The sequence below is a fragment of the Synechococcus sp. MU1643 genome (assembly GCF_020514095.1).
Classification (GTDB): domain Bacteria; phylum Cyanobacteriota; class Cyanobacteriia; order PCC-6307; family Cyanobiaceae; genus Parasynechococcus.
This window is the reverse complement of sequence record NZ_VTKY01000008.1, coordinates 1-54,158: the sequence shown is the minus strand read 5'-3', so window position 1 is coordinate 54,158 and position 54,158 is coordinate 1. Positions and strand designations below refer to the sequence as shown.

Genomic DNA, 54,158 nt, shown 5'->3' with positions numbered 1-54,158 from the left:
ATTCGCCCCACGGGTTGCAGCGGCTTTGCCAATGGCGAGCTGAAGCTTCTGGCCCCGAATCCCTTCGCCAGCGTTCGTCTGCGTGAACAGCTGCTGCCCACGATCGCCGAGATGGCCAGCAGCATTAGCGGTCAGCCCGTTCAGGTGACGGTTTTGGCAGAAACCGCCTTACCGCCGCCGGACGCCACCGATGAGGCCTCAGCCGCTGCTGATGCGACTCCACCGCTAGCACCCCACGAGTCGGCGTCGGGTCCGCCCCGGAACGGCTCCCCACGGCGCTACTTGCCCGGGCTCAATCCCCGCTACGTGTTTGGCCGTTTCGTGGTCGGCCCCAACAGCCGGATGGCCCATGCGGCGGCTCTGGCTGTGGCCGAAGCACCGGGCCGGGAATTCAACCCTCTGTTCATCTGCGGCGGTGTGGGCCTAGGAAAAACCCACCTGATGCAAGCCATCGGCCACTACCGGTTGGAAATTGATCCCGGGGCTCGGGTGGCCTACGTTTCAACCGAAACCTTCACCAATGATCTGATCCAGGCCATCCGCAAGGACGGGATGCAGGCCTTCCGCGATCGCTATCGCGCCGCTGATCTGATCCTGGTGGATGACATTCAATTCATCGAAGGCAAGGAGTACACCCAGGAGGAGTTCTTTCACACCTTCAATGCCCTGCACGAGGCAGGCCGTCAGGTAGTCATAGCCAGTGATCGTCCCCCTAGTCAGATTCCGCGGTTGCAGCAGCGTTTGATCTCCCGGTTCCAGATGGGACTGATCGCCGACATTCAGTCTCCTGACCTGGAGACACGCATGGCGATCCTTCAGAAGAAAGCGGAGCAGGAGCGTATGTCGCTTCCCCGTGAGCTGATCCAGTACATCGCCGGCCGCTTCACCTCGAACATCCGCGAGTTGGAAGGAGCCCTGACCCGGGCTGTGGCCTTCGCCTCAATCACGGGGTTGCCGATGACCGTTGAATCGGTGGCGCCGATGCTCGACCCCACGGGGCAGGGGGTGGAGGTTACGCCGCAACAGGTGATCGACAAGGTTTCTGAAGTGTTTGATGTCACGGCTGAGGAGATGTGCAGCAGCACCCGACGCCGTGCCGTGAGCCAGGCCCGTCAGGTGGGGATGTACCTCATGCGCCGGGGCACCGACCTCAGCCTGCCGAGGATCGGCGACAACTTCGGCGGAAAGGACCACACCACGGTGATGTATGCAATCGAGCAGGTGGAGAAAAAACTGGCATCCGATCCCCAGCTCGCCGGTCAGGTGCAGAAAGTGAAGGATCTGTTGCAGATTGATTCACGCAAGAAGCGCTGATCAGCGGCAGGCTTTCTTATCGCCTTTCCAGCCCGGCATGTCTTGTGCAGCTGCAGAACACACCAGTTGGCGTGCTGCTGCGAGCGCTGGGTCCAGCCGCCTGGAGCTGAAGGGGGGCAGGGGGCGGCTGCGCAGCCAGGAACCCCAACGAAACTCGTGATAAGGGATGAGGGGCTGAGGCTTGATCCAGCCCTCCTGCTTCAACTGCCAAACGAGGCTCCGGTAAGGATCGTCTTCCAGCCCCAGCAGGCTTTTGGGCAGCTGCTCGACCGGGCGGGGGCCGTTGCCTCGCCCGTCGTAAAGGTAGAGCCAGCCCTGGTTGTGCAGATAGGCCAGCACAGCGCTTCGGTCGGCGGTTGGGAGCTCCTGCACCACGTAGGCCCAGGTGGTGGCACCCGGGTCTATGCCGATCAGACCCCGCAGCCGGTGGTGCCGGTCCAGCATCCACATGGCGCCATCGGCAGACTGGATCAAAGGGACCGGTTTGGCGCGTAGGTAGTCGAGACGCTGCTGACGGCTGTCCTGGGCGAAATCTTTTTCGCGCGACCAGATCTCCGCCAGTCCCACACACCACTGGGTCGGCTGCAGCTGCGCCGCTGACACTTCAATCAGATCGGCCCCCCGATCGGGGGCTGGGATCGGTTGGTAGGCGGGCAGTCGCAGGGGCACGACTCAGCGTTGGCGCTCCCGCACTATGACCCAATTAAGAAGGGTCGGGGATCCTGATCAAAGCGATCCCTCACCGGCAGAGGTTTGGCTTGTTCAGGCCCATCCAGCTGGGCGGTGGCTTCGAGGGCCTGACGCAGCAGACGCGCTGCCGGGAGCGGCATGTCCCTTGGAACCGAAATACGATCGCGCAGGTAGCGGAGCCCGGCGGCACTTCCCGCTGGCGGGGGGCAGGGCGTGTTGCGAATCAACCGGGTGAGGGCACAGCGCAGGGGCTGTTCAAAGGCTGTAGCACCCATAGGATTCACGTTCCGAAGCCGTTGTTGGTGACGCAGCACCCGGCTCAGGGCGATGACGGCCTGATTGGCTTGATGGTCCACATCCCAGCAGGCTTCGTCCTCGCCAAGCCCATCACCTCGGTCGATCCGTTCGGCCAGGCGGTGTGCGTCTGCTCCATAGTCCGACCAGCAGCCCCCCATCTGGGGAGGCAGGTCATGGGCATGGGTGTGGAAGTCGCTTTGGGTGCCGCGGTAAGTCTCCAGTTGTTCTAGAGCGCGAAACCAGCGGTCAATGGCTGGATGCTCAGCCCTCAGCCGGTATCCCTTGTAGTACGCCAGCGAGGCATTCATCCGTTCCACGTATGGAACAAAGATCAGATCCACTGTCTGCGGCTCCGGTCCCCGCAGCCACGGTCCCTCCCCCTGGTCCAGCTCCCGTTCAAAGCGCTGGGCGATGTCTCGAAACTGCTCTCGGGCCAGAACCTGTTGCCTCGGACTCAGCCGAGGCGAACACAGCCAGATGCACCAGGCCTGAAACAGAAGCCGTTCAAGACGGCGCAGCTCAAGAGCCTCCGGTGCTGTCATCGCCATTCCCAGGGGGCCGAACTGCTGTTCGAGGGCCAGCAGGATTTCGTCGCTTTCGGTGATCAACCGCCCGTTGAGCTCCAGGGCTGGCAACATCCCCGAGGGAACTCTCTCCAGGAACCACGGCTCCTTCGGGCCGTAGCACCGCATGGTGACTTTGCGGATCCGGTAGGGGATTCGCTTGAACTCCAGCCAAAGCCAGATTTTTTGGCAATAGGGGCACCAGGCGTGGTGGTCGCGGTACAACGTGACCACCACGTTGGATTCAGGCTGTCCGAACAGGCGCAACGTGGCCTGGGCACTGGTCGGCCCTTCAATCCGATTCGGTTCCGGCTTCGCCAGGCTGGCCAGTTCCGACCAACTCAGGGGTTCAGCTGATTCCGATGAAAGGGGCATGCAGGATCGGCGCAAGCGTTGCACGTCCATAGGACTGCCAGTCGCCCAGTTCGTGCATCAGAGCCAGACAGTCCTGCTGGCGGCCCTGATTAGCCAACTGTTTGAGCCGAAGTTTCATGTCGTCGCTGGTGATCATCATCACGATCTCGCGGCGTTGCGATCTTTTGAGGCGCAGCTCAGGTTCAGGCGGCTGCCTGCGGCGCTTGGAAGAACGGTTCATGATTTAAGGACGCGGTTGAAGTACGACCGACTCGTCTTGGGCATTTACAGCCCTCTTCCCCGGACCATAACGCCATCTTTACGATGACGCCCGTCGTCTCGGGCACCCTCTTGTTATGGGCGCTGATCTGGATCTGATTGTTGTTGGAGCGGGCTCCGGTGGGCTGGCCGCTGCAAAACGCGCTGCCCGTCATGGAGCCCGCGTCGCGATCGTTGAGGGAGATCGCGTCGGCGGCACCTGCGTAATCCGCGGCTGTGTTCCCAAAAAGCTTTTGGTGTACGGCGCTCAAGCCCGCCATCAATTGGCGGATGCCTCGGCCTATGGCCTGCACATCCAGTCGGTGCGTTCCGATGTGCCTGATCTCTTGCGTCGGGTGCGCGCCGAGGTGGATCGGCTTAATGAACTCCATCTCGGATTCCTGGACAAGGCAGGCGTTCAGTTGATCTCCGGTTGGGGACGCTTCACGGCTCCTGATCGCATCGGCATTTGCGAACAACGTGGCGGGTCCGTTCAACAGGAGCTCTCAGCTCCGCGGTTCCTTGTGGCAGTAGGTGGCCGTCCGGTCCGGCCGGAGATTCCAGGGGTTGAAAACACCTGGGTGAGTGACGACATGTTTTTGCTGGAAGATGTCCCATCCTCTGTGCTGGTGGTGGGAGCAGGCTTTATTGCCTGCGAGTTCGCCTGCATCCTGCGGGGCCTTGGTGTTGCGGTCACCCAGGTGGTGCGTGGGTCTCGGTTGCTGCGTGGCTTTGATGCCGAGTTGGCAGATGCCGTGCTGGATGGCATGCGTGAGCAGGGCATCGAGGTGCTGCTGGAGCAGACGCTGGTGGGTGTGGAGGGAAATCCCGGGGCGCTGAAGGCGCGGCTGGGGAATGGTCAGTCCTTGGATTGTGGGGGTGTGTTGATGGCCACTGGCCGTCGCCCCTGGCTTGCGGATCTGGGGTTGGACGCTGCCGGTATTGCGGTCGACAACGGTCGCATCAGGGTCGATGCCAACTCCTGCACATCGGTGCCCCACATCCATGCCGTCGGCGATGTCACCGATCGGGTCAACCTCACGCCTGTGGCCATTGATGAAGGTCGTGCTTTCGCTGACAGCGTCTTTGGTTCGCGTCAGCGGCAGGTGAACCACGAGCTGGTGGCAAGTGCCGTGTTCAGCGATCCAGAGCTGGCGACCGTTGGTTTATCGGAAGAACAGGCCATCGAACGTCATGGTGCGGATGGTGTTGTTATTCACCGCGCCCGCTTCCGTTCAATGGCCAGGGCTCTGCCCGCCTCCGGCCCCCGTTGTCTGCTCAAGCTGGTGATGGAGAAGTACACCGATCGGGTGTTGGGCTGCCACATGGTGGGCGAGCACGCTGCGGAAATTATTCAGATGGCGGCGATTGCCGTGGGGATGGGCGCCACCAAGGCTGATTTCGATCGCACCATGGCTCTGCACCCTTCTGTTTCAGAGGAGTTCGTAACGATGCTCTGATCCGGCAATCCTTTCGACACTGTGAAAGGTGCAAGACAATGCATATATGGCGATCTAGACCACGATTAGATCGATATATATGACGTGGAATCATTCATGCAGACTCGAGGTCATAAGGCTGATTTTGCTCATTTTTTGATTGAATCAGGCGAGCAGTTGCTCAGTCTTCTTTGGCCTGCAGCTGATGCTCGTCGGGCAGCATCTTTAGAGATCATCGCTCGCACGGCCTATACGGCTGAGGAAAGTGCTTGCCATTACCTTGAAACGATTGGCCTTGATCAGAGCGGTGCTATTCGTAAGACTCTGGAACTTGCACGTCGTCAGGATAGTAATGAGCAGACGCATGAAGACATTTTTTCTCGTGATCTTGGTGGGCTGTCTTTATGGATAGATCGCTTTGTGGCAAGGCATGTAGCTGTCCTTGTTTATTGGATATTTGCTCTTACTACCTTGTTGGATCACGAGTTGGCCGCTTTGCTTGGAGAAGCTGTTGAGGCCGAAGCTGTTAAGACGTACCGGCGCATGCTTTCGGAGCAGCCAGAGGAGTGGTTGCAGCAGCCCGTCACGCCGATTGCAACGGCCTATTGGAGAAAAGATGGAAACATGTGGTCTGCCCGTGATGAACGTGAGCCTAAAACTCTTCGAGATGTAATCGAATTAATTGCCAGAGATGAGTTGGACCATGTGGCGGCTAATAGCCAAAAAGCAATTGCTTTCTAGCTATTGATTTCAAATGGTTGGACTGCTCTGGTTGTTCCGCCAATAAAAAACAGCCTGAGTGAAAATCACGATCATCACGATTGGGATTACAACGCAGAGCACTACAAGTCGAAATTCATCGGCCCAGCTGGCCATAGCCGTTCTGGGCAAAACATTGTCGATCAGATACAGAACATAGAGGCCGAGAAGTAGCCCTCCTTCAACGCGCGAGATGCGACCTTTCGTCCAAAAGATCGGCATGCAGGCCAGGCTGGTGAGCAGCATTACCGGCAGGTCGTCCTGAATCAGTTCCGGGCTCACTTCAAGTCCGTTGCCAGCTGCCGCTATAGCTCCGCCGCCCAGCACCAGCATCAGGTTCAACAGGCAGCTGCCCACCACGTTGCCGATGGCCAGATCGGTGCGTCCGCGCAGGGCTGCCACCAGGGACGTAATCAATTCAGGCATCGACGTTCCGGCTGAAACGATCGTCAGACCGATCACTGCCTCACTAACCCCCAGAAGGGTTGCGGCGCTGACCGCGCCATTCACCAGAACCTGTGATCCGACCGCGAGAACGGTAATGCCGGCAATTAATCGCACTGAGGCGGGGATCAATCCACCTTTGCTTGCTTCAAGACTGATTTCGGGTTCAGCGCTGCCGCTGTCGTCCGGTTGTTCACGGGCGGTGCGGATCTCCCAGATGGTGTTGATCACGAGCCCCAATAGCAACGCGAGGCCCGCTTGCCAGGTGACCCGTCCTGCGGAGGCCATGCCCCAGACCGCCGCCGAGATTGCAATCATTAGAGGCACATCGCGCCTCACAAGACGGCTTTCGACGCGCAAAGGCAGCACGAGAGCGCTGCTGCCCAGCACCACCATCACGTTGAAGATGTTGCTGCCCACCACATTGCTCACGGCGAGGGCGTCAGCCCCCTGCAGCACCGAACTCAAACTCACGAACAGTTCCGGTGCGCTGGTGCCCAGGGAAACCACCGTGAGGCCAATAACGAGCTGGGGGATGCCGAAGATCACTGCCATGGCCACGGATCCCTGAACGAACAGCTCTCCTCCGCCGAACAGCAGTCCGATGCCCAGCAGCACTTGGATCGAGGCCTGGAGAAATTCAGGCATGGGCTAGATCAGGTGTTTGGGGATTCTGCTTTGAGGAGAATCAACCTAAGGTCTCTCACCTGGGTAATAGATAAGAAACCTTGTTGAACCGGATCAGCACCAGCAACCTGCGGGGTGACGCCTTTGGTGGCGTGACCGCCGCGGTGATTGCTCTGCCGATGGCCCTGGCCTTTGGGGTTGCCGCAACGGGTGACCCTGCCCCTGGGCTTTGGGGGGCCGTGATCATCGGCTTGGTGGCGTCTGTTTTCGGCGGAACGCCCACCTTGATTTCCGAACCCACCGGTCCGATGACGGTGGTGTTCACTTCGGTGATCCTGAGCTTCACCGCCACCGCTCCGGACAAGGAAACGGCGATGGCCATGGCCTTCACCGTGGTCATCCTCGCGGGTCTGTTCCAAATCCTGTTCGGTGTCTTCCGTCTGGGTCGATACGTCACCCAGATGCCCTACACGGTGATCTCCGGCTTCATGTCTGGGATTGGAGCGATCTTGGTGATTCTCCAGCTGCCCGCCTTCCTGGGGCAGACCGTATCGGGCGGGGTGATGGGAACCCTGTCCAACCTGCCGGGCTTGATTGCTGGTATTGAGCCGATGGAGCTTGCGCTGGCTTTGATCACCGTCGCGATCCTCTGGTTCACCCCAGCCAGCGTGAAGCGTTTCTGTCCGCCGCAGCTGCTGGCTTTGGTGTTTGGAACGGTTCTGTCGATGACCTTGTTCCACGACGCTGGCCTCAAGACCATTCCGCCGTTCAACGCTGAGCTTCCCAGCTTGCATGTGCCCACCTTTTCGGGTGGACAGCTGCGTTTGATGTTCGTGGATGCAGCTGTGCTGGGCATGCTCGGTTGCATCGATGCGCTGCTCACGTCTGTTGTGGCCGACAGCCTCACCCGCACTGAGCACAACTCAAACAAGGAATTGGTTGGCCAGGGACTGGCCAACATCGCTTCAGGCCTCTTTGGAGGGCTGCCTGGAGCTGGAGCCACCATGGGCACCGTGGTCAACATTCAGGCCGGTGGACGTTCGGCCCTGTCGGGCATTGTCCGGGCAGTGATTCTGATGGTGGCCGTCCTGGCCGCTGCCCCTCTCGCATCCACGATTCCCCTCGCTGTGCTGGCGGGCATCGCCCTGAAGGTGGGCATCGACATCATCGATTGGGATTTCCTCCAACGGGCCCACCATCTCTCGGTGAAAGCGGCCGTGATCACCTATGGCGTGATTGCGCTCACGGTGCTGGTGGATCTCATCACTGCAGTGGGCATCGGTGTTTTCGTGGCCAACGTGCTCACCATTGATCGGATGAGTGCATTGCAGTCCAGAAAGGTGAAAACGATCAGCACCGCCGATGACGATGTGGAGCTGACCGATGAAGAGCAGGTTTTGCTGGATCAGGCCTCCGGCAAGGTTCTGTTGTTCCAGCTCGCCGGTCCAATGATCTTCGGCGTGGCCAAGGCCATCTCGCGCGAGCACAACGCCATCGGCAATTGTCAGGCGGTGGTCTTCGACCTCTCCGAGGTGTCACACCTTGGAGTAACCGCTGCAATCGCACTCGAAAATGCCGTCAAGGAAGCGATTGAAGAAGGACGTAAGGTGTTTTTGGTGGGTGCAACGGGCAGCACGGAGAAGCGTCTTCAGAAGCTGAAGCTGTTGGAACGACTCCCCCAAAGCCACATCAGTTGTGATCGCCTTGATGCCTTGCGCCTTGCCGTGAAAGGTTTGCCGCTGAATGTCTGATCAGATCTCGATCATCGCTCCAGATGATTGGCACGTTCATCTCCGCGATGGAGAGATGCTGAACCAGGTTGTGGCCCATACAGCCCGCCGTTTTCAGCGGGCCATCGTGATGCCCAACCTGCGTCCACCGGTGACCACGGTGGCTGCTGCACGTGCTTACCGCGACCGCATTCAGGCGGCGAGTCCCGCTGATCTGGAGTTCACGCCCCTGATGACGGCGTATCTCACGGATTCGATTGCTCCTGCCGCGCTTGAGACGGGGTTTCGCGAGGGGGTGTTTGCCGCGGCCAAGCTTTATCCCGCCAACGCCACCACCAATTCCGCAGCAGGGGTGACGGATCTGCTGCAGATCGATCCTGTGCTCGAAACGATGGCCCGGATCGGCATGCCCTTGCTGATCCATGGTGAAGTCACGGATAGCGAGATCGACATCTTCGACCGTGAGGCGGTGTTTATCGAACGCCATCTGGCACCGCTGCGGGACCGCCATCCCGAGCTGAAGGTTGTGTTCGAGCACATCACCACCGAGCAAGCGGTGCAGTACGTCAGCTCAGCGGATAGTCATCTCGCCGCCACCATCACCCCCCACCATCTCCACATCAACAGAAACGCGATGTTTGCTGGCGGGTTGCGGAGTGATTTTTATTGCCTCCCCGTGGCCAAGCGGGAGTGTCACCGACAGGCCCTGCGCCGGGCGGCCACCAGCGGCGACCCACGCTTCTTTCTCGGTACAGACACGGCACCGCACGACCGGTCATTTAAGGAAAGTTCCTGCGGATGCGCCGGCATTTTCAATGCACCCTTCGCCCTGGAGAGCTATGCCCAGGTTTTTGATGAGGAAGGCGCTCTGGCCAATCTCGAAGCCTTCACCAGTTTGAATGGGCCGGACTTCTACAACCTTCCGGTCAACAGCCGTCAGATCACGTTGCAACGTCGTGACCATCTTGTGCCGGAACTTGTGAATGGACTGGTTCCTTTCCATGCTGGAGAGATCTTGTCCTGGGCCGTTGCCGATGCATCTAATCAAGTTCAGCTCTGAAGATTGCGGTACCTGTCACCGCATGAGTCACTACGACGGCAAGGTGGCCGAGGAACTCGGCTGCAGCTTTATCTCCGTGATGCTGCAGGACACGGAGATGTATCGGAAATACCGGAAGATCCTTCTCAAGCAATACCCCAACAAGGAGGGGATGGGCTGGCCCACCTATCTGCTGGTGAACGATCCTGATGGAGATTTTTCGATCGAAGGAGAGCTGAAGGGCGGCATGCCCAAGGGAGATTTCCGCACCAAGCTCGCTGAGTTGCTGCCGTCTTGATGGCGGATGGTGGGGGCAGGGGGACTTGAACCCCCACAGGCCTTTCGGCCCAAGCGATTTTAAGTCGCGTGCGTCTACCGATTCCGCCATGCCCCCACCCGTACATCTTAGATTTCCTCCAATTGTCCTCAAGCCATGGACCTATCGTCCCTGCTTTCTCAAGTCCCACAGGACACGTTGTTGGTTCTATTGGCCTACATCGTTCTGGGCGGCCTGTATCTCGTTGTGATTCCACTCGCCCTCTACGCGTGGATGAACCAGCGTTGGCATCGCATGGGCAAGCTGGAGCGTCTGGGGATTTATGGAATGGTCTTCTTCTTTTTCCCGGGGATGATCCTGTTTGCCCCCTTCCTCAATTTCCGGCTGAGCGGGCAAGGAGACGTCTGAGTTGACGCGTGGCAAGGTTCTTCTGATCGGATTTGCAGTCCTCCTGCTTGGAGGGCTTGGGCAGGTCTGCTTTCAGGCTGCAGGCTTTGAGGAGTTTTCGGCAGGGATTGCTGCTGAGGCCCTGCTTGTTGTGATTGTGGTGATGTGGACAAGTTCTTATCTGTTTCGTGTGGTCACCGGCCAGATGACCTACATGAACCAGCGGCGTCGCTACCGCGAGGTTTACGACAAAGAAGAAGCTGAGGTGCTTCAAGCCCGTTTTGACGCTCTCTCCGAGGAGGAACAGCAGGAACTGCTGCGCAAGATTGGAGTGGATGCTTCCGTTCCCACGGACGGTGAGGCCCCCGTGGACTCATAGGCTTCCGAAGTTTGTTCCTGGTCGGTTGACCGAGATGCCCAATCAGCAGTCCTCTTCCATCGCCCAGCGCTTTGAGCAGCTGAAGCAGGACGTTCGCCTCGCCTTGATGCCATTCCTGATGGCCGGCGATCCGGATCTCGCAGTCACCGCTGATGTGCTCCTCAGTCTCCAAAGCGCAGGGGCTGACATGGTGGAACTGGGAATGCCTTACAGCGACCCACTCGCTGACGGGCCGGTCATTCAGGCTGCTGCTTCCCGTGCACTTGCTGCCGGAACCACCCCCACGGGTGTTCTGAACATGCTTCGGTCGTTGAAAGGGCAGCTCCAGATTCCCGTGATCCTCTTTACGTATTCCAATCCACTGCTCAATGTGGGGATGGAGGCGTTTTGCCGTTCTGCAGCGGAGGCTGGAGCTGCGGGTTTGGTGGTGCCTGATCTACCCCTCGAAGAGGCGGAGCGGTTGTCGACAATCGCAGAACGTCATGGCTTGGATTTGGTGCTCTTGGTTGCACCTACCACTCCCCAAGATCGGATGGGTCGGATTGCGACATGCAGCCGAGGTTTCACTTATCTGGTGAGTGTCACCGGTGTCACCGGTGAGCGAGCTCAGATGGAAAGCAGGGTTGAAGGTTTGGTCCAGCAACTCAAACAAACCTCGCCGGTTCCTGTTGCTGTTGGTTTCGGGATCTCCGGTGCGGAGCAGGTGCGTCAGGTTCGGGGCTGGGGTGCCGATGGAGCGATTGTGGGCAGTGCGCTTGTGAAAAGGATGGCTGCAGCATCGCCAGGAGAGATTGCTCAGGAAGCTGGTCGTTTTTGCGCTGAGTTGCGTGTCGCCGCCGATCAGCCCTAGTGGCTGCCATCCCGCTCAAGCCATGAAGAAAAACCGGCATTGGCAGGGATTGCACTGCTTTCAAAGATTCAATCACTCTTCGTCTTCGTCAGTGGCACCTTCAGATATCAGACGGATTTGTTTTCGACCCAGTTTGTTTTAATTCATCTCCAGACTTCAGGTCGAGCAGCGCCGTATACGCCTTGCCGATGAGCAGATTCCCTTGGTCTTGCAGAGTGGCCACATAGCTGAGTTTGCGGCCGCGTTTAACCACGCCGCCGACACCACCTATACCAAGACTTATGCCTTTGCTCTCCAGCAGTGCTTCGTAAAAAGTGGTGATATTCAGACGTTCAGCACCATCCTTTTGCTGGAGATATAGCCACAGGTGCGAACAAGATTAAACCTGCTGACTTCACCCAGGTCTTTGACTCTATTGAGAAGGTCGCCCCCAGTGAGCGTCGCTTCCGAGAGCAATCAACCTTCACAACATAGCCTTTGTTCAAGTCAACATGCCATCATTTTTAACTGAGAACTTCTTCGTTGTTTCATCCTTCGCTATGGCACATTTCGTCTTGTGGGGCACTTACTGCACGGATGCTCTTGTGAAGCGTGCTCCTTATCGAGATGAGCACCTCGCTCGTCTTCAGGCTCTTAAAGATCAGGGTACGCTAGTTACACTGGGTCCCACCGAAGGAAGCACCCACGTTTTCGGAATCTTCGAAGCAGACAACATCTACGCCGTTCGCAAGCTTGTTGAGGACGACATCTATTGGAAGCAGAGGATTTGGACGGCGCTCGAGGTTTATCCCTGGGTCCAAGCGTTCTGAGCCTGGATGAGCACCCATTCGCCCACGAGCTGATCCCCATTTGTCCCAAGAACGTCGGCATAACCGCTCATTTGGCCTCGCCCTTCCCGGGCGATGGCTGCGATAGCCGTCACCGTCGCAATCTCATCACGCTCGAGGGTCTTCAGCTTCAGGTTTTTCCCATGGCGAATGATGTTGCCACCGTTGATGTGGCATCCAGCGCAATGCTGTTCGAACAACAGAGCGCCGGGGCTGGTGTCCGCCCCGGCTGCAAGCGATGCTCCGGTTGATCCAAGGCTCAGCAGCAGAACTAGAAACGCACCAATGCAGCAGCGCAGGACTTGGGTCAGCACAGGGATGGTGTGGCTTTGATCAGTCTGCTTCAGCAGGTCATGCTTCCTTTTGGTATCTCTGGATCAGTTCGTCGGGAGAGCGGTAGTCCTTCGGAAGCGAAGTGTGCAACCTGTTGAGGTAATCCCAGCAGACCGTCCGGCGAATCGCGTTGAGGTCGCGTCCATCGGCAACAAGGCGACGAAGGGCCTGGCAGTAGGTCGAGAATCCAGCTTCCAGATCTCCGATGGTGAGTGCCTTGGTTGCAGACCGCATGAAACAGAAGGTCAGGATATTCTGACTTTTGCGTCCATCTCTGATTTGGTCTGTTGTCAGGATCACTGTTGAAGCTGTGTGGTGGTCCCCATGGCGGAGCAGGATCTGATCCGTTTCCTCAATAAGATTTCTCAACTTCAGGTCCTTGCGGAGCGCGTGCAGAACGACTCCAGCAGCCGTGAACAGTTGGCGGCTTGTGCTGATCACAACCAGGTTGTTCAGTTGGCCCAATCCTGGGGCTTCGACATCGGTCGGCGCTGGGGTGAGCGTGACCACGCGCCAGGGGGAGAAGTCAACCTGCTGGCGACCCCGTGCCCTCCTCCCGGTGAAGAATCAACGCGAGTGTTGGCGTCTGCCGAGACGTGGAGATTGCTGCTGATTGCATCCAACGGCTACCGGTCACCCCATCACGAATGGATGGACCAGTCCGATCACGAATGGGTGCTTGTGTTGCGGGGAAGCGCCTGTGTTGCCCTGCAGAATCCCGCTCGGATTATGGACCTCAGCCCTGGGGATCATCTTTTGATTGCGCCCCATCAACGCCACAAGGTGGAGCGCACAGATCCCGATCCTGGAACCCTCTGGCTGGCCTTGCACTGGGATGCCACTTCTGCCCACTGAGGTACACCACTCCCACCATGGGTTGGCCATGCCCCAAAAGGCAATGAGCACGACAGCTGATTGCCGCCGGCTTCATCGCTTACGAGCGTGAGTGCATAAAGATCGGAGGAGCCCATGACGGCCGACACTCCACCTGAGCAAGCCCCATAAGCAGACTGACTTTCTGGCACCTGCTCCAACAGTTTCCACCCACTAGTAAGCGATTCGTCTGGCGCGACAACGAAGAGCGTCAAGCCAGTCGACTCCCCTCTGCATCGTTCGTAGATGCCCCGCAGGAGATCCGCTTTACACCTGGACCCGATGGCCCCAGGGTCCCTAGAGACAGACGCTGCGACCTTCCTGTCTCAGTTCCATTGCTGGATAAGATTTCCAATGGCATTAGACACTGAAGTTGAGGTCGATTGCCATGCGCAAACGAGCGAGTTAGGCCGACTTTCCACCTGGAATGGCGGCCTAACTCATGGCTGGTCAACCCTCAGTCTGGGAAATCGAGCTTGGTGGCTGATCCTCCCCGTCCCAGTCGCTTGCGGGAGGGAGTGGCATTGGCACGCTTCACCAACCAGTAAGCGGCTGAAAGTGAGACGACTGCGATGCCAAGGCCCACCAGAAGTTGGGGTTTGTTTTCAGCGCCTGATGGCAACACGATCACCTTTCGAGCCACTGCCGTCAGCGCGGTGACCAGAACCAGTTCGATCTGCACCACGTGGCGCCTTAGGTAACTGGTGATGTTCTGCAGCACCTCCAGGGCTATCAAAACGGTGAGCAGATCGCCGAGGATCTTGATCAGGTCATCGCCCAACCAAGTTGCAGTTGACCCAGCTAGCAACTTGGAGCCCAAGGAAATCATCAGCTTGATGATGGCGGCGCTAATCACCACAGCCGTGATCAGGGTGAGAAGTCGAGCGACTTCACGCTCACCAGCATCAACGAAACCGAGGAAGCTTCTCTTGGAACGAGTGGGTTCGCTCACGGGGTTCAATCGTTAAAGGAGTTGTAGTAATGGCGAGCTTTGCTGTCGCTGGCCGGGTTGACCACCTTGGTGTCTCAGGTGACAGAGCCGTCTTCTGCCGTGACTCAATGGGCTTCAATTTTGCTGTCTCTACCTGCGGCAATTCCCGGTCCCCGCAGCCCCCACTCGGTTTGCGCAAAGGCCGAGGAAACGATGAACACCGACATCATCAACAGACAAGAGGCGCTGAGGAGTTGAGTGGGCGTCATCGCGGCGATGTCTGAGTCACTACTTTGCCCGTGTCGGCCCCTAATCGGTGCAGTCGTCTCGAATTTCCTGCAAAAGAAGATCAAGTTGGCCGAACGGATCGTCCTCGGCTGTTGCAACACCGGCACTCTCGCTTGAAGGCTGACCATGCCATTCGGCTTCAACGCTGCAAAGACGATCCGCCAGTCCAGCGAGTCCATGCAGTTTGTGTTCACGCTCCAGCACTTCAAGCAGGGCGGGCATTCGGGTCGAGACAGCGCGCAAGTTTCGACGCAGGTCGGCCTGTGTGCGCCCTTGCTGCTTCAACCAGTCCTTCAGCAGCAGAGTGAGATCCGCTTCAAATTCAGGGGTCCAGCCAGACATTGATCAGCTATTCAGTGCACAAGCGGAAACCAGCGATCCAGTTTGCGGCGAGCCCGCATCCGGATTGCTGGAGTGACGTGATTGCTCCACAAACCCACCATGGCCGTAAGCGCCACCAGATCATCACTGAAACCGGCCACCGGCAGCAGGTCTGGAATCAGGTCGGCTGGCATCAGGAGATAGCTCAGGGCCGCGAGCATCGTCAGCCGCGCAGCTGAGGGGGTCTCTGGGGCAAGCATCAACTCCAGGGCTTCCAGGGCTGGGGCGGCAAGACCTCTGCCGGCTCGCTGCAACAGGCGCCGCAGCAGGCTTTCGTCGATCACCTCCCGTTCAAGCACGTCGGCTTCAACGGTGGTACGCGCAGCATGGTTAGTCATGCAAAGGGAACCGGTTGGACCCACTCTCCCCAGTCCCTCAGCAAGACGCCAGCGGGGCCGGCCGATGTTCAGGGTGTGGATTCCACGAGTCCGCTCTGAAGTCCCGTCTTGCGCAGTTTGCGCAGGGCCCGCTGCACCACCTGACGGCAGTACTCCCGTGAACAGTGCATATGGCGAGCCACTTCAGCGAGGGTGCGCCATTCGTTGGTGCCATCCAGCCCAAAGCGCAGGGTCACAACGGTGTGTTCTTTCGGGGTGAGATTGGCTTTTGCCAGCAAGGACCAGACCGATGCGGTGCGTTCATCGATCTCGGCCCGTTCCATCGGCGGTAGCTCCTCGCTTGGCAGCACATCCACCAGCTCGGAGGGATCTGATTTCGATTTCACAACTCCCTGCAGGCTCACGGTGACGCTACGCAATTCACAGGCCAGCAGATCTTCCACCTCAGCGATGGGGATCTCCATGAACTCCGCCAGTTGCTCGCCGCTGGGGCTAAGGCCGTTTCGCTGCATCAGGCGTGCCTTGGCGGCCCGCAATTTGGTGAGCTTTTCGTTCACATTCACAGGAATGCGAATCGTGCGGCTTTGGGTGGAGAGCGCTCGGTTCAGGCCCTGCCGAATCCACCAGTAGGCATAGGTGGAGAAACGATGGCCGCGGGTGGGGTCGTATTTCTCGACGGCACGGGTCAGGCCAAGGGTTCCTTCTTGAATCAGATCGAGCAGATCCAGGCCCTTGCCCTGATAACGCTTGGCCAGATTGACAACAAGGCGAAGGTTGGACGTAATCATCTGATTCTTGGCACGTTCGCCACGGCGAATCACACCTTTTTCTTCATCGCTGTACGCACATGCTGGGCCAGTTCCGCCAGCCAGATGACAGCGTTCTGTGATGGCGACCATCGCCTGAACCTTTCTCCCCATCATGAGTTCCTGCTCTGGAGTGAGCAGTTGATGGCGACCGATTTCGCCGAGGAAAGCACTCAGAGAACTCGTCATAATGGCGATACGGCTGAATTGAACCTAGAACGAAAGTGTATTTTTCTGACGGTCATAATAAAGACTCCCGAATTAATACTTTGTGCGCTATTTCACTCTTTCTTCTTATTGGTGAAGTGAATCTTTCATTGTTAATTCAACTGGGTGGCTAAGGTCGCCGCACCTTCCTCTACAACGACCATGCCCCTGGCCGTCGCTCTCACGTCCGACATCGCCAAAAACGCTGGCGTTGCCTACGTTCACTACCTCAGTTTCATGCTCTGCTTTGGCGCCTTGGTGCTGGAGCGGAAGCTGATCAAAGCTGATCCGAATCGCCAGGAAGCCACGGCGATGGTGATCACCGACATCGTTTACGGCATCGCTGCCCTGGCTCTTCTCGTGAGTGGAATCCTGCGGGTGATCCACTTCGGCCAGGGAGCTGAGTTTTATACCGAGAATCCCTTGTTCTGGTGGAAGGTTGGTTTGTACTTGTCGGTAGGGGGGTTGTCGCTTTATCCCACGATCACCTACATCCTCTGGGCGATTCCGCTGCGCAAGGGTGAACTTCCGAAGGTGAGCGAAGCCCTCGCGACCCGTCTAGCTTGGATCATCAACGTTGAATTGGTGGGCTTCGCCAGCATCCCGTTGATGGCCACCCTCATGGCCCGCGGTGTGGGTCTCCCCGCCGCATGATGCAGCCCGAGCTCTGTCCTCCACAACAGCAGGTTCGAATGCTGCGGGTGGCTTTGGAACGCCAGGCTCCAGGCCATAGGCCGGGGTATGCCTCCTCCATCGCCACCACCTCCTTTGGACAGCCGGTGTTGAAGCATTGGTGCGTTTGGGTTCAGCCCGCCGACGCCACGCCGGCCAACCGGTGGGACCAACGCTGGCTTGATCAGGTGTCCTCGGCGCTGACCACCTGGGGTGCATTGGTTGCGCTCACCTTGGTGGACAGGCCGGAACAGGCGAACATTTTGATTCATCGTCAGCTTCCGGCTCGACGGCAGGTCGCTGGCGTGTGGCGTGCCAGCAACGGACGCGCACAACTTCAGGTTGTGGACGTGCAGCGCCAAGGCCGCCGAAGGCTTGAGCCCCGGGTGAAGGTGATGGTGTCACCCGGGCTTCGGGCTGATGCACTGCAGGCCACGGCCCTGCACGAACTGGGCCATGCCTTCGGCCTCTGGGGCCACAGTTCTGAGCCCACTGACGTCCTGGCGATCAGCCAAGGCGAACGTCCGGTGTTGGTGCCATCGGAGCGGGATCGCCTCACGCTGGCCTGGGTGATAGAGCAGACCACCCGTTTCGGTTCGACGTTTCGTGGGGCTAACCAACCGGCCGAATCCGAATCACCTGAGTGACGTCACCATTTGGGCGGGGCATGCTGCCGGCAATTGTGGTCGATCCATGAACCTGATTCGTTTTCTGGCGCTGGCGAGCCTGCTGGTGAGCCTGGTGGGTTGTCGTTCAAACAACAGCCTGCCCCAGCAGGACCCTCAGGTTCGGGAACCGATTCGGATCCAGCTGGACGGCAGCAATCCAGGAGCCAGTGAAGGGGTGTTGGATCGTGCTGAAGGACCGTTGAGTTTCACCGTTGGCCATGGTCGCCATGGCATCGGTTGTGAGAGCACCACCTTCGAAGAGGGGGTTACACCGCTTGGAACGTTTCAGGTCAACGCCATCCTCAGCAACGACCGCTTCGAGATGGATCCCGCCCTGGTGGGGCAATCTGGGAAAACGGAGGAGGAGCTGCGCGAGAGCCTCTTCACCAACATGAACTCCATCGACTTCAAAGGTGATGGAGAAACCGGTGAATACGGCATCGGTTACATCAGCCTGGCTCCTGTGCCGGCCACAGATCAGCCCTTCCGCTTCAACACTTACGACGGTGTCTTCCGCTGGTACAGCTTCGCCATTCATGGCACCAATGACGAGTCCAGGATCGGCAAGGCTGTGACGGGCGGTTGCATCAACACCGGTCGGCTCACCATGGGGGTGTTGTTGGACACCGTGGAGCTTGGCGATGAAGTGGTGATCAGCAGCGATAGCCCCTGCCTGCCTTAGTGCCGGCGCGGGGCACCCCGTCGCGCTGCCAGCACTTCCTGCACCTGCCGCCAGCTCACGCCGTGGTGGGCCAAGGCCACCTGCAAGTGGAAGACGATGTCTGCAGCCTCGCCGGCGATTTCTAAGGCGTTGTCGTCTTTGCAGGCCATCACGAATTCAGCGCTCTCCTCTCCGATCTTCTTGAGGATGCTGTTGTCTCCCCCCGCCAGCAGCTTGTTGGTGTAACTGCCTTCCTCCGGTTGCTCGCGTCTGCCCTCAATCACCCGGAAGAGTTCGGTGCAGGCATCCGTTGGCGGCGCTAGTGCCTCTGCCCCACCTGCAGATCGGGCATCGCTGTTTTCGTAAAAACAGCTGCGGGAACCGGTGTGGCAGGCCACATCCCCAGCCTGCTCCACGGTCACCAGCAGCACGTCGGCATCACAGTCGTAGCGGATCTCCCGCATCTTCTGGATGTGACCGCTGGTGCCCCCCTTGTGCCAAAGCTCCTGGCGTGAGCGGCTCCAGTAATGCACCTCACCGCTTTGCAGGGTTGCTTCAATCGCGTCCCGGTTCATCCAGGCCACCATCAGCACAGCCCCGTCAAGCCAGTCCTGGGCCACAGCTGGAATCAGCCCCGCTTCGTTAAAACGGAGTTGGTCAATGAAGGCGGGGCTGAGGGGCTGCATCAGGCCTCGGACATTCGGGCAACGCCTGAATCTTCCCGCAGCGTGCTCCATTCCGCGTTTTCACCCCTTGCTCGTTTCTCCGACCCCCTACAGCTGCACCAAAGCTTTCAGCGGCTATCCCTGCTGTCACCGGCAGTGGCGCCACCAAGGCCATTGCCGCTTCGTGCATGGGTATAGCCGCAGTTTCAACCTCTGGTTCGCCGCAATGGAGCTGGATGCCTGCGGTTTTGTTGTTGATTTCTCCAGCCTTCGCCCCTTTGAACAACGCTTGCGGCAGCAGTTCGACCACACCTTTCTGGTCAATGCCGACGATCCCCTGCTGGCGGAATGGCAGCGGCTGCACGATCTCGAGGCCATTGATCTCCGTGTGATGGAAAACGTGGGCATGGAGGCGACGGCGGCTTTGATCTGGAACTGGGCCAACGAGCTGATGCACGAGCGGGATGGTGCTCGCACCTGTTGCTATGCCGTGGAGGCGCGGGAGAACAGCACCAATGCGGCCACGTACAGCGCGGTTCCCCCTTGGTTTTCAGCGCAGGGCTAACGCGTCCGATTCCAGCTCCACGCTGATTGCCTGCCCCTCGCTGTAACGACCCGCCAGGATCGCCTTGGCAATGGGTGTCTCCAACTCGCGTTGCACAGCTCGTTTGAGCGGTCGTGCCCCGTAGACGGGGTCATATCCGGCATTGGCGAGCCAGTCGGCGGCCCCATCACTCAGGCTGAGCTCCAGCTTGCGCTCGGTCAGCCGTTGGCGCAGAAGATCCACCTGGAGGGTGACGATCTGGCGCAGCTCCTCCCGCCTGAGGCTGTGGAAGATGATCTGATCGTCGAGGCGATTGAGGAATTCCGGCCGGAAATGAGCCCGGAGCGCTTCACTTACCCGGCTTTCCATAGCTCCGTGCTGCTCTGGATCGCCGGCCAGCTCCAGGATCGACTGGCTGCCGATGTTGCTGGTGAGAATCAGCACGGTGTTGGTGAAGTCCACGGTGCGGCCCTGCCCATCTGTGACGCGACCGTCATCGAGGATCTGCAGCATCACGTTGAAGACATCCGGGTGGGCTTTCTCCACCTCGTCGAACAGGATCACGGCGTAGGGTCGACGACGTACCGCTTCGGTGAGCTGGCCACCGGCCTCATATCCCACGTAGCCGGGAGGCGCACCGATCAAACGGCTCACGGTGTGCTTCTCCATGTACTCCGACATGTCGATGCGCACCATGGCGTCATCGCTGTCGAACAGCCGGTTGGCGAGCGCTTTGGAGAGTTCCGTCTTGCCGACACCGGTGGGGCCTAGAAACAGGAAGCTGGCGATGGGGCGGTTCGGATCGCTCAGGCCAGCCCTGGAGCGTTGAATTGCATCCGCGACGGCGGTGACGGCCTGGTGCTGGCCGATCACCCGCTGATGCAGGTCATCCTCCAGCTGCAGCAGCTTCTCCATTTCGCTCTGCACCAGCCGCGCTACGGGGATTCCGGTCCACTTGGCGATCACCTCGGCGATGTCGTCTTCACTCACCTCCTCCCGTAGCAAGCCTTTCTCGCCAGGCTCCTCTGAGGCGATTTGGACTTCCTGCTCGAGCAACTGCTTCTGCAGTGAGGCCAGGGTGCCGTATTCCAGTTCCGCCGCTTTGTTGAGGTCGTAGCTGCGTTTGGCCTGTTCCACCTGCAGCTGCACCCGTTCGATCTCCTCTTTGAGCGATGACAGCTCATCGATCGCGCTTTTCTCCTGCTGCCATTGGGCATTCAGGGAACTTTGCTGTTCGCCCAGGTCCGCTAGTTCCCGTTCGATCCGTTGCAGCCTTTCTTGGCTGGCACTGTCGGATTCACGGCCGAGGGAGAGCTTCTCCATCTCCAGCTGCAGGATTTTGCGATCGATTTCATCGATCTCCTCCGGTTTGGAGGTGATCTCCATCTTCAGGCGAGCGGCTGATTCATCCACCAGATCGATCGCCTTGTCGGGTAGAAAGCGGTCGGCGATGTAGCGGCTGCTCAAAACAGCCGCCGCCACCAGGGCACTGTCGGCGATGCGGACGCCGTGGTGCACCTCATAACGCTCTTTCAGACCCCGCAGGATTGAAATCGTGTCTTCCACAGTTGGTTGATCCACCAGCACCTGTTGGAAGCGTCGCTCTAGAGCAGGGTCTTTTTCGATGTGCTGGCGGTGCTCGTCGAGGGTGGTGGCGCCAATGCAGCGCAGTTCCCCTCGGGCCAGCATCGGCTTGAGCAGATTGCTGGCATCCATGGCTCCACCGGTGGCTCCAGCGCCCACCACCGTGTGGATTTCATCGATGAACAGCACGATCTGGCCTTCCGAGGCGGTGACCTCTTTGAGCACAGCTTTGAGCCGCTCCTCGAACTCACCGCGGTACTTCGCACCGGCGATCAGGGCACCCATGTCGAGGGCGATCAGCTGACGGTTCTGCAAGGCCTGGGGCACATCGCCATTCACGATTCGCTGCGCCAGCCCTTCAACAATGGCGGTCTTTCCGACCCCTGGTTCGCCGATCAGCACGGGGTTGTTTTTGGTGCGCCGGCTGAGGATTTGGATGGTGCGCCGGATCTCTTCGTCGCGACCGATTACCGGGTCCAGCTTGCCGTCACGGGCTGCTGCCGTCAGGTCCCTTCCGTACTTCTCAAGCGATTCATAGGTCCCTTCCGGGTTCTGATCGGTCACCGTCTGGTTGCCTCGCACAGCTGTAATGGCTTCTTTGAGTTTGCTGGTGTCAATGCCCGCTTGGCTGAGCAGTTGCCTGCCGCAGCGGTCATCGTCCGCCAAGGCCAGCAACAGATGTTCGATGGCGATGTAGCTGTCACTGAATTCATCGCGGGCTGTTTCCGCTCGATCCAGGCAGCTGTTGAGCGATCGCCCCAGAAAAACCGATTCCGGTGGAGAGCCAAGACTGGGCTGTTGCCTTAGATGGCTGTCGACTGCTGCCTGGAACGTGCCAACGTCGACCCCTGCTTTGCTGAGAGTTCGTCCAGCTAGCCCGTTCTGCTGCAACAGCGCAAGCAGCAGATGCTCCGTTTCAAGTTGCTGATGCTTGGCGCTCTGCGCCAGTTGCTGGGCGGCGACGATGGCGGCCCAGGCTTGTTCAGTGAACTGTTCCGCCGTGGGTTGCATCTCGGATGCGTTTCAAACTCCGTTCACCGTATGGGTGTTGTTCCGTCTTCAGTGGAGGCAAACCGAAGCCTATGGATCGGTCCTCACGCCAGGGGGCGGCAAACCGGGGCTTCTTTTTAGAGTTCACCGAACCTTTTGTTCCCAATGTCTGATCAGCCGCTGGTGGACTCCCTCGTGCAGCAGGGCTTGGCGCTTGCAACAACGGCTGGCGGTGAGCTTGAGCGCAGCTGTTGGATGGTGGTGCATGAGCACCACCACGGGGTGAAACCCTCGGAGTACGACATCCGGGAAATCGACGAGGAGCTCTATCTGGCTGTGTTGCAGGCGGCCAAGCAGGCCCAGTCCGCGGCTTAATCAGCCGTTGAGCAGTTCACGCAGAAGAGCACGGTGAGAGTTTTCGGCTTCGATGCTCTCCCGCATCTCCTTGGGAAGGCGGGCCTCAAGGATGTCTTGTTTTTTCATCTCAGTCGCGTAGCGGCTGCTGAACTCGCTGAAGCGATTGAGATAGGGCGTGGCGGTCTCTGGGGTGAAGGCAATCACCCCCAGGGCATGTTTGAAGTGGAGGTAGGACACGGTCCACTCGACCAGTTCGTCAAAACGATGGAGGCCAAGCGGGTTTTCAGGAAGTGTCATCGCTGCATCGCCCATGGGTTCAACCAAAACCCTCGGCCTTGGCCTGGGCCGTCAGGCCTCTCAACTGGCCGTTGAGCAGGGCATCGCGTTCACGGTCTGTCCCCACATGGGGGGCGATCTCCACCCCAGCGGTCTGCATGGCTTGCATCGCGGCAGCTTCCTCGGCTGAGCCTGTGTCACTGCTGAGATAACGCTCCACGGCCGCAGCCCCTGGAGCATCCGCGGCAAAGTAAACCGTTCCCGGTCCGCGCCGTTCGATCGTTTGACGTCGCTGCTGCCGGCGCTGTTGCACGCTCGCCCAAAGCCGGCCTTGATTGGCGGTCATGAAGGCGTTCAGATCGGCGGCATCAGTGTCTTCGGCTAGGGCCATGCTGGTGCCGTCGATGAAATCACTGAGCAGGGTGACAACGGCCATCAGGACTCTGGTGATTGAGAAGGTGGTGATTGAGAGGGTATTGGTTGGAAAGAGCGCTGGATCCAGCTGGTCTCGAACCAGCGGGTGATGGCTGATTCCCGGGCGTCATCGCAGAGATCCCGCTGGATCACATTGAACCCGTGGCGGCGTGCCAGGGCTAAAAGTTGATCGTCATCACTGCATTGAGCCGCATCGCGCCGCAAGCCCTGGTGATGCTCCAAAGCCCGCAGAAAGTCTCGAAGAGCTTCGCGACTCATCGCCTGGACCAGCCCAATTCGGCCCGTTGCTCGACATAGGTGGCCACCGCAACAATTTCCTCTTCACTCAGTTTGTCGGCATAGCTGGGCATTGCGTTTAGCCCATCCTCGATCTCATGCTCCAGGGCCTCCAGCGGGGAACTGGAGTAGGCCTCCACATGGGCGTTCAAGTCGCTGATTTTCAGCGTTCGGTTAGCGCGGATCACATTGCCGCCACCCATGTGACAAGCCGCACAGTTGCTGTAGAAAATGTGCTCGCCTCGCTCCAAGGCGGAGCTTTTAATCGTGTCAATCGCCATCGCCGGCGCCGACAGCAGACCTGTCGCTCCAACGATCAACAGCAACGTCAGGATCAGGCCTGATACGCGTGCCATTTCCACCCCTTCAATGCCCCAAGGTATCCATCGTTGCCAACAAAAAAAAACCCTGAGCTGTGGTTGATACACAGCTCAGGGATATGAGTCAATACGAGATTTCCCGTAGTTTCCTGAGAAATCCCTGGATCACTCAACGATCACCTTGCCAACCATGCCAGCACCGCGGTGGGGCTCGCAATAGAAGTCGTAGGTGCCAGCGGTTGCGAAGGTTTCTTCCCAAGCTTCGCCAGGGTTGAAGGCAAGATCAGAGTGGCTGTACTCGTCGTGGCCCTCGAAAACCGCGTTGTGAGGAGCCAGTTTGTTGTTGACGAACTTGACGGTGTCGCCGGCATTGATGTTCACGGTGGCGGGCTCAAAGGCGAGCATGCCGCCGTCGATGCCGAGTTTCACTTCAACGGTGGCGGCTTGAGCACTGCCGACGTTGAGGCCGATCAGCATCAGGAACGCGCAGCATGCAGCTGCAATGGTGCGGATGACGGAGCGCATGAAAGTGCTAGGTCGATGCAATGACCTTACGCGCGGGTCTGGGGGTTCCGCGATTGGGTAGGCCGGAATCGCTAAGAACTGTTGCCAAGTCAGGGGCATGGCTGCAGCCACCAAAACGTTCCGGCTGCGTCACCGGGTCGTGAATGAAGTGGCGTTGTCGAATGCTGAACCGGTCCCAGTCATTCACTTCGATCGGCAGAACCCGGATCAGGGTCTCGATCAGCCATGGCCAGAGCGGAATGCCGGGGGTTCGGGCCACACCGCGCCAGCGGCAGAGAGTTTTCACGGTGTCGATCACCGAGATCGCTGGTTGCCCCATCACCACTCGGCGCAGGGCGCCTTGCCCGGGTTCACGGTTCGGTTCATGGGGGCGTGTGGCAAACAAACCACAGATGCGGGCGATGTCTTCGGCATGGATGAAGTGGAAGCTCGCATCCACCCGAAGCCAACGGGCCAGCCAGAGCCAACGGCTGGCTTCAGCCAAGCCCTCTGTGAGGTAACTGGTGGGGAAGGGGCTGGTGCCGTCAACCCGTCCGCCGAACACCAAGGTGGGAAACACCGCGACGACTTTGCTGGCCAGGGGGTGCCGCTCAAGATCCCTGAGGCAGCGAGCCTTGGTTTGGATGTATTCCGTGCCGTAGGCAAGAGCTTCAGGCAGGGGGCGCAGGTGCCGATCAAGCACGCTGGCTGTTGAGAAATAAATGATCTGCTCCAGCTTGCTGGGATCCAGAAGAGCCAGCATCTTTTTCACCGCCACCACATTCACCTGTTCGGCCCGCTCGGGGTCACCCCAGGCCGTGGCGGTGTGAATTACCCGGTTCACCGATGCCAGCTCGTGGGCAAAACGGTCGGTGTCCCGCAGGTCTCCCACCAAGAGGCGGATACGGGGATGGTCTGCTGGAACAGCGGTGAGTTTGGCGGGGTCTCTCAGCCAGAGCAGCAGCTCCGCATCGGAGTGGTCCAGCAGCCAGCGGGAGACATACTGACCGACGCATCCGCTGGCGCCGGTCACAAGGATGCGGGTCAAACGGCGGCCCCGAGACGGTCCATCACGCTCTTGCCGGACCGGAAGAAGGCTTCACCGTTCTCTTCTGGAGTACCCGGCAGGATTCCATGGCCGAGGTTGAGGATGTGCTTCCGGCCGCGGGCCTTGCGCACGCAGTCATCAATGCGAGCCTCAATCGCCTCTGGGGTGCCGAACAGCAGGCCGGGATCGACATTGCCCTGAACACCGATGTGCTCTGGCAGACGTGCCAGGGCTTCGGCCATGTCCACGGTCCAATCCAGAGAAATGATGTCAACACCAGTGTTGGCCATCCGCTCGATCACGCCGGCACTGCCTGAGATGTAGAGGATGAAGGGGGTGTCGGGGTGCGTCTGCTTGACCAGATCCACCACCTTTCTCTGATAGGGCGCAGCAAAGGTGTCGTAGTCCGCCGGGCTCAGTTGACCAGCCCACGAATCAAACATTTGCACCACTTGGGCGCCGGAATCAATCTGATAACGCAGGTAATTAGCGATCGACTCTGCGAAGTGGTCGAGCAACTTGTGCAGGATCTCGGGTTCGCGGAAGGCCATGGCCTTGATCACCGCGTAGTTCTTGCTGCTCTTGCCCTCCACCACGTAGGCAGCCAAGGTCCAGGGGGCACCAACGAATCCGAGGACAGCTGCTTCGTTGCCAACGCTTTGGCGGAGGCGACCCAGCACCTCGCCCACAAAGGGCATCGACTCGGCGGGGTTCAGCGGGCGCAGAGCATCCACCTGGGCCATGCTCCGGATTGGATCACCGATCTGGGGGCCTTTGCTCTCGATGATGTCGAAATCGATTCCCATACCCGGCAGGGGCGTGAGGATGTCGGAGAACAGGATCACGCCATCGGGCTTGAAGGCGTTGAACGGCTGCATGGAGATCTCATAGGAGAGATCAGGGTTTTCAGAACGCTCGCGGAAGCTGGGGTATTTGTCCCGCAGGTCCCGGTAGATCTTCATGTAGCGACCGGCCTGGCGCATCATCCACACCGGAGGACGCTCCACCGATTCACCGCGCGCAGCACGCAGGAGCAGGGGTAAAGAGTCGCTCATCAAGCCCGGTCAGGTCAGCCGGAAACCTACCCGAATCGAGGCCTTGGCTAGAGCTTTACCCCCTCTTTGTCATCACGTTCGTCACACGATGTTGTCCGTCTCGCTGCTGCTAAGGCTGCGTTTCGGGTCGTGCTTGAACACCATCAGGCTCAGCGGCGGCAGGCAGAGGTCCAGGGAGTTCTCGTAGCCGTGGATGCCCCACTCGTCTGTTGGTTTGCCGCCCATGTTGCCGAGGTTGCTTCCGCCGTACTTGGCTGCATCGGAGTTGAAGATTTCCTCGTAGAAGCCGGATAGAGGAACGCCCACGCGGTAGTGGGAGTGGCTTTGGGGCGTGAAGTTCGCCACAACCACCAGCCAGGTGCCGCTGGCACTCTCCCGACGCATGAAGCTGATCACGGAGTGGCGGTTGTCGTTGCAATCGATCCACTGGAAGCCGAACTGGACAAAGTCGTCCCGCCAGAGGGCCGGTTCTGCCTTGTAAAGAACGTTGAGGTCATCCACCAACCGCTGGATGCCCTTGTGGGGCTCGTAGTTGAGCAGATCCCACTGCAAATCCCCCCAAACATTCCATTCAGCGCGCTGGCCGAATTCCATCCCCATGAAGATCGTCTTCTTGCCGGGGTGCGTCCACATGTATGAGAGCAACGCCCGGGTGTTGGCGTACTTCTGCCAGTCATCTCCGGGCATCTTGTGCAGGAGATGGCTTTTGCCGTGCACCACTTCATCGTGGCTCAGGGCCAGCATGAAGTTCTCGGTGTAGGTGTACCAAATAGAGAAGGTGATGTTGTTCTGGTGGAACTGACGGAACCACGGGTCCAGCTCGAAGTAATCGAGCATGTCGTGCATCCAACCCATGTTCCATTTGAGGTTGAATCCGAGGCCGCCGCTGTCAGTGGGCTGCGTCACCATTGGCCAGGTTGTTGATTCCTCCGCGATCGAGAGGGCTCCTGGGAAGTGCTGGAACAGCACGTGGTTGGCCTGTTGCAGGAAGCGCACAGCTTCCGTGTTCTCTCGGCCACCGTTCTCGTTGGGGATCCATTCCCCATCGGGACGCAGGTAGTCGCGGTAAAGCATCGAGGCGACGGCATCTACTCGGATGCCATCGATGTGGAACTGCTCGAACCAGAAGATCAGATTGGCAACAAGGAAGTTACGAACCTCGTTGCGGCTGTAATTGAAGATCAGCGTTCCCCATTCCTTGTGTTCCCCGATTCGGGGATCACTGTGTTCGTAAAGGTGTGCGCCATCAAAGAAGGCCAAGCCATGGGCATCTTTAGGAAAATGGCCCGGAACCCAGTCGATGATCACGCCGATGCCTTCGGCGTGGCAGCGATCCACGAAGGCCCGGAATTCATCGGGCGTTCCGTAGCGGCTGGTGGGGGCATACCAACCCGTAACCTGATAGCCCCAGGAGCCATCGAAGGGGTGTTCGGTGATCGGCATCACCTCGATGTGGCTAAATCCCCTTTCCTTCACATAAGGAATCAGGCGATCGGCGAGTTCGGCGTAGGTGAGCAGCCGAGCGCCTGGCTTCATCTCCGCTGCAGGGACAGGCGGGCGTGGGGTTCCGTCGGGTTGAATCCAGGGCTCTTCGGCTGAGGCGTGGATCCAGCTGCCTAGGTGCATTTCATACACCGAGATCGGTTGATCGAGTGCGTTGCTGCTGTCGCGCTTCTGCATCCAGCCCTGATCGGACCATTGGAATCCGCCCAGGCAAGCCACTACGGAGCTGTTGTCCGGGCGAACCTCGTGCTGGAAACCGTAAGGATCAGCCTTTTGGTAACAGTGGCCGTCCTGGGTACGGATTTCGTATTTATAGAGATGTCCCTCCTCGAGTCCGGGAATGAACAGTTCCCAGATGCCCCCAAGACGCTTCTGCATGGGGTGGTGACGTCCGTCCCACGAATTCAGATCTCCAATAACGGAGACGGTGAGAGCGTTGGGAGCCCAAAGGCAGAACATCACACCCTTGAATCCATCACGCTCGGTGAGGTGGGCACCCATCTTTTGCCAGATGTGGTGATGGTTGCCTTCGGCAAATAGGTGGCGATCCATCTCACCCATCCATTCCCCGCGGAAGGCCCAGGGGTCGTGTTGTTCGTGCACGATCCCCCCCCGCTCAACCCTGACCTTGTAGGTGCAGCCAGGATCTCTGTTCAGCTGTGCCTCGAACACCCAGGGGTGGTTCGGGGTGGTCATGGCGATCTCTTCGCCACCCTGAAGAAGGGTGACCATTTGGGCTTCCGGCATCCACATCCGCACGGTCCAACCCTGGTGTGAGGGTTGAGGACCAAGTACTGCAAACGGGTGATCATGGCGACAAGTCGCCAACCGTTCGCCGTCCTGCACCATCCAGTCGAGGACTGCGGCGACACCCATGGGAGATCTGAGAATTGGCCGCGATGTTAAGCCTGATTTACGAAACAGATCCTTTGATGATCAGACGAAGTCTCGGGAAATGTCGACGTTGATGATCCGACTGCTTTCGTCAAAGATCACAAACAGGTTGGTTGTGGCCTTGCCGAAGGCAACTGCCACCAGCAAGAGCTGCTGATCGCCTTCTTGATGGGCGATCACGGCTTCTTTCACCTTGCGGAAACCGCCTGACACCTTGCTGAGCTTGGTCGATTTGCGTGCCAGGGCGCCGGGGCCAACTCTTCCTGTAGCTGCAGGGAGATCTTGGATCGCGCTGCTACCCAGCGTCCTGCCGCTAGGTCGAGGGTGAAGTCGAGGGCCGTTGTCTCGATCGGCTTGTCTGGTGGGCCCACTTCCAGGCGAGCAGCTTGCCGTCCTCATCCAGCACCATCAGCATCCCTTCATCACCGGATGCAGTGGTCACCACAGCATCAACGGTTGTCATGTTGTAGCCAGGGATCGCACTGACGACGCGGGTTGCATCAATGGCCACGCGTTGGTCCAGGCGTGCCTGGACGCTCTTCACATCAACACTGGCCTGAACCGGTGCGGCGAGAGCGTCATGCATCACGTCTCCTTGGCGGTTTTTGAGCGCCTCCAGCAGCAGTTCAGCCGCCGCTGTTGCTTAGGCAGGACTGAGTTCGGTTCTGGTTAGTTGCTCCGCTGCTGCGGGACTGATCAACCCCATGGGAGCTGACACAGCGATGGCCAGCAGGGCAGCGGAGAGCTTCAAAGCACAAACGATCAGTCGAGCGTCAGTCTTCCGGAATCAAAGGGGTTCAGCTGCAGGGTGGAGTCAGCAAGTTCCAGGGTCAGCGTCACCACACGATGCTCTGGGCTTGGTGCTCCGCAGGGCACGGCGTCGTGGCCAGGGTTGACGCCAATAGCGGGCCAAGCTGCTGCGGCAACGGAGATCCGCAGTCGATCACCTTTGGCCAGGGTCGCGTGCAGCGGCTGGAGGGTCACGCTGCGCCTGGCCGGCTGCAACGCCTCCTCTCCTCGAACCCGGACGATTCCCGTGCTCAGTTGTTCAACGCGGTTGGCTTCTGCAGGCAGGCGCGACAGGCTGATACAGAGATCAAATCCGGGCTGGTCCGCCTCGGCGGTCAGCAGCAGCAACGGTTGACCCGACAGCAGAAGCTCATCAACCAGGGGTGCAGAGGTGAATGTCGTGACGTCGCTGCGTTGATCGACGGTCATGCGGTCCGCGGGGCCAGGGGTTATCCCAAGGTGTCCACCGATGGCCGGGACCGGTCGCCAGGGGTCATGCACGATGACCACGCTTCCCTCTCCTTTCCCATACGCCACGAGGGCACCGTCGCTTGGATCGATGCAGGCCAGTCCATGGCTGCTCAGTACCCATGACGCCGGCCCGCTGGTGCCAGCTGCGGGGATCGCGTCCCACTGGTGCTGTGTGATGTTCCAGAGCTGGTGGCTGGGCTTCGGCTCCTGCGGGAGGCGGTTCTGCAGATGCTGTTGGAAAAACTGCAGCATCAGGTGTTGGGTTTCCGGCCACCACTCCAGGTGAGAGGCCGGCCCAATGTGAAGAGATGGCTGACCGCCGGCGACCTTGCTGCGATGCCAGAGGTCCAAAAGGCCCACCAAATGCGGATCCCACCATCCACCGATCAAAAGCATTGGCCGTTGAAGCCAGCTCTCCGGTGGGCGATGAACCATCCACTGCTGATCGTTGTTGGGGTCGCTTTGCAACCAGCGCAAGGCCATGCCTTCGGGGTCATGGCGTCGCAGCAGTGAAAGCCCGTCCCGCAGATAGCGCTTCTCCTCCAGGCTGCGGCGGATCTCCAGCCAAGCCGTTTCATCTCCACGTCGCTGGGCCTGAAGGGCGGCGAGCTGGAGCCCCCAGCCAAGGCCTAGGTGCCACCAGTGGGCACCGCCTTCACAACTCCAGTGGCGACGTTCGTCCAACCCAGTCATCGCCGGGGCGGTGCAATCCGGTGGTGGGGCTGACTCAGCGGCAGTGAGCTGGGTCAGTCCCTGGTACGAAAAGCCGTAGACCCCCAAGCGTCCATTGCATTCCTGCAGCTGGCGCACCCAGGCGTGAGTTTCGCTGGTGTCGGTTGTTTCCTGACCAAACCCTCCGAAGCTGCCTTCCGACTCCCCTTGGCCCCGTACGTCTTGAACGACCACCAGGAATCCATGAGAGGCCCACCAGCTGGGGTGGGCGTAGGTGACGGTTGAGGCTATGCGGTTTCCGTAGGGCTGCCGCATCAGCAGGGCAGGCCAGGGACCTTCACGATTCGGATGCCACAGCCGTGACTGCAGCACGACGCCATCGGACAGGGTCAGTGCCGCAGAGCGGCAAACAATTCCGCTCGTCTCACCGGACATCGTCGCAATGCATCCCCACGGTGTAAGTCATGAGAATTTCCGCATCCTGAAAACTAAGGTTCTCATTGGCAGCGATCTGGTTGATGAACGCCTCGGAGAACGGCGACTGGCCGTTGGAGTTCATCTGCTGGAACCTACGGCACATTGTCTTAGCTTTTTCAGGATTGCGCTTGACGCTGTTGAGCAAGTCGGAGTCAGCGGCAATCACGAGCAAAGGTGACCCCAGTAGGGCCAGTGCGACCAGAACTGAGCGTAGGAGTTTCAAGCTCATACACGGTTCATACGCAGGATTGGATGCCAAGGCAGGGCTGCTGGGGTCAGTTCGCCAGTTGCCTGGCGCGTCGGATCCAATCGCCGGCCACTTGCAGATCCACCACGGCAGGCCGTTTGGTTCCAAGGCTGCGCTCCAGCCGCCCGGCCTGACGCACGAGACGTTCGGGGGTGCATGCCGCCAGAGCAGCGGGCGTGGCAATACCCGCATGCATCAGCAGCGCGGCGTCCTGGGGAGGCAAATCCAAACTGCAGACCAAGTTGGCCATGCCCCTCAGCCGTTTCAGGTTTCGGGCCGAAGCCTGGCCACTGCGGGCGAGTTGGCTTAGCTGCAAATCTGTTAAGCCACGGATGCTGGACCAGCGGTTGATGCCGGCTCGATCCAGTTCCTGTTTTTCCCTTCGAAACGACTGGGGGAGCTTTTCAATCGCGTCGTTGAAGTCCGGCATCAACGCAAGGTCTTGTTCACCTCGCCCAGGATGACGGGGCGTCCAAGCCCATCGCCCTCTGCCTGAATGCCACGCAACCGCACCAGCACGGTGCTGCTGGAGCGACCGGAGCCGCGCAGGTTGCCCTCCAATTGCTCCAGAGTCGCCCGAACTGTGGTTGGGGCCAGGTCGGCGGGAACCTGCGCAACCACAAGGTCGTTGCCGTTGTCGAACACGATCGGTGCACGCACCGCACCCACCACCACCACTGGTGGTGTGTAGCTCACGCCGAACGCCCAGCAACTCACGGCCAGCAGCAGGGTGAAGCTGCTCACACCGACCAGCCGAAACCGAATGCCCCATTTGGTCAGGAAGGCAACAGCTGTCAGTGCTCCGAGCCCAAGCCCAGACCAACCCAGCCAGGGAGCGGCAGTAAGCAGCAGCTGATCGAAGGACATTGGGTCTGGTGGACTGAAAACAGTCTCCTTATATTGCGCGAGATTCCGGGGTAACCGCCGCGTCTGATGGGGAAAACGCGGCGTACGGCCTTGTTGGTCGCTGGAAGTGTCGTTCTGACAGGGGCTGGAGCAGCAGGCTTCGTCGCCGTTGACCGTGCTGCGGAACGCTTCCTGAGCCGTATGCGCCCCGGTTTGGAGCGCACGCTCTCGGGTCCCCTGGGCCACAAAGTGGATATTGGTCCTTACGAGGGACTTCGCCACTGGGGCTTAGGGATCGCCATTGGGCCGAGTCGAATCTTGCCGTCGTCGGCGGATCGTTCTGAGCTGAGCCTGGCCGGGCTTGAGGTCAGTCTTGCTCCCCTGGCGAGTCTTCGGCGTCTGCAGCCGGTTCTGCAGATCACAGTGCACAAGCTGCGCGGCCAGTTGCAGGCCAATGAGGCTGGTCGTTACTGGACCTTTGGTGAGCTGAGCGGTGACGGTGCCCTGCCGCGACTTGGAGTGCAGTTCCGGTTGGCAGATCCCGCGCGGCTTCGTTTCGGTCCACAGCAGCAGACCCTTGAAATTCGCAGCCGGGGCGCGGTTCGGCTCGGAGAAGCCTTTTTCAGCACGGCATCGGAACTTCGCTGGGTCGACGCTGAAGGGGCGCTGCGGCTGGACGGAGAAGGGCATTGGGATCGCCCGAGATTCAGGCTTCGAACTCGGATGGATCGGCTCAACCTGAAACCGTTGGGGGCCGTCATCGCCCCTGCTCGGGATCTGGATGCTTCAGGGACGTTGGAGGGAGACGTTCAGTTCGGCTGGGCCGATGGTTCTTTGTACTGCCGAGGTGGGCTCAGCCTCAAGCGTCTCAAGCTTGCTTCGCTGAACAGCCGTCGGCTCAGCGTCGCTTGCAAGGGCGATCAACTGACGCTGGAGCCCTCCACACTGCGTTTCGCAGTCTTTGAGGCTCGGGCCTCAGGCTCCGTTGCCTTGAACAAGAGTTTTGATCTCCGCGCTGATGTGCGCAGCACAGATCTCAGCCCCGCAAGCAGGGACCGGTGGAAGCTCAGGATCCAGGGCCCCTGGGAAGAGCCCCAGTGGAGTGCCGACGGAAAGATCAAGTTGCCTGAGGCTACGGGTCTCACCACAGCCCTGACGCTGGAGGCTCAGGGGCGCACCCCCTGGTTGCAAGTGCAGCAACCGTCTGTTGCCGTGGACAGCCTCCGCCTCAGTGCTCCGGGACTGAGCTTCGGGCTGGTCGGAACGATCGGATCCGAGCTGGATCTGCGCAGTACAGAGTTGGAGATCGAGCCTCGCTTCTGGTCTGCGGTGCCGACCTTGCAGGCCGGATTGGGTCAAGCCGCTCCGATCCTTGGAGCCGTCGACGTCAGTGGTGCGTTGGCCTCACCTGAGCTGAGCCTGAAGCTTGGCCAGGCGGTCAACCCTCTACTGGACCAATGGTCGTTCCAGACCCGATGGTCCACGGAGGATTCGGCCCTAGTGCTGGATCGCTTCACCAGTCCGGTGTTGCGGGCGGAAGCGCGCCTGCCTTTGCAGTTGGCGCAGGGGCGGCTTCAAGCCGGTGAACTTCAGAGCGGCTTTGAACTCAAACTCCTCAACCTGAGCCGCTTCACCCCCTTGATCGGTACGCCGTTGGGGGGGCAGGTGGCGGCGCGGGGACGCGTGAACGGTTTGCTGTCGGCGCTGCAGCCCGATATCAGCCTGATGCTCGATCAACCCCGCGTCGGGGTACTGCAGGTTCGCGAACGCTGGCAAGGCAGCCTCAACGGCGAACTCGGTCGTGGTGCTCGCCTGGCGATGGCGGCCCAGCATCCCGTAGTGCCCGGCGCTCTCGTGGCTGAACTCGATGCCGATGCTTGGCCCAAGACCGTGCGCTTGCGCCGGGGTGAGGGGCAGTTGCGCTTGGACGGACTGGCTCCGGCTGGGGATCAACGCCGCTACAGCTGGCGTGCAGCCGGCTTCAACATCGATGGTCTTCGTTTCATCCTTCCGCCGGTCACCCAGACCCAAGCGGTGGCAGGTCAGCTCACGGGTGCCGGGAGTATTGCCATGGCCCCCCTCGCGATCCGTGGGTCTGCCGCAATCTTTGAACCCTCGATGGAGGGGGTTGCCATGCAGAGCCTCGAGGTAGAGGGTTCCCTGAGCGATGGACGTTTTCAGGCCGATGCAGCGCTCACGCCCTTGCAGGGCAGCATCCGGCTGAAGGCCCGTGGCCATCTGGGTGGGCGGATGTACAGCTCAATCAAAGCCGAAGGCCTAGATGTGACCTGGCTGACGCTGCTGGCCCGTCAGTTGAGAGGGAGCGACACCTATCCGGGTCTGGCACCCGGGCGTGCTGAAGACCTCGGAACCCTGTTCATCAACACCTTCGGCGGCTCGCTTGATGGTCAGTTGCGAGCTATGGCGCAATCGCGCCGGGCTCTCGAGGCCTATGTCCTGACTAATCCAGGCAAGGGCACAGATCTGGATCGCCTGGAAGGGCTGGTCAATCTGTCTGGAACGATCGATGGCCCCAATTCAAAACATCTGAAGGCCGATCTGTTAGCTAAGGCGCATCTATGGCTTGAGGGGGATGACCAGGCCAAAGCTCTTCAGCTTGAACCGGTGGTTGCCACGCTTCGTGGCCCGCTGATCGGTGGATCTGGTGACCTTTCCCTGCTGCAGGTTCCGATCTCGCTGCTGGCGTTGTTGGCTCCTATACCGCCGCAGCTCCGTGGCAGCGTTGGCATCCGCGGCCGCTATGACCTCAGTGGAGCGGATCCTCTGCTGGTTTCCGATCTTGTGCTTGATTCCGCCAGCCTGGCGGGCCAGCCCCTGCAGTTGGAGCAGCGATCGGTCGTCGTTGATCGTCAGTTGATTCGCCTAGATCTGTCCCTGAAGGGAGGCGAGAGCAAGGAAGCCATCAATGTGTCTGGCACGGTTCCCTTTAATCCCGAAGCCGATCTGAATCTGAGGCTGGACAGCCATGGGGATGCCCTTGGCGTCTTGACCCTCCTTGCTGGGGGTTCGTTAACCCTTAATCAGGGGAGTACCAATCTGCGGCTGCTGCTGCGCGGGCCTTTGAACCAACCCCAAGCCAATGGCTTCGTTGTGGTTAGTAATGGAGATCTCAGCATCGGTGAACAAGAGCTGAGCCGTATTAACGCCTCGATCCTGTTCGATTTCGATCGCGTCTTGGTGCAACGCCTGGAGGCCGAAGTGGGCCGCGGCGGCTCGCTGCGCGGTTCGGGAAGCCTTGGCTTGTTCACTCCCCAGAGCGGCACTTCGCCGCTCACCTTGCAACTCAGTCAAGGTCAGATTCGTCAGCCGATCGTGCAGTTCCAGGCCGATGGCGAACTGCAGGTTTCTGGTGCCTTGGTGCAACCCGTTCTCTCTGGAAATCTGGCCCTGTCGCGAGGAACGCTTCGGCCTCAGTCGGGATCCTTTGGACGGCGGCGGCAGCGCGGACTTCAAAGCCTGGTTCCTATCGGTGTTGAGGGCCCCTCAAAGGAGGTGCAGCCCGGTTCCGAATCGGTGATGCAACTCCTGGCCGAGAAGTGGGACTTCCAGGAACCTCTGGTTCTGATGGGCCCCAACCAATCCATTCAAGGTCCGGATCACTTGCAACGTTTCATGCCGAAACTGCCGGCCATCCGCTTTGAAAATCTTCGACTAGCCCTGGGCCCTGACATCGAGGTGCTGATGCCCCCTTGGATCAGCTTCAAAGGGGAAGGCGCCGTAACGTTGAACGGCCCATTGGATCCCTCTCTGGAGGCGCGAGGTTTGATCCGGCTCAAGTCCGGCAGGATCTGGATCCCTCCCCTTGCTCCTCTTCGTTTGGATCCGCAGGCGGCGAATGCAGCGGTGTTCACTCCCTCTTTGGGGCTCGTCCCCTATGTAGATATCGCCATGCAAGCCAGGGTCTCCGACAGCGTCAGCGCGGGCACCAGCGATCAGATCGCCAGTAGCAACCTGTTTGCTTCCAATGGCACGGGCAGCGCTTATGCCGAGGGCGGTCAGCTCCGCTTGGTGAAGGTCATGGTCCAGGCCACGGGCCCGGCCAACCGTCTGGTTGACAAAGAAAATCTTGTTCTACGCAGCTCACCACCGATGAGTGAGCAGCAGCTGTTGGGTCTGATCGGTGGTAATTCTCTGGCTTCTTTGGGCGGAAACGGTGGTGCTGCCTTGGCCACAATGCTGAGTCAGTCGCTGCTCTCACCTGTGCTGGGCACCTTGACCGATGCCATGGGGCAGCGGCTCCAGGTGGCGATTTTTCCGACCTACGTCAACCCCGATGTGAAATCAGAGGAGGAGCGCACCTCCGGCCAGATTTCGCCAACACTCACAGTGGTGACGGAGTTCGGTGTGGCGTTGACCGACAAGTTTGACCTCTCCGTTCTGATGGCACCAAATACAACCGATGTCCCTTCGCAGGCCACGGTCTCCTATCGGTTGACGCCGACGACGTCTATGTCTGCGGCCATGGATGCCAATGGCACCTGGCAGAGCCAGTTGCAGGTGTTCTTCCGGTTCTAAGGGATGCCTGACGCGCAAGTGATTGGGGTGGATCTCGGGGGCACGGCGATCAAGCTGGCTCGGATTCGTGCTGACGGCTCGGTGCTAGCTGAGGCGCAAGTGCTCACGCCTCAGCCGGCAGTGCCTGGCGTCGTGACGATGGCCCTCTGTGAAGCCATTGAACAGATTGACCCGGAGCATGCGGCTGAGGCGGTCGGCATCGGACTCCCTGGTCCGATGGATGTGACGGCCCGGGTCGCCCGGGTATGCATCAACCTGCCGGGCTGGGAGGACGTGCCGCTGGCGGATTGGCTCGAGTCCAGGCTCAATCGTCGGGTCACCCTTGCCAATGACGGCAACTGTGCGGTGGTCGGAGAGGCCTGGCTCGGTGCTGCCCGTGGTGTAGGTGATGTGGTGCTGCTGACCCTCGGAACCGGTGTGGGAGGGGGAGTGCTTTTGAGAGGTGAGCTGTTTACTGGCCATAACGGTGCCGCAGCGGAACCCGGTCTGATCGGGTTGCAGCCCGATGGTCCGGCCTGCAACAGCGGCAACCGTGGCTCACTGGAGCAGTTCGCCAGCATCACGGGCCTGCGACGGTTGTGTGATCGCGATCCCCGTGAGCTCAGTGCGGAGGCTGATACCGGTGATCCTGCGGCTCTGGAGGTTTGGAGCCGTTACGGCGAGCGCCTCGGCTGTGGCGTTGCTTCGCTGGTGTATGTGTTTACACCACAGTTGGTTCTGTTGGGGGGCGGACTGGCGGGTGCCGCCCGCCACTTTCTGCCATCGGTGCGTCGAGAGGTGGAGTCGCGGGTTCAGGCCGTCTCAAGGGAGGGATTACGGATCGAGGCCGCCTGTCTAGGTAATGGTGCTGGACGCCTGGGAGCAGCGCGGCTCGCTCTGCAGCGGCTTAACGGGATGATGGCTCCAGATTGATTGTGTTGATGTCCAGCGTTCCAGAGCCTTCCGCCGCGCTTTTGAAGCTTGCCGCGGCTGTCCGCCACGCTGCTGTTGATCTGGGGCAGACCGATGACGGCCAACGGGCCCTGGCGCTCCAGACGATGGCGGACGCGCTGACCGACCGCGCCTCAACCATCCTCGCGGCCAACCTAGAAGACCTCGACCGCTCTGCTGCCGCTGGGCTGTCGCCGGCTCTGATGGCTCGTCTGAAGCTGGATGAAACCAAGTTGGCCGCGGCGATTGATGGCGTTCGCAAGGTGGCCAGCCTCAGTGATCCGTTGGGCTGTCGTCAGTTGCACCGGGAGCTGGACCAGGGCTTGGTGTTGGAACGGATCTCCGTGCCGCTTGGGGTGGTGGGTGTGATCTTTGAAGCCAGGCCGGATGCTGTGATGCAGATCGCCTCGCTGGCGATCCGTTCAGGCAACGGTGCTCTGTTGAAAGGGGGCAGTGAGGCCCGCTGCACCAATGAGGCCGTGATGGACGCCCTGCAGGCAGGCCTGGCGGCCAGTCCGGTGTCTGCCGATGCCCTGGCGCTGCTTACAACACGACAGGAAAGCCTGGCGTTGTTGCGACTCGATGGCCTCGTGGATCTGATCATCCCCAGGGGAAGCAACGAGCTGGTGCGCTTCATCCAGGACAACACCCGCATTCCTGTGCTGGGCCATGCCGATGGGGTGTGCCATCTCTACGTGGATGCTGCGGCCGATGTCGATAAAGCCGTTCGGGTGGCGGTGGATAGCAAAAGCCAGTATCCCGCCGCTTGCAACGCCATCGAGACCTTGCTGGTGCACCGCTCCATTGCCCAGCCTTTTCTTGCCGCTGCGCTGCCGGCCTTCGTTGCTGCCGGGGTGCAGCTGCGGGGTGATGCCGCGAGCGTGTCCCTTGGCGTAGCGGAAGCGGCTTCAGAGGAGGACTGGAGCACGGAGTATCTGGATCTGATCCTGGCGGTGAAGCTGGTGGACGATCTCGAGGCAGCCACCGATCACATCCGTTCCTTTGGCTCACGTCACACCGAAGTGATCCTGACGGAGGATGCCAAGGCGGCTGATCGTTTTCTTGCGGCGGTGGATAGCGCTGGTGTTTATCACAACTGTTCCAGCCGCTTCGCCGATGGGTTCCGTTATGGATTCGGCGCTGAGGTGGGCATCAGCACCCAGACCCTGCCGCCCCGGGGACCCGTTGGCCTTGAGGGGCTGGTGACCTACCGCTATAGGTTGCGCGGCGATGGTCACATCGCTGCCGACTATTCCAACGGCAGCCGCGTCTTCACCCACATCGATCGGCCGCTCTGATGGATTGCATCGGTCTGCGGGAGCTGCGGTTGTGGGCCCACGTCGGGGTTTTGGAACACGAACGCCAGGATGGCCAATGGTTCAACCTTGATTTCAGTGTCCAGCTCGATCTGAAGGCTGCTGCCGTGGCCGACGACCTGAGCCAGAGCCTGGACTACAGCGTGGCGATTCAGGCCTTGCAGGGGTTGTCCCAGGAGGTTCGTTGCCTAACGATCGAGCATTTCAGCGAGCAGATGTTGGATCGGCTGGAAACTCTCTACGGGCCCATGCCGATGTGGTTACGGTTAACCAAATGTGCCGCACCGGTTCCGGGATTTAACGGTCGGGTGTTCGTGGAACGCTCGCGCCATGGCGGTCAATCAGCCCTGTGAGCATCCCTTTGGTGTTGGTGCATGGTCTCTGGGACTCGCCCCGTCTTTTTCACCGATTAATTCAGGGGCTGGACCAACCTGATCTCCCGTTGCTGGCGCCACACCTGCCCCATGGTCTGGGCTGGGTTCCCCTGCGGCATTTGGCCTCGCGCCTGGATGAGAACATTCAGCGGCGCTTCGGTGCTGAAACCAGGGTCGATCTTCTGGGTTTTTCGATGGGGGGCGTTATCGGCAGAATCTGGCTGCAGGAGCTGGGGGGGGCGCAGCGCACCCGGCGCTTCTTCAGCGTGGGAAGCCCGCAGCAGGGCACCTTGGCTGCTCAGATGATTCCCCGTCTGCTCCTACCCGGTGCTGCAGACATGAAAATGGGCAGTCGCCTGCTGCGAGAGCTGAATCGCCAATCCGATGCCCTTGCTGGGGTCGACTGCTCCAGTTTCTTCTGCCGCTGGGATCTAATGGTTTGCCCCGGCTGGAGGGCCGTTCTGCCGCTGGGCCGGTGTGAGGAAATCCCCGTCTGGACCCATCAGCAGCTGATCAGCCACCCCGCCGCGATTCAACGGCTCAGCAGCAGCTTGGGCGCCTGAGCTCAAGCCGCGGCCACCAGGCCGGAATGGCGAATCAGTGCTTCGGTACTGGCCGGACGGCCTCGGAAGGCTTCAAACACTTCTGCTGGAGAGCAACTGCCACCGAGGCTGAGCACGGTGTCGCGGAAGCGGGCTCCCGTTTCGCGAACTTGATCCTCCTGATCTAGACCAACCTCCTCAAAAGCGGAGAAAGCATCAGCACTGAGCACCTCAGCCCATTTGTAGGAGTAGTACCCAGCGGAGTAGCCCCCCGCGAAGATATGGCCGAAGGCGCAGAGAAACTGATCCTCTGGGATGGGAGCCATCACCGTGGTGGTGGCAGCAATCTCACGGCGCAGTTCGTCTGGGGTAATGCCAAGTTCAGGGGTCCACTGGCTGTGGAGGCGGAGGTCACTCAGGGCGAAGTGAACCTGCCGCAAGGTGGCCAGGCCGGAGTTGAAGGTGCGGCTGCTGCGCAGCTTGTTGAATTCCGCCTCAGGCAGGGGGTCACCGGTCTGCCAGTGTCGCGCCATGCCCATCAAGGTGGCGTGATCAAGGCACCAGTTCTCCATGAACTGGCTGGGGAGTTCCACGGCATCCCATTCCACGTTGCTGATGCCAGCTGCTTCCGGTTCCTCAACGGTGGTGAGCATGTGCTGGAGCCCATGGCCGAATTCATGGAAGAGGGTTTCCACTTCCTCGAAGCTCATCAGGCTGGGCGTGTCACCCACAGGTGGGGTCTGGTTGCAGACCAGGTAGGCCACCGGCAGCACGACAGATCCATCGGATTTCTTGCTGAGGCCCAAGCATTCATCCATCCAAGCTCCACCGCGCTTGCTGGCGGGGCGGCTGAAGGGGTCGAGGTAGAAGCCGGCGATCGGTGTGCCATCGGAGCGCTTCACCCGGAAGAAGCGCACATCGTCGTTCCATGTCGGTGCCTCGCCGTCGGCGGCGATGATCTCGACGTCGAACAGACGTGAACACAGGCTGAACAGGCCTTCGAGCACCTGCGGCAGCGGGAACCAAGGGCGCAGCGCTTCCTGATCCAGGTCGAATCGGGATTGGCGCAACTTCTCCGACCAGTAGGCGATATCCCAAGGAGCTAGCTCATCAGCTTCAGGGGCCTTCTGCTCCCTGGCGATGGCTTGGAGATCCCGCAGCTCTTGCTCAGCTGCTGGGTATGCCGCAGCGCGAAGTTCGTCCAGCAGTGCTTCCACAGCTTGAACATCGTCAGCCATCTTTGCGCTGAGGCTGAGGTCAGCCCAATGGGCATAGCCCAGGCGGGAGGCTTGTTCGCGCCTCAGGGTCAGGATCTCCTCGATCAGTGCCCGGTTATCGAGTTCTCCTTCACTGGCCCGCCCAACATGGGCGCGATAGGCCTTTTCTCTCAGTGATCGGTTGTTGGCATGGGTGAGGAAGGGCAAATAGCGGGGCATGTCCAGTCCCAGCAGCCAGGGGCCGGACTCCGCAGATGCATCAGTCTCCCCTGCTTCGCGAGATGCTGCGGCCAACGCCTCCAAAGCCCGCTGCGGCAGGCCTTCCACGTCGCTGGTTTGGCTGAGCTTCAGGGTCCACTGCCGCGTGGCATCGAGCACGTGGTTGCCGAACTGGGTGGAGAGCGCGGCCAGGCGTTCACTGGTGCTGTTGAAGGCTGCCTTCTCATCGCCACTGAGGCCAACACCGCGCTGCTGCATCGAGAGCAGCTCTGATTTCAGAATCCGCTCTTGGGTTGGATTGAGTGGTTCGGCGGGATCGCTTTGAAGGGCCATCAAGACCCGATGAAGAATCTGGCTTTGGCCGAGGCGGTTGCTGAGGCGCACAACATCGGGTTGCTGGGCGGCATGGGCATCGCGCATTTCAGCGGAATTGCAAACGCCATTGAGGTGTGACACCACGCCCCAGCTCCAACGCAGCCGTTCGCCGATGGCCTGGAGCGGTTGCATCACCCCATCCCAGGACAGTTTGGAGGGTCCGGTGAGGGCTGAATCCAGATCTTGCTCGAGCGCACTGAAGTCCTGATCCAGCTGCTCAAGCAGAACTGGGATGTCTGTGCTGACGAGCTCAGGGGAAATGGCACGGAACTCGGGAAGCCCATGGCCGCGCAGAAGGGGGGAAACAGTCGACATCTCAGCTGGCAATGAACTGCAGGGCCAAAGCGTTGGTGGAGGCTTCGTAAAGGTCCATGGCAACGCGGGGCCAGATGCCGATCACTAGTGTTGGCACCAGCAGGCTGAGGCCAATCACCAGTTCCCTGGGCCGCATGTCAGCAACACTCGCCAGGGCAGGAATCCTGGGCCCGAAGAACACCCGGCGGCACATGGAAAGGAGATAGATCGGTGTGAGCACAAGACCGATGGCGGCCATCAGCACGGTGATTGAGCGGAACACCGAGGTGAAGGCTTCCTGGCTTGTGATGCCAAGGAACACAGTGATTTCACTGATGAAGCCACTCATGCCTGGCAGCGCCAATGACGCTAGGGAGCTAGCCAGGAAGAAGGCAAAGGTGATCGGCAGGGCCTTTGCCAATCCGCCCATGTTGGGGATCGAGAGGGTTTTGGTTCGCTCGTAGAACACACCCGTTACGAAGAACATCGCTGCAGCGATCAGGCCATGGCTCACCATTTGGAGCATGGCTCCGCTGATTCCCAGGGCATCAACGGCACCTATCCCCACCAGGACAAAGCCCATGTGGCTCACTGAACTGCAGGCGATCCTGCGTTTGACGTTGTCTTGGGCGAAGGCGTTGAGGGCGCCGTAAACGATGTTCACGATTCCAAGAATCACCAGGGCCGGCGCCAGGGTGGCGTGCGCTTCAGGCAGCATCTGCACGTTGAAGCGCAGTAGTGCGTAGCCGCCCATTTTCAGGAGTACCCCGGCCAGAAGCATCGACACCGGCGCGTTCGCCTCGCCGTGGGCATCGGGCAGCCAGGTGTGGAGCGGGAACATCGGCAGTTTCACGCCGAAGCCAATCAGGAAGCCCACATAACACAACAGGCCAAAGCTGCCGCCTGGGGAGCGAGCTGACAGTTCGGTGAGGTTGAAGGTGAAGATGTCACCGGAGAGAGCCAGCGCCAGGCCGCTGACCAGGATCAGCAGAGAGGCCAGGGCTGTGTAGAGGATGAATTTGGTCGCGGCGTACTGGCGGTTTTGTCCGCCCCAGATAGCGATCAGCAGGTAGACGGGAACAAGTTCCAGCTCCCATGCCAAGAAGAACAGCAGGAAATCCTGTGAGAGAAACACCAGGCCCTGGGCCGAGGCCTGAACCAGCATCAGGGCGAAGTACAGCCGTGATTTGCGCTTCACCGACCAACTGGCAGCCACAGACAGCAAAGTGACCAGGCCGCTGAGCACCACAAGAGGTGCTGAAAGACCATCAACACCAAGGGACCATTCGAGGCCGAGCGCTGGGAGCCAGCTCACCCGCTCCACCAGCTGAAGCCCTTCAGTGCTGGGGTCGAAGCGGGTGGCAAACACCCCCATCATCAACAGGAGATCGACCATCAGGACGACCAGGGTGATGATTTTCGGGGCAGGGGATGGATTCTCTTCGCTGCTCGGAACCAGTGGCAGCACCAAAGCTGCTGCCGCCGGCAACAGCACAATCAATGACAACCAGGGGAATGGACTGCCCGAGACAGCAAGCTCTGCTAACCCAGCATCCATTCCGTGTCCGCAATATTTAACAAAGCTAACAGGGCTGAATGCCCTTTTTAGGTGGATCTACTCATCCTCAGCCGGTTGCCAGTGGCTGCCTGAGGTCTGCAAATTCAGCACCGGCGCGCGGCTGGCGACTCCTGCCGCTTCCCAGGCTTTGACCATCGCGCGGCTGACGGCTGGGCCCTTGTCTTCCTCACACAGAGCCAGGACGCTTGGTCCGGCTCCGCTGATGGCACAGCCCCAGGCGCCCGCGTCCATGGCTGCCTGTTTGACCTCGTCACCGCCTTTGATCAGCCGCCAGCGGTAAGGCTCGTGCAAACGATCGTGCATGCCGTCGGAGATCAGATCACCGTTGCCGGTGCGCAGCCCCTGCAGCAGAAGCGTTAAGGCACCCAGGTTGACCACAGCATCGCCAACGGGAATGGTCTTGGGCATGGCCCGGCGGGCTTCGCTGGTGCTCAGGCGAATCGATGGAATTGCCACGACGGCCTTCACGCTTGGCGCCCATTCGCAGCGCACCACGCGCCAGCGCTGAGAGGCGGCTTTTGCGGTCATGCAGAGGCCCCCCAGAAGGGAGGGGACAACATTGTCGGGGTGCCCTTCGATGTCGATGGCCAGCTCGAGCAGCTTTTCCTTGGAGAGGGGCTCACCGACGAGGGCATTTGCTCCCATCAATCCCGCCACGATGGCCGTGGCACTGCTGCCCAGTCCCCGTGCCGGCGGCACGGCAAGACGCACCCGTGCCTCAAGACCAACGGGTTCCAGGCCAGCCGCTTTCCACACCCGTTGGGCCGCGCGGTAGACGAGGTTTTCAGGACCACCGCGGAGGTGGCTCCCCTCCGATCCCTCAATAATCAGCTCAAACCGTTCACCGCCCCCTTCGATCCGCCGCATCGCGAATCGGTTGTTCAGGTCGAGGGCTGCACCGAGGCAGTCAAATCCCGGGCCGAGATTGGCGGTGGTTGCCGGGACGTCCACGACCACTTTCTGACCGATGCGCGGCTGCGCCATCGCTGATCCTCTTCTCAGGCCAGTGTCCCACCTGACTCCGCCAGCATCCTGGCGCGACAGGCTGCACTGAACAGTCCGGCATCGGGATCGATCACCGCTGTGACCTGCATCCCTTCGATCAGCTCGCGGAAGCGCCCTTTATCGCGCATCGCGTTGAGAAATCTGGCGGATTGCAGTCCCTTCAATTGTTTTGATGCTGTGCCCCCACCAACCCAGAGGCCTCCTGTACAGAGTTCTTGAAGGGCAAGATCGCCTGCCGCTGCGCCATAGGCCTCAAGCCACAGCTGTAAGGCGCGTTGCATTAGGGGATCACCCCCTTCAGCCGCGACGCTCACCTGAGCGGGAAGATCGTTGGAACTGTTGCGCCGCCACGCCTCAGCCACGCTGCGTAGGGGGTGCATGGCGGCATCGGGTTTCTGAAGCAGCCAGTGGGCCATATGCCCAAGGCCGGTGCCACTCACGATGCGTTCAATCGACAGCCGGCTGACGCCGAGGTCTTGTTTGAGCCAGCAGGACAGCTCCCATTCCGCTTCATTGCGCGGGGCAAATTCGCGGTGCCCTCCCTCGCTCGCCAGGGCCACCAGTCCCTGTTCGCTCTGCAGTCCTCGTGCCATGCCGAGACCGGTGCCGGCACCAAGAATTGCCAGGGGGCCATTGTCTTGGTGGCCGTTCTGAAGGATCACCTGCTGGTTGCCGTCGAAATGGGGCAGCCCGTAAATCAGCACGCCGAAATCATTCACCAGCTCGAGGCGTTCAGTGCCTGCTGCCCTCGCCAGGTCGGCTTCCCGCAACCGCCAGGGCAGATTCGTGATCCGGGCCTCCTTGTGGCGCACCGGACCGGCAACGGCGATGCAGGCATGCGTAGGAGCCTGGAGATCAGCTGGGCGATTGTTGAGGAATGTCTCGAGCATCGGCTCAAGGGATGACCACTCTCCCGAGCCAAAGCGTTCTTGGTGCAGAAGGCTCAGTTGACCCGCTTCACTTCCGTAGAGAGCGAGCAGGGTCTTGGTGCCTCCCATGTCCCCCGCTAGGAGTGTGGTGGTGGCCATCCATGGCCGCAGCGTCTCCTAACAGCGTGGTTCGCTCAGGAGAAGAAGTCCAGTGGAAGCGGTCCCCAGGTGGTGCTTGGCGTGGTGTCGTCGTCGCCGTGGCCACTGATCAGAATTCCCTCGCCGAGGCCGTGCTCGATCCGAATTCGGATCGTGCTTCCTTTCTGATTGGCTTTTAAAAAAACAGGGCCCGGCTCCTTGGGGCTGTCGACGAGCTGCAGTGGCTCCCACTGTTGGCTTTGCTCGAGGCTGCGCAGCGCTGTGATGGCCTCCTCCATGGACGGGGCCATGACGCCGATGGTGAACCAGCTGGCGTTGGCCATCGCCTGATCGAGTTCTTCTCGCAGTTCGTTTCTGATCTGAGGAAGCAGTTCCGGTGCTCCACGCATACGCGCGAGATCGGCAAGGTTCTGCACGGGGGAATCCGTCATCGGTTCAGCTCCAGGCCTGCGGCGCGCTGGCCGTTGGCCATTTGAGCAGAACTGATCAGGTCGGCCACAGATGTAACCCCGAGGTCACCGTCCCGTCGGCTGCGCAGGCTTGCGGCGTTCTGCTCTGCTTCCTTGGCACCGATGACCGCCAGCACGGGGATCTTCATCTGTTCGCCGGTGCGGATCAACTTGCCGAGACGGTCGCCACTGCGGTCGATGGTGGCCCGCACACCAGCTTGGGTGAGTTGGTTAAGCAACTGCTCCGCGTAGGAGTGCACCTCGTCGGTGACGGGCAACAGACGCACCTGTTCCGGGGCCAGCCAGAAGGGGTAATCGCCGGCGTAGTTCTCGGTCATGATTCCGAAGAAACGCTCCAGCGAGCCGAAGATGGCTCGGTGGATCATGATTGGCCGCTGCTTGCTGCCGTCGGCGGCGATGTAGTCGAGCTCAAATCGTTCCGGCAGATTGAAATCCAACTGGATGGTGGAGCACTGCCACATCCGGCCAATGGCGTCTTCGATCTTGAGATCAATTTTCGGGCCGTAGAAGGCGCCGCCACCCTCATCAATTTTGTAGGCCCAACCCTTGCGCTCTAGGGCTTCAATCAGTCCCTTGGTGGCCAGGTCCCAGACGGCGTCATCGCCGATGGACTTCTCGGGGCGGGTGGAGAGGTTGATCTCGTAGTTGCTGAAATCGAAGGCGGAGAGGATCCGCTCGGTGAGATCGAGAATTTTCAGGATCTCGTCGCTGATCTGCTCGGGCAGGCAGAACACGTGGGCATCGTCCTGGGTGAAGCCCCGGACCCGCATCAGACCGTGCATCACACCAGGGCGCTCGTAGCGATACACCGTTCCAAGCTCCGCCCAGCGGATTGGCAGTTCCCTGTAGCTGCGCAGTTTGCTGGCGTAAGTGAGCACGTGGAACGGGCAGTTCATCGGCTTGAGCTGGTACTCCCGTTCGTCCACCTCCATTGGGCCGAACATGCTCTCGGCGTAGAAGTCGAGGTGGCCTGAGGTCTTCCAGAGGCTGATGTCCGCCACGTGGGGGGTGTAGAGGAGCTCGTATCCGCCTTCGAAGTGGGCCTGGCGCCAGAACTCTTCGATTAGGAGGCGCATGCGGGCACCGCGGGGGTGCCAGAACACCAGGCCAGCGCCGGCCTCGTCCTCGATGGAAAACAGGTCGAGGTCTTTGCCGATCCGGCGATGGTCGCGGCGGAGAGCTTCTTCCTTCAGATGTTTGTGCTCCGCCAGCTGTTCCGGGGTTTCCCAGGCCGTGCCGTAGATGCGTTGCAGCTGCGCTTTGGTCTCATCGCCACGCCAGTAGGCGCCTGCCACGCTTTCCAGCTCGAATGCCTTGGCGTTGAGTTGGCCGGTGTGGTCCACATGGGGACCGGCACAGAGGTCCCACCAGTCCTCGCCAAGGGTGTAAAGGGTGATCGGCTCCTGCAGTCCTTCAAGGATCTCGAGCTTGTAGGGCTCGTTCTGGGCCTTGATTTTTGCCTCGGCCTCGCTGCGGCTCACCTCGACCCGCTCCAGGGGCAGTTTCTTGTTGATGATCTTGATCATCCCTTTCTTGATGGCCTTCAGATCGGCCTCGGTGAAGGGATCGGGATTGTCGAAGTCGTAATAGAAACCGGTTTCGGTCCAGGGGCCGATAGTGACGCGTGCCTTGGGAAACAACTGCTGCACAGCCATGGCCATGACATGGCTCATGGAATGCCGAATCTTGAGCAGTTGATCGCTTTCGCTGGTCTTGGGCAGAACCACTGGTGCTGAAGGGGCTGGGGTGGTTGCTGCAGCGCTGCTCACCGGTTCAGGTTCAAGGTCCGCCATCCTATGGGCGAGGCCCGAGGGCAACACGTGGGTGAGTCAACCAATCGGGAAGCTGGCGCGCTGTTGGATGAGCTGCTGGCATCACTTCTCGATGACTTCGATCACTGGTTTCAGCGCGGGGAGGAGCTTCTGCAGGCCTGTCCGGATGAGGTGATGCCGCTGGAGGAGCGTCAGCACATGGAGGAGCGGCTGCAGGACGGCAAGAAGGCAATTGCTGCAACGCGCTCCCTGGTGGCTGCATCAACGCAGCCCATGGCGGTTTCGATGGCGGTGATGAACCCGTGGCATGGCTTGGTCACGGAGGTGTGGGCCTTGGCCGCGAAGTTGGGTTCGTCCCGTTCGCCTCAGGCCCCCAGTTGATTGCGCAACTCCCGAAGGTTGCTGCTGTAGAAGCTCGCCAGTTCCTGATGGCTCTTTACCGGTTGCCCGTAGGCGGAGCGGCCATTCCAGGTGGGAAAGGATGCCCATTCGGGAGCCAGCTTCGCCATGGCGTTCTTGGTCAGGCCCTGCCGGTCAATTTCTTTGAGAGCTCCTCGGCGCTCCACAAGGTGCAGAGCAGCCTGATCCTGGTGCCTGGGCTCGAAGCTGCTCAGGTTGAGCTCATTAGCCACTCCTTTCCACGTCTTGGGCAGAAATTGATAGGCACCAGCAGCGGCGCTGGTGTAGCGCTTCACGATCACCCGCTCGGGATGGCGTGAGAGGTCTTGAAACTGCCCGCCGCCATAAATGATTCGATAACCCTTGTCTTCGCCGTCCTTCCAGGTCCCCTCGGCGAAGCGAATGGTGTTGAGCAGGGCTCGGCGCTCAGGCGTCAGCTCATAACGCCCGCCCTCGTTGCCGGTGGCCAGATGGGCGCGGCTGCTGGTCTCGACATGCGCGGCATGGTCTAAAGGCGTGTCCGTTTTCTGCGGTCGCTGTGTGGCTCCTGCGGACAGCACCAATCCTGTGGTTAGGGCAGCACAGACGACAGGCCGGTTCCAACGCGTGGCTGGGCTGAACGCAGAAAAAAGACGACGCACAAAGGCCAATAAAGTGGACAGCTACAGTGCTGGCCCACGAGGCCTGGACGCGAGGCCGGTGCTTGTGGGGTTGACGCGCAGTCTGCGCTATGTATACGCAACTGAGAGAAGGGTGAGAGTCTTGCGAGACTCGCGTCTGCGGCTGAGGTTTTCTCCCTCAAGCCTCAGGGGCCATGGCTCAAGCCCATGGCCGTCGCATTGATCAGAGCAGCTAATGCGTCTCTTTGGTGCTGATTAGGCTGGTCGGGCGAAGCCCAAGGCGTCCCGAACCCGTTCAAGCGTGGCGTTGGCCACGGTTTCAGCTTTCTCGCGGCCTGTGCTCAGCACCTGATCGAGCTCTGTGGGGTCCTGCATCAGCTCCCGGTAGCGGGTCTGGATGGGTTCCAGCGCGTTCACGGTGGCTTCGGCCAGCAGCGGCTTGAACTGTCCCCAACCCATCCCGGCGCACTCATTGGCGGCCTGTTCGCGCTCCTTGCCGCTCAGGATCGCGTAAAGCCCTAAGAGGTTGTCGGTTTCTGGCCGGTCGGGGTTGCCGAATTCGAGACCACGCTCTGGATCGGTTTTGGCGCGTTTGATCTTCTTGGTGATCAGCTCGGGAGGGTCCAGAAGGGTGATGCGACTCCCCTCGTTGGGATCGCTCTTGCTCATTTTGCTGCGGCCATCCGTCAGGCTCATCACCCGAGCTCCTTCTTTGAGGATCATCGGTTTGGGAACTTTGAGCACCGGGGTGTCCTTGCCACCGAAGCGGGAATTGATGCGCTGTTGCGCGATGTCACGCGCCAGCTCCAGGTGCTGCTTCTGATCTTCACCGACGGGCACCAGGTCAGCGTCGTAGAGAAGGATGTCGGCGGCCATCAGCACCGGGTAGTCCAGCAGGCCCAGGGAGACGTTGTCCCCCTGCTTCACTGCTTTCTCTTTGAACTGAATCATCCGCTCAAGCCAGTTGAGTGGCGTGACGCAATTCAGCAGCCAGCAGAGTTCGCTGTGGGCTGCGACCTGGCTTTGCACAAACACCACGCAGCGTTTGGGATCCATGCCACAGGCCAGGTAGAGCGCTGCTGTGGAACGGGTGTCCTCAGCCAGGCGGCTGGGGTCGTGGGGAACGGTGATGGCGTGGAGATCCACAACACAAACAAAAGTGTCGTGGGTCTCCTGCAGGTCAACCCAATTGCGGATGGCACCCAGCCAATTGCCGAGGTGCAGTGCCCCGGTCGGTTGCACCCCGGAAAGAACCCTTGGCCGGCTCATCAATCAGGCCTCGGTTGCTTCGGTTTTGGTGTCGTCGCTGGGGGCTACTTCTGACTCGACCACAGGCTCCACCACCGGTTTTACCTCTGGCTCTTCAACCGGTTCAGCCTGGACTTCGGGCTGGGGTTTGGAGGGTCGGGCGAAGGGGTTCGGTCGGGATCCGCGGCTGCTGCGCTCGTCGTCAAAACGACGACCGCGACCTCCACCATCGCGGCCTCCACCATCGCGGCCACCACCATCACGTCGGCCACCCCGAGCAGGCTGATTGCGCTGCTGCTCTATCAGGGCGTCGAGTTGGCCGTCCTCCAGCATTTGGCCGAGGCTTCGGATTGCGAAACCCAGAACGGCAACGGTTGAGCGGAGATTGAAGGCCTCCTGCAGTGCCCTTGCCGAACGCATTTCGTTGTCGCTCAGTCGAATCCGGAAGCCTCCGCCTTCACGGCCGCCGCCACGATTGCCACGACTGCGCTGACCGTCTCGGCCGCCGTCTCCCTGTCCCGCCTGTTGTTGGGGATCGCTGTAGGAATCACTCATGGCCCATGGCCTGGAATCAGGCGCAAGTGTGACGCATCACCGGGGTGTTTTCGGTGATCCAGAGCAACTGGTGGCATTCAACGCTGCTCTTCCGAGCCAGCACGAGCATCGGAACCGCTGTGATTCCCCGTTCAATCCGTTCGCGATAGCTGCTCACCAGATGTCGGTACCGCTCGGCTGTCCAACCGTGGATGGCAGTGTCATGACTGTTCCAGTAGTCCCGCAGCGCTCTCTGGCAGTCCTCGATGCCGAAGTCATGCCAGCAGCTCTGTTGGGCCAACAGAGGATCCATCCCCTTCTGCAGCAATCGCCGGTATTGCATCAGTTCCGGCGCGTCATCCCGTCCATCTGGAGGGAGCAAGCGGTGCAGCACGGTCAGTGGAGTCCGAGATAGCCGCAGCCAGCATCGTTCCCGCAGCAACACCGGAAGTTGCCAAGACCACCCGTCGGCACGGCGAACTTCATCGAGCACCTCAATCAGCCCCAGCTGCTGACGCACAGTCAGCCCAGCTAGCTCATGTGGTGCGGTGTCGACCTCAGCCATGGGCGCCGGTGTAAGTGATCCCTTCCTCCACGTAGTCCTTGGGTTCCAGGTGGATGGTGCACCGCACCGGCCCGAAGCTTTCGTCCAAGCGCTCCTCCACCTCTTCGGTGATCCGGTGCGCCTTGGTGAGGTCGTCTGCGTTGACAACCATATGCATTTCGATGAACACCTGCTGGCCCAGAACGCCCCGGCTGGCGATGTCGTGGCAGTTCATCACTCCGGCGGTGGCCATGGTTTCGGCATAGATGGCTTCAGGTGCAACCGCCATGTGGTCCACCAACCAGGGCAAGGTGCCGCGCAGCACCTGCCAGCACACACGAATCAGTAGAAGGGCCATGGGGATGGCCAGCGCGACGTCGAGCCAGCTCACCTGCAGCCAGACCGCCCCCGCCATGCCCACCAGCACCACCACGGTGGTCCAAACGTCGCTCGCCGAATGCTGGGCATCTGCTTTGAGCAGGTTGCTGTTCAGTCGCCGACCTTCCCGCAGCTCATATCCTGCCAGCAGGAGATTGAATCCCAGCACGAGCGTGAGCAGCACGAGCTCCTGGCTTGTCACACGGATGGGTGGCAGGCCCTCGATGAGCCTCTCCCCTGAACGCAGCAGGATTTCGATCGCTGTGAACAGGATGAAACCAGCGATACCGAGGGCTCCGACAGCCTCGTATTTGCGATGGCCGTAAGGGTGATCCCGGTCAGGCCGTGGATCGGAAAGTTTGTTGGTGACCAGTCCCGTGAGGCTGGACAGCGCATCGGTCGCGCTGTGCATGCCATCAGCGATCACCGCCAGGGAACCACTCATGGCCCCCACCAGAAGCTTTAGCAGCGACATGGTGATGTTGAGGCCCAGGGCCACCATGAGAACCCTGCGCACCCCCCGGCGGTTGTCGACCATCGCGATGGGATGACTTTGTGTCACGGCTGACCCTGGCCTGTTGCCAATTTATGGAGAAGTCGTCCTTCTGGCCTGAAGTTCTGGTGTCAGGTGGTGGGTTGAGCTAAGAAGGGCCACTGCTACAACAGCCTTTCTATTGAAACTCCCGGCTTCATGGCCAGACCTGGCGATGCCACCGTCGTCGCTACTGCGGCCGTTGGCTCTGGCTGGAGCTGGTCTGCTTGCTGGACAGTGGCTGATCAGTGATGTGATGCATATTCCCGGAGGGGGGCTGGGTCTGCTGGCCGCCGGTGGTGTTGTGATCTGGCTTGGCCGCAAGCCAACTCAACCGCGTTTCACAGCACCGGTATCGCTGGACGGATGGATGGCTCGATGCCAGGAGGTGTTGGATCAGTTCGCGCGTTTTGAGCAGCAACCCTCCGCGGATCTGGCCCGTCGCGCCGAACTCAAGGCGGTGCTCGACCGCAGCGGTCCTGTGTGCATGGCAATGGTCGGCTTGGGAGCTTCTCAGGGACCGAATGAAGCAGACCTCAGCAGCTCTCTGGCGGGCCCGGTGCCATTGACGCTGTCGCTCTGCCATCCCTTGACCACCGACGACGGCTGTCGTTGCTGGCCCCGCGGCCTGCTGGATCAAGATCTGATCCTGTTCAGTCTGAAGGCGCCACTGCTGGCTTCAGATCTGCTCTGGCTTCAGCAGGTGCCGGACGATCAGCCGGCTTGGCTGCTAGTGGCGATCGAAGAGCAGGACGCGTCGACCGATGCCATCGATTCCGTTCGGGATGATCTTCCCAAGCGCTGGCGTGAGCGGATCCTGTTTCAGGAGCCTTCCATGCAGCTGCGGACTGCCCTAGCACCGCTGCGCCGTTCGCTGAAGCAGGCTGCGGTCGAGACGCGGCCTCGGCTGCTGGCGGAACTGCACCGCCGTTGGCAGCGTGACCTCGAATCCCTTCGGCGTGATCGCTTTCTGCAGATCCAGCAACGCACTCAGTGGGTGGTGGCCGGGTCTGTGATGGCATCCCCCATCGCCAGCCTTGATCTTCTCGCCGTCACGGTGGCCAACGGTTTGATGATCAACGAGATGGGGGAGATCTGGGGGACGTCGCTGCAGTCCGATGTGCTCAGGGAAGCGGCATCCCAGCTGGCGCGGGTGGCTCTCGCCCAAGGCGTTGTGGAGTGGACTGGGCAGACCTTGCTGGGACTGGCCAAACTTGATGGAGGGAGTTGGCTGATCGCTGGTTCGATGCAGGCCCTTAGTGCGGCTTACCTCACCCGTGTGGTGGGCCGATCCATGGCGGATTGGCTGGCGATCAATGCCGGTGTTGATGAGCTCGATCTTGTGGCGTTGAAGCAGCAGGCGCCGTTGTTGGTGGCTCGGGCGGCAGAGGAGGAACGGGTGAACTGGAACGGTTTCATTCAGCAATCCCGTGATTGGTTGCTTCATGCAACTTCATGAATGCTTCGTAAAGTGCTTAATGAAGTTTTTTTGAGAGCTGATTCCGATTGTTGAGTTGCCATGTAAGGCAAGGTTTCCTCCATAAACTTGTTCCACCTGTCCCTTTTTTCGGGGAGAGGTTTATCTGTCTTCTTTTCTTCCATGTCCACCGCAATTCGCAGCGGACGCCAGAGCAATTGGGAAGCCTTTTGTCAGTGGGTGACCGACACCAACAACCGCATTTATGTGGGTTGGTTCGGCGTGCTGATGATTCCCTGCCTCCTGGCGGCCACCATCTGCTTCACTATTGCTTTTATTGCCGCTCCTCCGGTTGATATCGATGGCATCCGTGAGCCTGTCGCTGGCTCCCTGATCTACGGCAACAACATCATCTCTGGTGCTGTTGTTCCTTCTTCAAACGCCATCGGCCTGCACTTCTACCCCATCTGGGAAGCTGCTTCCC

The 54,158-nt window shown here is 60.1% G+C and carries 60 protein-coding genes, 1 tRNA gene and 2 pseudogenes (1 of these 63 running past the window's edge); 24 read left to right on the top strand and 39 right to left on the bottom strand.

Annotated features, from left to right (window positions below; genetic code table 11):
• Positions 1-1,314, top strand: partial view of a chromosomal replication initiator protein DnaA gene (gene dnaA, locus FZX09_RS10735; protein WP_226402698.1) — the 3' portion only. The gene continues 84 nt to the left of window position 1, outside the view; 1,314 of the gene's 1,398 nt are visible here — the last part of the coding sequence; the start codon falls outside the window, past its left edge; its stop codon occupies positions 1,312-1,314.
• Here dnaA and FZX09_RS10730 read toward each other — a convergent pair whose 3' ends face one another.
• Genes FZX09_RS10730 through FZX09_RS10720 form a run of 3 tightly spaced genes read right to left on the bottom strand, consistent with a single transcriptional unit; the run spans position 1,315 to position 3,459 of the window.
• Complete coding sequence (locus FZX09_RS10730) at positions 1,315-1,983, bottom strand: ParB/Srx family N-terminal domain-containing protein (protein ID WP_226402696.1); 669 nt, start codon at positions 1,981-1,983, stop codon at positions 1,315-1,317.
• A gap of 23 nt (positions 1,984-2,006) precedes the next feature.
• Positions 2,007-3,239, bottom strand: coding sequence for a glutathione S-transferase family protein (locus tag FZX09_RS10725; protein ID WP_226402694.1), 1,233 nt, complete (start codon positions 3,237-3,239; stop codon positions 2,007-2,009).
• Positions 3,214-3,459: a hypothetical protein gene (locus FZX09_RS10720; RefSeq protein WP_226402692.1), complete on the bottom strand. Its 246-nt coding sequence runs from the start codon at positions 3,457-3,459 to the stop codon at positions 3,214-3,216. The genes FZX09_RS10725 and FZX09_RS10720 overlap by 26 nt, the downstream gene beginning before the upstream one ends.
• A 115-nt stretch (positions 3,460-3,574) precedes the next feature.
• On the opposite strand from FZX09_RS10720, the gene gorA reads away from it, so the two are divergent.
• Positions 3,575-4,936: a glutathione-disulfide reductase gene (gene gorA / locus FZX09_RS10715; RefSeq protein WP_226402690.1), complete on the top strand. Its 1,362-nt coding sequence runs from the start codon at positions 3,575-3,577 to the stop codon at positions 4,934-4,936.
• A 96-nt stretch (positions 4,937-5,032) separates the two neighbouring features.
• Positions 5,033-5,656, top strand: a complete 624-nt coding sequence (locus tag FZX09_RS10710; protein WP_226402688.1) for an alternative oxidase — start codon at positions 5,033-5,035, stop codon at positions 5,654-5,656.
• A 9-nt stretch (positions 5,657-5,665) separates the two neighbouring features.
• Here the strand turns inward: FZX09_RS10710 and FZX09_RS10705 are convergent, their stop codons facing one another.
• Positions 5,666-6,766: a calcium/sodium antiporter gene (locus FZX09_RS10705; RefSeq protein WP_226402686.1), complete on the bottom strand. Its 1,101-nt coding sequence runs from the start codon at positions 6,764-6,766 to the stop codon at positions 5,666-5,668.
• Between the two features lie 80 nt (positions 6,767-6,846).
• Between FZX09_RS10705 and FZX09_RS10700 the strand changes: the two genes are divergently transcribed.
• The 3 genes from FZX09_RS10700 to FZX09_RS10690 are packed head-to-tail and all read left to right on the top strand — an operon-like array spanning position 6,847 to position 9,812.
• Positions 6,847-8,496, top strand: a complete 1,650-nt coding sequence (locus tag FZX09_RS10700; protein WP_226402684.1) for a SulP family inorganic anion transporter — start codon at positions 6,847-6,849, stop codon at positions 8,494-8,496.
• Positions 8,489-9,535 carry a dihydroorotase gene (gene pyrC, locus FZX09_RS10695; protein ID WP_226402682.1) on the top strand — a complete coding sequence of 349 codons (1,047 nt, stop codon included), beginning with the start codon at positions 8,489-8,491 and terminating at the stop codon, positions 9,533-9,535. The genes FZX09_RS10700 and pyrC overlap by 8 nt, the downstream gene beginning before the upstream one ends.
• The gene (locus tag FZX09_RS10690; RefSeq protein ID WP_025362365.1) at positions 9,510-9,812 is read left to right on the top strand and encodes a thioredoxin family protein; all 303 of its coding nucleotides are present in this window, start codon (positions 9,510-9,512) and stop codon (positions 9,810-9,812) included. The genes pyrC and FZX09_RS10690 overlap by 26 nt, the downstream gene beginning before the upstream one ends.
• Before the next feature lie 7 nt (positions 9,813-9,819).
• On the opposite strand, the gene FZX09_RS10685 is transcribed toward FZX09_RS10690, so the two are convergent.
• Positions 9,820-9,908: transfer RNA gene (locus tag FZX09_RS10685), tRNA-Leu, on the bottom strand.
• A gap of 39 nt (positions 9,909-9,947) precedes the next feature.
• Here FZX09_RS10685 and FZX09_RS10680 point away from each other — a divergent pair.
• Genes FZX09_RS10680 through trpA form a run of 3 tightly spaced genes read left to right on the top strand, consistent with a single transcriptional unit; the run spans position 9,948 to position 11,407 of the window.
• Positions 9,948-10,199, top strand: coding sequence for an NAD(P)H-quinone oxidoreductase subunit L (locus tag FZX09_RS10680; protein ID WP_226402680.1), 252 nt, complete (start codon positions 9,948-9,950; stop codon positions 10,197-10,199).
• 1 nt (position 10,200) lies between these two features.
• Positions 10,201-10,557 carry a DUF3007 family protein gene (locus FZX09_RS10675; protein WP_226402678.1) on the top strand — a complete coding sequence of 119 codons (357 nt, stop codon included), beginning with the start codon at positions 10,201-10,203 and terminating at the stop codon, positions 10,555-10,557.
• A gap of 34 nt (positions 10,558-10,591) precedes the next feature.
• The gene (gene trpA, locus FZX09_RS10670; RefSeq protein ID WP_226402676.1) at positions 10,592-11,407 is read left to right on the top strand and encodes a tryptophan synthase subunit alpha; all 816 of its coding nucleotides are present in this window, start codon (positions 10,592-10,594) and stop codon (positions 11,405-11,407) included.
• Between the two features lie 72 nt (positions 11,408-11,479).
• Here the strand turns inward: trpA and FZX09_RS10665 are convergent.
• Positions 11,480-11,863, bottom strand: a pseudogene (locus FZX09_RS10665) (AbrB-like transcriptional regulator).
• 83 nt (positions 11,864-11,946) lie between these two features.
• Here FZX09_RS10665 and FZX09_RS10660 point away from each other — a divergent pair.
• The gene (locus tag FZX09_RS10660; RefSeq protein WP_226402726.1) at positions 11,947-12,216 is read left to right on the top strand and encodes a YciI family protein; all 270 of its coding nucleotides are present in this window, start codon (positions 11,947-11,949) and stop codon (positions 12,214-12,216) included.
• On the opposite strand, the gene FZX09_RS10655 is transcribed toward FZX09_RS10660, so the two are convergent.
• Positions 12,192-12,548, bottom strand: a complete 357-nt coding sequence (locus FZX09_RS10655; RefSeq protein ID WP_226402674.1) for a c-type cytochrome — start codon at positions 12,546-12,548, stop codon at positions 12,192-12,194. The two genes, FZX09_RS10660 and FZX09_RS10655, sit on opposite strands and share 25 nt — an antisense overlap.
• Before the next feature lie 37 nt (positions 12,549-12,585).
• Complete coding sequence (locus tag FZX09_RS10650; RefSeq protein ID WP_226402672.1) at positions 12,586-12,801, bottom strand: DUF3136 domain-containing protein; 216 nt, start codon at positions 12,799-12,801, stop codon at positions 12,586-12,588.
• A 90-nt stretch (positions 12,802-12,891) separates the two neighbouring features.
• Between FZX09_RS10650 and FZX09_RS10645 the strand changes: the two genes are divergently transcribed.
• Positions 12,892-13,422 carry a Nif11 domain/cupin domain-containing protein gene (locus FZX09_RS10645; RefSeq protein ID WP_226402670.1) on the top strand — a complete coding sequence of 177 codons (531 nt, stop codon included), beginning with the start codon at positions 12,892-12,894 and terminating at the stop codon, positions 13,420-13,422.
• 475 nt (positions 13,423-13,897) lie between these two features.
• Here FZX09_RS10645 and FZX09_RS10640 read toward each other — a convergent pair whose 3' ends face one another.
• From FZX09_RS10640 to FZX09_RS10625, 4 genes are all read right to left on the bottom strand, one after another.
• A complete protein-coding gene (locus FZX09_RS10640; RefSeq protein ID WP_226402667.1) occupies positions 13,898-14,392 on the bottom strand; it encodes a phosphate-starvation-inducible PsiE family protein in 495 nt (164 codons plus the stop codon).
• A gap of 288 nt (positions 14,393-14,680) precedes the next feature.
• The gene (locus FZX09_RS10635) at positions 14,681-15,001 is read right to left on the bottom strand and encodes a hypothetical protein (protein WP_226402665.1); all 321 of its coding nucleotides are present in this window, start codon (positions 14,999-15,001) and stop codon (positions 14,681-14,683) included.
• 11 nt (positions 15,002-15,012) lie between these two features.
• Positions 15,013-15,378, bottom strand: coding sequence for a YkvA family protein (locus FZX09_RS10630; RefSeq protein ID WP_226402663.1), 366 nt, complete (start codon positions 15,376-15,378; stop codon positions 15,013-15,015).
• A gap of 68 nt (positions 15,379-15,446) precedes the next feature.
• Positions 15,447-16,373 carry a sigma-70 family RNA polymerase sigma factor gene (locus tag FZX09_RS10625; protein ID WP_226402661.1) on the bottom strand — a complete coding sequence of 309 codons (927 nt, stop codon included), beginning with the start codon at positions 16,371-16,373 and terminating at the stop codon, positions 15,447-15,449.
• Positions 16,374-16,553: 180 nt separating this feature from the next.
• Between FZX09_RS10625 and FZX09_RS10620 the strand changes: the two genes are divergently transcribed.
• From FZX09_RS10620 to FZX09_RS10610, 3 genes are read left to right on the top strand one after another with little or no spacing between them, the layout of a single operon-like run.
• Entirely contained in the window at positions 16,554-17,045 is a 492-nt protein-coding gene (locus FZX09_RS10620) for a DUF2214 family protein (protein WP_226402724.1), read from the top strand.
• The gene (locus FZX09_RS10615) at positions 17,045-17,710 is read left to right on the top strand and encodes a peptidase (protein ID WP_226402659.1); all 666 of its coding nucleotides are present in this window, start codon (positions 17,045-17,047) and stop codon (positions 17,708-17,710) included. The genes FZX09_RS10620 and FZX09_RS10615 overlap by 1 nt, the downstream gene beginning before the upstream one ends.
• Positions 17,711-17,756: 46 nt before the next feature.
• Positions 17,757-18,413, top strand: a complete 657-nt coding sequence (locus FZX09_RS10610) for a L,D-transpeptidase (protein WP_226402657.1) — start codon at positions 17,757-17,759, stop codon at positions 18,411-18,413.
• On the opposite strand, the gene hisIE is transcribed toward FZX09_RS10610, so the two are convergent.
• On the bottom strand, positions 18,410-19,078 hold the full coding sequence (gene hisIE, locus FZX09_RS10605; protein ID WP_226402655.1) for a bifunctional phosphoribosyl-AMP cyclohydrolase/phosphoribosyl-ATP diphosphatase HisIE: 669 nt from the start codon (positions 19,076-19,078) through the stop codon (positions 18,410-18,412). The genes FZX09_RS10610 and hisIE overlap by 4 nt on opposite strands.
• Positions 19,079-19,145: 67 nt before the next feature.
• Here hisIE and FZX09_RS10600 point away from each other — a divergent pair, with 67 nt between their 5' ends.
• Positions 19,146-19,622, top strand: a complete 477-nt coding sequence (locus FZX09_RS10600; protein ID WP_226402653.1) for a 6-carboxytetrahydropterin synthase — start codon at positions 19,146-19,148, stop codon at positions 19,620-19,622.
• Here FZX09_RS10600 and clpB read toward each other — a convergent pair.
• Positions 19,608-22,196, bottom strand: coding sequence for an ATP-dependent chaperone ClpB (gene clpB / locus FZX09_RS10595; protein WP_226402651.1), 2,589 nt, complete (start codon positions 22,194-22,196; stop codon positions 19,608-19,610). The genes FZX09_RS10600 and clpB overlap by 15 nt on opposite strands.
• A 144-nt stretch (positions 22,197-22,340) precedes the next feature.
• Between clpB and FZX09_RS10590 the strand changes: the two genes are divergently transcribed.
• Positions 22,341-22,550 (top strand): hypothetical protein, encoded by a 210-nt coding sequence (locus tag FZX09_RS10590; protein ID WP_226402649.1) that lies wholly within the window; start codon positions 22,341-22,343, stop codon positions 22,548-22,550.
• Here FZX09_RS10590 and FZX09_RS10585 read toward each other — a convergent pair whose 3' ends face one another.
• The 14 genes from FZX09_RS10585 to FZX09_RS10520 all read right to left on the bottom strand — a co-directional run bounded on the left by FZX09_RS10585 (position 22,551) and on the right by FZX09_RS10520 (position 32,366).
• Positions 22,551-22,829 carry a hypothetical protein gene (locus tag FZX09_RS10585; protein ID WP_226402647.1) on the bottom strand — a complete coding sequence of 93 codons (279 nt, stop codon included), beginning with the start codon at positions 22,827-22,829 and terminating at the stop codon, positions 22,551-22,553.
• A gap of 19 nt (positions 22,830-22,848) precedes the next feature.
• Positions 22,849-23,244 carry a hypothetical protein gene (locus FZX09_RS10580; protein WP_226402645.1) on the bottom strand — a complete coding sequence of 132 codons (396 nt, stop codon included), beginning with the start codon at positions 23,242-23,244 and terminating at the stop codon, positions 22,849-22,851.
• Entirely contained in the window at positions 23,244-23,501 is a 258-nt protein-coding gene (locus FZX09_RS10575) for a Nif11-like leader peptide family natural product precursor (RefSeq protein ID WP_226402643.1), read from the bottom strand. The genes FZX09_RS10580 and FZX09_RS10575 overlap by 1 nt, the downstream gene beginning before the upstream one ends.
• Positions 23,498-23,875 (bottom strand): c-type cytochrome, encoded by a 378-nt coding sequence (locus FZX09_RS10570; protein ID WP_226402641.1) that lies wholly within the window; start codon positions 23,873-23,875, stop codon positions 23,498-23,500. The genes FZX09_RS10575 and FZX09_RS10570 overlap by 4 nt, the downstream gene beginning before the upstream one ends.
• Positions 23,876-24,004: 129 nt before the next feature.
• Entirely contained in the window at positions 24,005-24,364 is a 360-nt protein-coding gene (petE, locus tag FZX09_RS10565; protein ID WP_226402639.1) for a plastocyanin, read from the bottom strand.
• A 7-nt stretch (positions 24,365-24,371) separates the two neighbouring features.
• Entirely contained in the window at positions 24,372-25,391 is a 1,020-nt protein-coding gene (locus FZX09_RS10560; protein ID WP_226402637.1) for an NAD(P)-dependent oxidoreductase, read from the bottom strand.
• Positions 25,388-26,446, bottom strand: a complete 1,059-nt coding sequence (gene hemE, locus FZX09_RS10555; RefSeq protein WP_226402635.1) for a uroporphyrinogen decarboxylase — start codon at positions 26,444-26,446, stop codon at positions 25,388-25,390. Before hemE ends, FZX09_RS10560 begins: the two co-directional genes overlap by 4 nt.
• Positions 26,447-26,527: 81 nt before the next feature.
• Positions 26,528-28,825 (bottom strand): 1,4-alpha-glucan branching protein GlgB, encoded by a 2,298-nt coding sequence (gene glgB, locus FZX09_RS10550; RefSeq protein WP_226402633.1) that lies wholly within the window; start codon positions 28,823-28,825, stop codon positions 26,528-26,530.
• Positions 28,826-28,885: 60 nt separating this feature from the next.
• Positions 28,886-29,056, bottom strand: a complete 171-nt coding sequence (locus FZX09_RS10545) for a hypothetical protein (RefSeq protein WP_226402631.1) — start codon at positions 29,054-29,056, stop codon at positions 28,886-28,888.
• Between the two features lie 100 nt (positions 29,057-29,156).
• Positions 29,157-29,429 (bottom strand): hypothetical protein, encoded by a 273-nt coding sequence (locus FZX09_RS10540; protein ID WP_226402629.1) that lies wholly within the window; start codon positions 29,427-29,429, stop codon positions 29,157-29,159.
• Positions 29,430-29,605: 176 nt separating this feature from the next.
• The gene (locus FZX09_RS10535) at positions 29,606-31,210 is read right to left on the bottom strand and encodes a CocE/NonD family hydrolase (protein ID WP_226402627.1); all 1,605 of its coding nucleotides are present in this window, start codon (positions 31,208-31,210) and stop codon (positions 29,606-29,608) included.
• Positions 31,200-31,511, bottom strand: coding sequence for a hypothetical protein (locus FZX09_RS10530; protein WP_226402625.1), 312 nt, complete (start codon positions 31,509-31,511; stop codon positions 31,200-31,202). Before FZX09_RS10530 ends, FZX09_RS10535 begins: the two co-directional genes overlap by 11 nt.
• Positions 31,512-31,527: 16 nt before the next feature.
• Positions 31,528-31,929 (bottom strand): DUF4332 domain-containing protein, encoded by a 402-nt coding sequence (locus tag FZX09_RS10525; RefSeq protein ID WP_226402623.1) that lies wholly within the window; start codon positions 31,927-31,929, stop codon positions 31,528-31,530.
• Positions 31,929-32,366: a Ycf51 family protein gene (locus FZX09_RS10520; RefSeq protein ID WP_226402621.1), complete on the bottom strand. Its 438-nt coding sequence runs from the start codon at positions 32,364-32,366 to the stop codon at positions 31,929-31,931. Before FZX09_RS10520 ends, FZX09_RS10525 begins: the two co-directional genes overlap by 1 nt.
• A 66-nt stretch (positions 32,367-32,432) precedes the next feature.
• Here FZX09_RS10520 and FZX09_RS10515 point away from each other — a divergent pair, with 66 nt between their 5' ends.
• From FZX09_RS10515 to FZX09_RS10495, 5 genes are read left to right on the top strand one after another with little or no spacing between them, the layout of a single operon-like run.
• Positions 32,433-36,881 carry a translocation/assembly module TamB domain-containing protein gene (locus FZX09_RS10515; protein ID WP_226402619.1) on the top strand — a complete coding sequence of 1,483 codons (4,449 nt, stop codon included), beginning with the start codon at positions 32,433-32,435 and terminating at the stop codon, positions 36,879-36,881.
• Between the two features lie 3 nt (positions 36,882-36,884).
• On the top strand, positions 36,885-37,793 hold the full coding sequence (locus tag FZX09_RS10510) for an ROK family protein (RefSeq protein ID WP_226402617.1): 909 nt from the start codon (positions 36,885-36,887) through the stop codon (positions 37,791-37,793).
• A gap of 8 nt (positions 37,794-37,801) precedes the next feature.
• A complete protein-coding gene (locus tag FZX09_RS10505) occupies positions 37,802-39,109 on the top strand; it encodes a glutamate-5-semialdehyde dehydrogenase (protein ID WP_226402615.1) in 1,308 nt (435 codons plus the stop codon).
• Positions 39,109-39,480 carry a dihydroneopterin aldolase gene (locus tag FZX09_RS10500; protein ID WP_226402613.1) on the top strand — a complete coding sequence of 124 codons (372 nt, stop codon included), beginning with the start codon at positions 39,109-39,111 and terminating at the stop codon, positions 39,478-39,480. The genes FZX09_RS10505 and FZX09_RS10500 overlap by 1 nt, the downstream gene beginning before the upstream one ends.
• Positions 39,477-40,064, top strand: a complete 588-nt coding sequence (locus FZX09_RS10495; RefSeq protein ID WP_226402611.1) for an alpha/beta fold hydrolase — start codon at positions 39,477-39,479, stop codon at positions 40,062-40,064. The genes FZX09_RS10500 and FZX09_RS10495 overlap by 4 nt, the downstream gene beginning before the upstream one ends.
• A 2-nt stretch (positions 40,065-40,066) precedes the next feature.
• Here FZX09_RS10495 and FZX09_RS10490 read toward each other — a convergent pair whose 3' ends face one another.
• Genes FZX09_RS10490 through thrS form a run of 6 tightly spaced genes read right to left on the bottom strand, consistent with a single transcriptional unit; the run spans position 40,067 to position 48,023 of the window.
• Positions 40,067-42,169: a M3 family metallopeptidase gene (locus tag FZX09_RS10490; RefSeq protein ID WP_226402609.1), complete on the bottom strand. Its 2,103-nt coding sequence runs from the start codon at positions 42,167-42,169 to the stop codon at positions 40,067-40,069.
• A gap of 1 nt (position 42,170) precedes the next feature.
• On the bottom strand, positions 42,171-43,706 hold the full coding sequence (locus FZX09_RS10485; protein WP_226402607.1) for an NAD(P)H-quinone oxidoreductase subunit 4: 1,536 nt from the start codon (positions 43,704-43,706) through the stop codon (positions 42,171-42,173).
• 57 nt (positions 43,707-43,763) lie between these two features.
• The gene (gene thrB, locus FZX09_RS10480; protein ID WP_226402605.1) at positions 43,764-44,711 is read right to left on the bottom strand and encodes a homoserine kinase; all 948 of its coding nucleotides are present in this window, start codon (positions 44,709-44,711) and stop codon (positions 43,764-43,766) included.
• 14 nt (positions 44,712-44,725) lie between these two features.
• Positions 44,726-45,760 carry a glucokinase gene (locus FZX09_RS10475; RefSeq protein WP_226402603.1) on the bottom strand — a complete coding sequence of 345 codons (1,035 nt, stop codon included), beginning with the start codon at positions 45,758-45,760 and terminating at the stop codon, positions 44,726-44,728.
• Positions 45,761-45,795: 35 nt separating this feature from the next.
• Complete coding sequence (locus FZX09_RS10470; protein WP_226402601.1) at positions 45,796-46,191, bottom strand: DUF1824 family protein; 396 nt, start codon at positions 46,189-46,191, stop codon at positions 45,796-45,798.
• Positions 46,188-48,023, bottom strand: coding sequence for a threonine--tRNA ligase (gene thrS / locus FZX09_RS10465; RefSeq protein WP_226402599.1), 1,836 nt, complete (start codon positions 48,021-48,023; stop codon positions 46,188-46,190). The genes FZX09_RS10470 and thrS overlap by 4 nt, the downstream gene beginning before the upstream one ends.
• Positions 48,024-48,026: 3 nt before the next feature.
• Here thrS and FZX09_RS10460 point away from each other — a divergent pair, with 3 nt between their 5' ends.
• A complete protein-coding gene (locus tag FZX09_RS10460; protein WP_226402597.1) occupies positions 48,027-48,383 on the top strand; it encodes a DUF2605 family protein in 357 nt (118 codons plus the stop codon).
• On the opposite strand, the gene FZX09_RS10455 is transcribed toward FZX09_RS10460, so the two are convergent.
• From FZX09_RS10455 to FZX09_RS10435, 5 genes are all read right to left on the bottom strand, one after another.
• The gene (locus FZX09_RS10455) at positions 48,368-48,961 is read right to left on the bottom strand and encodes a muramidase (RefSeq protein ID WP_370624236.1); all 594 of its coding nucleotides are present in this window, start codon (positions 48,959-48,961) and stop codon (positions 48,368-48,370) included. The genes FZX09_RS10460 and FZX09_RS10455 overlap by 16 nt on opposite strands.
• Positions 48,962-49,276: 315 nt before the next feature.
• Positions 49,277-50,290 carry a tryptophan--tRNA ligase gene (trpS, locus tag FZX09_RS10450; RefSeq protein ID WP_226402595.1) on the bottom strand — a complete coding sequence of 338 codons (1,014 nt, stop codon included), beginning with the start codon at positions 50,288-50,290 and terminating at the stop codon, positions 49,277-49,279.
• A gap of 3 nt (positions 50,291-50,293) precedes the next feature.
• Positions 50,294-50,824, bottom strand: a complete 531-nt coding sequence (locus tag FZX09_RS10445) for a hypothetical protein (protein WP_226402593.1) — start codon at positions 50,822-50,824, stop codon at positions 50,294-50,296.
• A gap of 16 nt (positions 50,825-50,840) precedes the next feature.
• On the bottom strand, positions 50,841-51,368 hold the full coding sequence (locus tag FZX09_RS10440; RefSeq protein WP_226402591.1) for a hypothetical protein: 528 nt from the start codon (positions 51,366-51,368) through the stop codon (positions 50,841-50,843).
• Positions 51,361-52,263, bottom strand: coding sequence for a cation diffusion facilitator family transporter (locus FZX09_RS10435; protein WP_226402720.1), 903 nt, complete (start codon positions 52,261-52,263; stop codon positions 51,361-51,363). Before FZX09_RS10435 ends, FZX09_RS10440 begins: the two co-directional genes overlap by 8 nt.
• Positions 52,264-52,432: 169 nt before the next feature.
• Between FZX09_RS10435 and FZX09_RS10430 the strand changes: the two genes are divergently transcribed.
• Both FZX09_RS10430 and FZX09_RS10425 read left to right on the top strand, forming a co-directional pair.
• On the top strand, positions 52,433-53,716 hold the full coding sequence (locus FZX09_RS10430) for a YcjF family protein (protein ID WP_226402589.1): 1,284 nt from the start codon (positions 52,433-52,435) through the stop codon (positions 53,714-53,716).
• A gap of 141 nt (positions 53,717-53,857) precedes the next feature.
• Positions 53,858-54,158 (top strand): annotated as a pseudogene (locus FZX09_RS10425) (photosystem II q(b) protein); the annotation flags it as partial.

Bases quoted from the DNA above. Each gene is read 5' to 3' on its own strand.
- FZX09_RS10725 (WP_226402694.1), bottom strand. From the start codon at position 3,239: ATGCCCCTTTCATCGGAATCAGCTGAACCCCTGAGTTGGTCGGAACTG.
- FZX09_RS10720 (WP_226402692.1), bottom strand. From the start codon at position 3,459: ATGAACCGTTCTTCCAAGCGCCGCAGGCAGCCGCCTGAACCTGAGCTG.
- gorA (WP_226402690.1), top strand. From the start codon at position 3,575: ATGGGCGCTGATCTGGATCTGATTGTTGTTGGAGCGGGCTCCGGTGGG.
- FZX09_RS10710 (WP_226402688.1), top strand. From the start codon at position 5,033: ATGCAGACTCGAGGTCATAAGGCTGATTTTGCTCATTTTTTGATTGAA.
- FZX09_RS10705 (WP_226402686.1), bottom strand. From the start codon at position 6,766: ATGCCTGAATTTCTCCAGGCCTCGATCCAAGTGCTGCTGGGCATCGGA.
- pyrC (WP_226402682.1), top strand. From the start codon at position 8,489: ATGTCTGATCAGATCTCGATCATCGCTCCAGATGATTGGCACGTTCAT.
- FZX09_RS10690 (WP_025362365.1), top strand. From the start codon at position 9,510: ATGCATCTAATCAAGTTCAGCTCTGAAGATTGCGGTACCTGTCACCGC.
- FZX09_RS10680 (WP_226402680.1), top strand. From the start codon at position 9,948: ATGGACCTATCGTCCCTGCTTTCTCAAGTCCCACAGGACACGTTGTTG.
- trpA (WP_226402676.1), top strand. From the start codon at position 10,592: ATGCCCAATCAGCAGTCCTCTTCCATCGCCCAGCGCTTTGAGCAGCTG.
- FZX09_RS10660 (WP_226402726.1), top strand. From the start codon at position 11,947: ATGGCACATTTCGTCTTGTGGGGCACTTACTGCACGGATGCTCTTGTG.
- FZX09_RS10650 (WP_226402672.1), bottom strand. From the start codon at position 12,801: ATGCGGTCTGCAACCAAGGCACTCACCATCGGAGATCTGGAAGCTGGA.
- FZX09_RS10645 (WP_226402670.1), top strand. From the start codon at position 12,892: ATGGCGGAGCAGGATCTGATCCGTTTCCTCAATAAGATTTCTCAACTT.
- FZX09_RS10635 (WP_226402665.1), bottom strand. From the start codon at position 15,001: ATGTCTGGCTGGACCCCTGAATTTGAAGCGGATCTCACTCTGCTGCTG.
- FZX09_RS10630 (WP_226402663.1), bottom strand. From the start codon at position 15,378: ATGACTAACCATGCTGCGCGTACCACCGTTGAAGCCGACGTGCTTGAA.
- FZX09_RS10625 (WP_226402661.1), bottom strand. From the start codon at position 16,373: ATGACGAGTTCTCTGAGTGCTTTCCTCGGCGAAATCGGTCGCCATCAA.
- FZX09_RS10620 (WP_226402724.1), top strand. From the start codon at position 16,554: ATGCCCCTGGCCGTCGCTCTCACGTCCGACATCGCCAAAAACGCTGGC.
- FZX09_RS10615 (WP_226402659.1), top strand. From the start codon at position 17,045: ATGCAGCCCGAGCTCTGTCCTCCACAACAGCAGGTTCGAATGCTGCGG.
- FZX09_RS10610 (WP_226402657.1), top strand. From the start codon at position 17,757: ATGAACCTGATTCGTTTTCTGGCGCTGGCGAGCCTGCTGGTGAGCCTG.
- hisIE (WP_226402655.1), bottom strand. From the start codon at position 19,078: ATGCAGCCCCTCAGCCCCGCCTTCATTGACCAACTCCGTTTTAACGAA.
- clpB (WP_226402651.1), bottom strand. From the start codon at position 22,196: ATGCAACCCACGGCGGAACAGTTCACTGAACAAGCCTGGGCCGCCATC.
- FZX09_RS10590 (WP_226402649.1), top strand. From the start codon at position 22,341: ATGTCTGATCAGCCGCTGGTGGACTCCCTCGTGCAGCAGGGCTTGGCG.
- FZX09_RS10585 (WP_226402647.1), bottom strand. From the start codon at position 22,829: ATGACACTTCCTGAAAACCCGCTTGGCCTCCATCGTTTTGACGAACTG.
- FZX09_RS10580 (WP_226402645.1), bottom strand. From the start codon at position 23,244: ATGGCCGTTGTCACCCTGCTCAGTGATTTCATCGACGGCACCAGCATG.
- FZX09_RS10575 (WP_226402643.1), bottom strand. From the start codon at position 23,501: ATGAGTCGCGAAGCTCTTCGAGACTTTCTGCGGGCTTTGGAGCATCAC.
- FZX09_RS10570 (WP_226402641.1), bottom strand. From the start codon at position 23,875: ATGGCACGCGTATCAGGCCTGATCCTGACGTTGCTGTTGATCGTTGGA.
- petE (WP_226402639.1), bottom strand. From the start codon at position 24,364: ATGCGCTCCGTCATCCGCACCATTGCAGCTGCATGCTGCGCGTTCCTG.
- hemE (WP_226402635.1), bottom strand. From the start codon at position 26,446: ATGAGCGACTCTTTACCCCTGCTCCTGCGTGCTGCGCGCGGTGAATCG.
- glgB (WP_226402633.1), bottom strand. From the start codon at position 28,825: ATGGGTGTCGCCGCAGTCCTCGACTGGATGGTGCAGGACGGCGAACGG.
- FZX09_RS10540 (WP_226402629.1), bottom strand. From the start codon at position 29,429: ATGCATGACGCTCTCGCCGCACCGGTTCAGGCCAGTGTTGATGTGAAG.
- FZX09_RS10535 (WP_226402627.1), bottom strand. From the start codon at position 31,210: ATGTCCGGTGAGACGAGCGGAATTGTTTGCCGCTCTGCGGCACTGACC.
- FZX09_RS10525 (WP_226402623.1), bottom strand. From the start codon at position 31,929: ATGCCGGACTTCAACGACGCGATTGAAAAGCTCCCCCAGTCGTTTCGA.
- FZX09_RS10520 (WP_226402621.1), bottom strand. From the start codon at position 32,366: ATGTCCTTCGATCAGCTGCTGCTTACTGCCGCTCCCTGGCTGGGTTGG.
- FZX09_RS10515 (WP_226402619.1), top strand. From the start codon at position 32,433: ATGGGGAAAACGCGGCGTACGGCCTTGTTGGTCGCTGGAAGTGTCGTT.
- FZX09_RS10510 (WP_226402617.1), top strand. From the start codon at position 36,885: ATGCCTGACGCGCAAGTGATTGGGGTGGATCTCGGGGGCACGGCGATC.
- FZX09_RS10505 (WP_226402615.1), top strand. From the start codon at position 37,802: ATGTCCAGCGTTCCAGAGCCTTCCGCCGCGCTTTTGAAGCTTGCCGCG.
- FZX09_RS10500 (WP_226402613.1), top strand. From the start codon at position 39,109: ATGGATTGCATCGGTCTGCGGGAGCTGCGGTTGTGGGCCCACGTCGGG.
- FZX09_RS10490 (WP_226402609.1), bottom strand. From the start codon at position 42,169: ATGTCGACTGTTTCCCCCCTTCTGCGCGGCCATGGGCTTCCCGAGTTC.
- FZX09_RS10485 (WP_226402607.1), bottom strand. From the start codon at position 43,706: ATGGATGCTGGGTTAGCAGAGCTTGCTGTCTCGGGCAGTCCATTCCCC.
- thrB (WP_226402605.1), bottom strand. From the start codon at position 44,711: ATGGCGCAGCCGCGCATCGGTCAGAAAGTGGTCGTGGACGTCCCGGCA.
- FZX09_RS10475 (WP_226402603.1), bottom strand. From the start codon at position 45,760: ATGGCCACCACCACACTCCTAGCGGGGGACATGGGAGGCACCAAGACC.
- FZX09_RS10470 (WP_226402601.1), bottom strand. From the start codon at position 46,191: ATGACGGATTCCCCCGTGCAGAACCTTGCCGATCTCGCGCGTATGCGT.
- thrS (WP_226402599.1), bottom strand. From the start codon at position 48,023: ATGGCGGACCTTGAACCTGAACCGGTGAGCAGCGCTGCAGCAACCACC.
- FZX09_RS10460 (WP_226402597.1), top strand. From the start codon at position 48,027: ATGGGCGAGGCCCGAGGGCAACACGTGGGTGAGTCAACCAATCGGGAA.
- trpS (WP_226402595.1), bottom strand. From the start codon at position 50,290: ATGAGCCGGCCAAGGGTTCTTTCCGGGGTGCAACCGACCGGGGCACTG.
- FZX09_RS10445 (WP_226402593.1), bottom strand. From the start codon at position 50,824: ATGAGTGATTCCTACAGCGATCCCCAACAACAGGCGGGACAGGGAGAC.
- FZX09_RS10440 (WP_226402591.1), bottom strand. From the start codon at position 51,368: ATGGCTGAGGTCGACACCGCACCACATGAGCTAGCTGGGCTGACTGTG.
- FZX09_RS10435 (WP_226402720.1), bottom strand. From the start codon at position 52,263: ATGGTCGACAACCGCCGGGGGGTGCGCAGGGTTCTCATGGTGGCCCTG.
- FZX09_RS10430 (WP_226402589.1), top strand. From the start codon at position 52,433: ATGCCACCGTCGTCGCTACTGCGGCCGTTGGCTCTGGCTGGAGCTGGT.